The organism is Flavobacterium sp. ENC, assembly GCF_020991415.1.
Lineage (GTDB): Bacteria > Bacteroidota > Bacteroidia > Flavobacteriales > Flavobacteriaceae > Flavobacterium.
In genome coordinates this window covers 1-57,671 of the sequence record NZ_JAJMOY010000003.1, presented here as the reverse complement: position 1 = coordinate 57,671, position 57,671 = coordinate 1, and the positions used below count along the sequence as shown (strand labels likewise).

General features: G+C 36.1%; 58 protein-coding genes (1 of these 58 running past the window's edge). 41 read left to right on the top strand and 17 right to left on the bottom strand.

Annotated elements, in window-relative coordinates:
* The 20 genes from LPB89_RS09105 to LPB89_RS09010 all read left to right on the top strand — a co-directional run.
* On the top strand, nt 1-490 hold the 3' portion of the coding sequence (locus LPB89_RS09105) for an NAD(P)H-dependent oxidoreductase (protein WP_230701444.1). 143 nt of this gene lie to the left of the window's left edge; 490 of the gene's 633 nt are visible here — the last part of the coding sequence; the start codon falls outside the window, past its left edge; its stop codon occupies nt 488-490.
* Nucleotides 491-521: 31 nt separating this feature from the next.
* Nucleotides 522-1,088 (top strand): YceI family protein, encoded by a 567-nt coding sequence (locus tag LPB89_RS09100; RefSeq protein ID WP_154339149.1) that lies wholly within the window; start codon nt 522-524, stop codon nt 1,086-1,088.
* A gap of 200 nt (nt 1,089-1,288) precedes the next feature.
* A complete protein-coding gene (locus LPB89_RS09095; protein WP_230701443.1) occupies nt 1,289-2,569 on the top strand; it encodes a hypothetical protein in 1,281 nt (426 codons plus the stop codon).
* Between the two features lie 297 nt (nt 2,570-2,866).
* The gene (locus tag LPB89_RS09090; protein ID WP_230701442.1) at nt 2,867-4,267 is read left to right on the top strand and encodes an anthranilate synthase component I family protein; all 1,401 of its coding nucleotides are present in this window, start codon (nt 2,867-2,869) and stop codon (nt 4,265-4,267) included.
* Nucleotides 4,268-4,370: 103 nt separating this feature from the next.
* Complete coding sequence (locus LPB89_RS09085; RefSeq protein ID WP_230701441.1) at nt 4,371-4,814, top strand: hypothetical protein; 444 nt, start codon at nt 4,371-4,373, stop codon at nt 4,812-4,814.
* An 83-nt stretch (nt 4,815-4,897) separates the two neighbouring features.
* Entirely contained in the window at nt 4,898-5,464 is a 567-nt protein-coding gene (locus tag LPB89_RS09080; RefSeq protein ID WP_230701440.1) for an aminodeoxychorismate/anthranilate synthase component II, read from the top strand.
* A gap of 117 nt (nt 5,465-5,581) precedes the next feature.
* A complete protein-coding gene (locus LPB89_RS09075) occupies nt 5,582-5,989 on the top strand; it encodes a GNAT family N-acetyltransferase (RefSeq protein ID WP_230701439.1) in 408 nt (135 codons plus the stop codon).
* A 68-nt stretch (nt 5,990-6,057) separates the two neighbouring features.
* Nucleotides 6,058-7,050 (top strand): anthranilate phosphoribosyltransferase, encoded by a 993-nt coding sequence (gene trpD, locus LPB89_RS09070; RefSeq protein WP_230701438.1) that lies wholly within the window; start codon nt 6,058-6,060, stop codon nt 7,048-7,050.
* A gap of 72 nt (nt 7,051-7,122) precedes the next feature.
* The gene (gene trpC, locus LPB89_RS09065; RefSeq protein ID WP_230701437.1) at nt 7,123-7,902 is read left to right on the top strand and encodes an indole-3-glycerol phosphate synthase TrpC; all 780 of its coding nucleotides are present in this window, start codon (nt 7,123-7,125) and stop codon (nt 7,900-7,902) included.
* A gap of 133 nt (nt 7,903-8,035) precedes the next feature.
* Nucleotides 8,036-8,704, top strand: coding sequence for a phosphoribosylanthranilate isomerase (locus LPB89_RS09060; protein ID WP_230701436.1), 669 nt, complete (start codon nt 8,036-8,038; stop codon nt 8,702-8,704).
* A gap of 3 nt (nt 8,705-8,707) precedes the next feature.
* Nucleotides 8,708-9,889: a tryptophan synthase subunit beta gene (trpB, locus tag LPB89_RS09055; protein WP_230701435.1), complete on the top strand. Its 1,182-nt coding sequence runs from the start codon at nt 8,708-8,710 to the stop codon at nt 9,887-9,889.
* 129 nt (nt 9,890-10,018) lie between these two features.
* Nucleotides 10,019-10,336, top strand: a complete 318-nt coding sequence (locus tag LPB89_RS09050) for a gamma-glutamylcyclotransferase family protein (protein ID WP_127339507.1) — start codon at nt 10,019-10,021, stop codon at nt 10,334-10,336.
* 65 nt (nt 10,337-10,401) lie between these two features.
* A complete protein-coding gene (locus tag LPB89_RS09045) occupies nt 10,402-11,139 on the top strand; it encodes a carbon-nitrogen hydrolase family protein (protein WP_230701434.1) in 738 nt (245 codons plus the stop codon).
* Between the two features lie 155 nt (nt 11,140-11,294).
* Nucleotides 11,295-12,056 (top strand): tryptophan synthase subunit alpha, encoded by a 762-nt coding sequence (trpA, locus tag LPB89_RS09040; RefSeq protein WP_230701433.1) that lies wholly within the window; start codon nt 11,295-11,297, stop codon nt 12,054-12,056.
* 48 nt (nt 12,057-12,104) lie between these two features.
* The gene (locus LPB89_RS09035) at nt 12,105-12,347 is read left to right on the top strand and encodes a hypothetical protein (RefSeq protein WP_230701432.1); all 243 of its coding nucleotides are present in this window, start codon (nt 12,105-12,107) and stop codon (nt 12,345-12,347) included.
* Complete coding sequence (locus tag LPB89_RS09030) at nt 12,338-12,655, top strand: type II toxin-antitoxin system RelE/ParE family toxin (RefSeq protein WP_230701431.1); 318 nt, start codon at nt 12,338-12,340, stop codon at nt 12,653-12,655. The genes LPB89_RS09035 and LPB89_RS09030 overlap by 10 nt, the downstream gene beginning before the upstream one ends.
* 143 nt (nt 12,656-12,798) lie before the next feature.
* Nucleotides 12,799-13,428: a TetR/AcrR family transcriptional regulator gene (locus LPB89_RS09025; protein WP_127339503.1), complete on the top strand. Its 630-nt coding sequence runs from the start codon at nt 12,799-12,801 to the stop codon at nt 13,426-13,428.
* Complete coding sequence (locus LPB89_RS09020) at nt 13,418-14,740, top strand: TolC family protein (RefSeq protein WP_230701430.1); 1,323 nt, start codon at nt 13,418-13,420, stop codon at nt 14,738-14,740. Before LPB89_RS09025 ends, LPB89_RS09020 begins: the two co-directional genes overlap by 11 nt.
* A gap of 12 nt (nt 14,741-14,752) precedes the next feature.
* Nucleotides 14,753-15,832 (top strand): HlyD family secretion protein, encoded by a 1,080-nt coding sequence (locus LPB89_RS09015; RefSeq protein ID WP_230701429.1) that lies wholly within the window; start codon nt 14,753-14,755, stop codon nt 15,830-15,832.
* A gap of 4 nt (nt 15,833-15,836) precedes the next feature.
* Nucleotides 15,837-17,423, top strand: a complete 1,587-nt coding sequence (locus LPB89_RS09010) for an MDR family MFS transporter (protein WP_230701428.1) — start codon at nt 15,837-15,839, stop codon at nt 17,421-17,423.
* A 415-nt stretch (nt 17,424-17,838) separates the two neighbouring features.
* On the opposite strand, the gene yaaA is transcribed toward LPB89_RS09010, so the two are convergent.
* Nucleotides 17,839-18,597 carry a peroxide stress protein YaaA gene (gene yaaA, locus LPB89_RS09005; RefSeq protein ID WP_230701427.1) on the bottom strand — a complete coding sequence of 253 codons (759 nt, stop codon included), beginning with the start codon at nt 18,595-18,597 and terminating at the stop codon, nt 17,839-17,841.
* Between the two features lie 340 nt (nt 18,598-18,937).
* Here yaaA and LPB89_RS09000 point away from each other — a divergent pair, with 340 nt between their 5' ends.
* From LPB89_RS09000 to LPB89_RS08985, 4 genes are all read left to right on the top strand, one after another.
* Nucleotides 18,938-20,365, top strand: coding sequence for an HD domain-containing protein (locus LPB89_RS09000; RefSeq protein WP_230701426.1), 1,428 nt, complete (start codon nt 18,938-18,940; stop codon nt 20,363-20,365).
* A 95-nt stretch (nt 20,366-20,460) separates the two neighbouring features.
* Complete coding sequence (locus LPB89_RS08995) at nt 20,461-20,727, top strand: hypothetical protein (protein WP_230701425.1); 267 nt, start codon at nt 20,461-20,463, stop codon at nt 20,725-20,727.
* The gene (locus LPB89_RS08990; RefSeq protein WP_230701424.1) at nt 20,703-21,008 is read left to right on the top strand and encodes a type II toxin-antitoxin system RelE/ParE family toxin; all 306 of its coding nucleotides are present in this window, start codon (nt 20,703-20,705) and stop codon (nt 21,006-21,008) included. Before LPB89_RS08995 ends, LPB89_RS08990 begins: the two co-directional genes overlap by 25 nt.
* Before the next feature lie 64 nt (nt 21,009-21,072).
* A complete protein-coding gene (locus tag LPB89_RS08985) occupies nt 21,073-22,098 on the top strand; it encodes a heme A synthase (protein ID WP_230701423.1) in 1,026 nt (341 codons plus the stop codon).
* Here the strand turns inward: LPB89_RS08985 and LPB89_RS08980 are convergent.
* The 9 genes from LPB89_RS08980 to LPB89_RS08940 all read right to left on the bottom strand — a co-directional run bounded on the left by LPB89_RS08980 (nt 22,079) and on the right by LPB89_RS08940 (nt 29,141).
* Entirely contained in the window at nt 22,079-22,846 is a 768-nt protein-coding gene (locus tag LPB89_RS08980; RefSeq protein WP_230701422.1) for a LytTR family DNA-binding domain-containing protein, read from the bottom strand. The two genes, LPB89_RS08985 and LPB89_RS08980, sit on opposite strands and share 20 nt — an antisense overlap.
* Nucleotides 22,847-22,884: 38 nt before the next feature.
* Complete coding sequence (locus LPB89_RS08975; protein WP_230701421.1) at nt 22,885-23,256, bottom strand: 2TM domain-containing protein; 372 nt, start codon at nt 23,254-23,256, stop codon at nt 22,885-22,887.
* Between the two features lie 17 nt (nt 23,257-23,273).
* Nucleotides 23,274-23,579: a 2TM domain-containing protein gene (locus LPB89_RS08970; RefSeq protein WP_230701420.1), complete on the bottom strand. Its 306-nt coding sequence runs from the start codon at nt 23,577-23,579 to the stop codon at nt 23,274-23,276.
* 2 nt (nt 23,580-23,581) lie between these two features.
* The gene (locus tag LPB89_RS08965) at nt 23,582-23,911 is read right to left on the bottom strand and encodes a 2TM domain-containing protein (protein WP_230701419.1); all 330 of its coding nucleotides are present in this window, start codon (nt 23,909-23,911) and stop codon (nt 23,582-23,584) included.
* 2 nt (nt 23,912-23,913) lie between these two features.
* A complete protein-coding gene (locus LPB89_RS08960; RefSeq protein WP_230701418.1) occupies nt 23,914-24,216 on the bottom strand; it encodes a 2TM domain-containing protein in 303 nt (100 codons plus the stop codon).
* Between the two features lies 1 nt (nt 24,217).
* Entirely contained in the window at nt 24,218-25,576 is a 1,359-nt protein-coding gene (locus LPB89_RS08955) for a histidine kinase (protein WP_230701417.1), read from the bottom strand.
* Nucleotides 25,577-25,594: 18 nt separating this feature from the next.
* Entirely contained in the window at nt 25,595-26,218 is a 624-nt protein-coding gene (locus LPB89_RS08950) for a hypothetical protein (protein WP_230701416.1), read from the bottom strand.
* 37 nt (nt 26,219-26,255) lie between these two features.
* Complete coding sequence (locus LPB89_RS08945) at nt 26,256-26,666, bottom strand: DUF2141 domain-containing protein (RefSeq protein WP_230701415.1); 411 nt, start codon at nt 26,664-26,666, stop codon at nt 26,256-26,258.
* Nucleotides 26,667-26,975: 309 nt separating this feature from the next.
* On the bottom strand, nt 26,976-29,141 hold the full coding sequence (locus LPB89_RS08940; RefSeq protein ID WP_230701414.1) for a TonB-dependent receptor: 2,166 nt from the start codon (nt 29,139-29,141) through the stop codon (nt 26,976-26,978).
* A gap of 162 nt (nt 29,142-29,303) precedes the next feature.
* Here LPB89_RS08940 and LPB89_RS08935 point away from each other — a divergent pair, with 162 nt between their 5' ends.
* The 10 genes from LPB89_RS08935 (at nt 29,304) to LPB89_RS08890 (ending at nt 37,708) form a co-directional block, all read left to right on the top strand.
* Complete coding sequence (locus LPB89_RS08935; protein WP_230701413.1) at nt 29,304-30,056, top strand: carbon-nitrogen hydrolase family protein; 753 nt, start codon at nt 29,304-29,306, stop codon at nt 30,054-30,056.
* A gap of 60 nt (nt 30,057-30,116) precedes the next feature.
* The gene (locus LPB89_RS08930) at nt 30,117-30,575 is read left to right on the top strand and encodes a DinB family protein (RefSeq protein WP_230701412.1); all 459 of its coding nucleotides are present in this window, start codon (nt 30,117-30,119) and stop codon (nt 30,573-30,575) included.
* Nucleotides 30,576-30,610: 35 nt separating this feature from the next.
* The gene (locus tag LPB89_RS08925) at nt 30,611-31,219 is read left to right on the top strand and encodes a hypothetical protein (protein ID WP_230701411.1); all 609 of its coding nucleotides are present in this window, start codon (nt 30,611-30,613) and stop codon (nt 31,217-31,219) included.
* Between the two features lie 21 nt (nt 31,220-31,240).
* Nucleotides 31,241-31,816 (top strand): sugar O-acetyltransferase, encoded by a 576-nt coding sequence (locus LPB89_RS08920; RefSeq protein WP_230701410.1) that lies wholly within the window; start codon nt 31,241-31,243, stop codon nt 31,814-31,816.
* Nucleotides 31,816-32,205, top strand: a complete 390-nt coding sequence (locus tag LPB89_RS08915; RefSeq protein ID WP_230701409.1) for a VOC family protein — start codon at nt 31,816-31,818, stop codon at nt 32,203-32,205. The genes LPB89_RS08920 and LPB89_RS08915 overlap by 1 nt, the downstream gene beginning before the upstream one ends.
* A gap of 365 nt (nt 32,206-32,570) precedes the next feature.
* A complete protein-coding gene (locus tag LPB89_RS08910) occupies nt 32,571-33,878 on the top strand; it encodes a chloride channel protein (protein ID WP_230701408.1) in 1,308 nt (435 codons plus the stop codon).
* Nucleotides 33,879-33,880: 2 nt separating this feature from the next.
* The gene (locus tag LPB89_RS08905; RefSeq protein ID WP_230701407.1) at nt 33,881-34,480 is read left to right on the top strand and encodes an HPP family protein; all 600 of its coding nucleotides are present in this window, start codon (nt 33,881-33,883) and stop codon (nt 34,478-34,480) included.
* 1,098 nt (nt 34,481-35,578) lie between these two features.
* Nucleotides 35,579-36,118 carry a hypothetical protein gene (locus LPB89_RS08900; protein WP_127339482.1) on the top strand — a complete coding sequence of 180 codons (540 nt, stop codon included), beginning with the start codon at nt 35,579-35,581 and terminating at the stop codon, nt 36,116-36,118.
* 124 nt (nt 36,119-36,242) lie between these two features.
* A complete protein-coding gene (locus tag LPB89_RS08895; RefSeq protein ID WP_230701406.1) occupies nt 36,243-36,602 on the top strand; it encodes a four helix bundle protein in 360 nt (119 codons plus the stop codon).
* 47 nt (nt 36,603-36,649) lie between these two features.
* On the top strand, nt 36,650-37,708 hold the full coding sequence (locus LPB89_RS08890) for a nucleoid-associated protein (protein ID WP_127339481.1): 1,059 nt from the start codon (nt 36,650-36,652) through the stop codon (nt 37,706-37,708).
* 84 nt (nt 37,709-37,792) lie between these two features.
* On the opposite strand, the gene LPB89_RS08885 is transcribed toward LPB89_RS08890, so the two are convergent.
* Nucleotides 37,793-38,374, bottom strand: coding sequence for a TetR/AcrR family transcriptional regulator (locus tag LPB89_RS08885; RefSeq protein ID WP_230701405.1), 582 nt, complete (start codon nt 38,372-38,374; stop codon nt 37,793-37,795).
* A 74-nt stretch (nt 38,375-38,448) separates the two neighbouring features.
* Nucleotides 38,449-39,201 (bottom strand): SDR family oxidoreductase, encoded by a 753-nt coding sequence (locus tag LPB89_RS08880; RefSeq protein WP_230701404.1) that lies wholly within the window; start codon nt 39,199-39,201, stop codon nt 38,449-38,451.
* A 229-nt stretch (nt 39,202-39,430) separates the two neighbouring features.
* Here LPB89_RS08880 and LPB89_RS08875 point away from each other — a divergent pair, with 229 nt between their 5' ends.
* The gene (locus LPB89_RS08875) at nt 39,431-41,800 is read left to right on the top strand and encodes a GAF domain-containing protein (RefSeq protein ID WP_230701403.1); all 2,370 of its coding nucleotides are present in this window, start codon (nt 39,431-39,433) and stop codon (nt 41,798-41,800) included.
* A 42-nt stretch (nt 41,801-41,842) separates the two neighbouring features.
* Here the strand turns inward: LPB89_RS08875 and LPB89_RS08870 are convergent, their stop codons facing one another.
* Nucleotides 41,843-43,021, bottom strand: coding sequence for a Pycsar system effector family protein (locus tag LPB89_RS08870; RefSeq protein WP_230701402.1), 1,179 nt, complete (start codon nt 43,019-43,021; stop codon nt 41,843-41,845).
* Between the two features lie 26 nt (nt 43,022-43,047).
* On the opposite strand from LPB89_RS08870, the gene LPB89_RS08865 reads away from it, so the two are divergent.
* Complete coding sequence (locus LPB89_RS08865) at nt 43,048-46,782, top strand: metallophosphoesterase (RefSeq protein ID WP_230701401.1); 3,735 nt, start codon at nt 43,048-43,050, stop codon at nt 46,780-46,782.
* A 247-nt stretch (nt 46,783-47,029) separates the two neighbouring features.
* Here the strand turns inward: LPB89_RS08865 and LPB89_RS08860 are convergent, their stop codons facing one another.
* Together LPB89_RS08860 and LPB89_RS08855 are read right to left on the bottom strand one after the other, a co-directional pair.
* Nucleotides 47,030-47,887: a hypothetical protein gene (locus LPB89_RS08860; RefSeq protein ID WP_230701400.1), complete on the bottom strand. Its 858-nt coding sequence runs from the start codon at nt 47,885-47,887 to the stop codon at nt 47,030-47,032.
* Between the two features lie 87 nt (nt 47,888-47,974).
* Complete coding sequence (locus LPB89_RS08855) at nt 47,975-49,027, bottom strand: hypothetical protein (protein ID WP_230701399.1); 1,053 nt, start codon at nt 49,025-49,027, stop codon at nt 47,975-47,977.
* Nucleotides 49,028-49,154: 127 nt separating this feature from the next.
* Between LPB89_RS08855 and LPB89_RS08850 the strand changes: the two genes are divergently transcribed.
* From LPB89_RS08850 to LPB89_RS08840, 3 genes are read left to right on the top strand one after another with little or no spacing between them, the layout of a single operon-like run.
* Nucleotides 49,155-50,066, top strand: coding sequence for an ABC transporter ATP-binding protein (locus tag LPB89_RS08850; RefSeq protein ID WP_230701398.1), 912 nt, complete (start codon nt 49,155-49,157; stop codon nt 50,064-50,066).
* A gap of 3 nt (nt 50,067-50,069) precedes the next feature.
* The gene (locus LPB89_RS08845; protein ID WP_230701397.1) at nt 50,070-50,906 is read left to right on the top strand and encodes an ABC transporter permease; all 837 of its coding nucleotides are present in this window, start codon (nt 50,070-50,072) and stop codon (nt 50,904-50,906) included.
* 15 nt (nt 50,907-50,921) lie between these two features.
* Entirely contained in the window at nt 50,922-53,258 is a 2,337-nt protein-coding gene (locus LPB89_RS08840) for a T9SS type B sorting domain-containing protein (RefSeq protein ID WP_230701396.1), read from the top strand.
* A 76-nt stretch (nt 53,259-53,334) separates the two neighbouring features.
* On the opposite strand, the gene typA is transcribed toward LPB89_RS08840, so the two are convergent.
* Complete coding sequence (gene typA, locus LPB89_RS08835; protein WP_127339470.1) at nt 53,335-55,131, bottom strand: translational GTPase TypA; 1,797 nt, start codon at nt 55,129-55,131, stop codon at nt 53,335-53,337.
* A 168-nt stretch (nt 55,132-55,299) separates the two neighbouring features.
* Between typA and LPB89_RS08830 the strand changes: the two genes are divergently transcribed.
* Together LPB89_RS08830 and LPB89_RS08825 are read left to right on the top strand one after the other, a co-directional pair.
* A complete protein-coding gene (locus tag LPB89_RS08830) occupies nt 55,300-57,012 on the top strand; it encodes a PAS domain-containing sensor histidine kinase (RefSeq protein ID WP_230701395.1) in 1,713 nt (570 codons plus the stop codon).
* Between the two features lie 6 nt (nt 57,013-57,018).
* Entirely contained in the window at nt 57,019-57,432 is a 414-nt protein-coding gene (locus LPB89_RS08825; RefSeq protein WP_230701947.1) for a response regulator, read from the top strand.
* Between the two features lie 21 nt (nt 57,433-57,453).
* Here the strand turns inward: LPB89_RS08825 and LPB89_RS08820 are convergent.
* Nucleotides 57,454-57,671: hypothetical protein (locus LPB89_RS08820; RefSeq protein WP_230701394.1), on the bottom strand; the 218-nt coding region annotated here is incomplete at its 5' end.

Sequence of the window (57,671 nt, the reverse complement as noted above, 5' to 3'; positions counted from 1 at the left end):
AATTGTTATCGTTGAAAATCCGGAAATAAGAGAAAAACTGAAAGCTGCTGCTTACGGTCAAACCCAGATCACAGATGCTTCTCAATTATTTGTCTTTGCAAATGACGTAAATGTGGGTGATGAAGCCGTAAACAATTACATCAAAAATATCAGCGAAACAAGAGGTGTTCCTACCGAAGCTCTTGCCGGATTCAGCGACATGATGAAAGGTATGATTTCAGGTCTGCCGGCTGACGCAAAAAATACATGGACTGCCAAACAAACTTATATCGCTTTAGGCAACTTATTAAGTGCCGCTGCCGAATTAAAAATCGATGCCACTCCAATGGAAGGATTTAACGCTGCTGCATTTAATGAAATCTTAGGCTTAGACAAATTAGGCTTAAACGCTTCGGTTATTGCAACTGTAGGGTACAGACATAATGAAGATGATGCTCAGCATCATATAAAAGTCAGAAAATCACAAGAAGAATTATTTATCAAACTATAATTAATATTAATCCAAAATCAATTTTAACAACATGAAAAATTTAAAAACAATTGCAATAGCATTATTCGTAGCAGTGGCTAGCGTTTCAGTAAACGCACAAACAAAAAAAATCGATGTAAAAGCATCTACTATCAAATGGGTAGGTAAAAAAGTAACCGGAGAACATTCAGGTACAGTAAACTTTAAAGACGGTGCTGTAGTTTTCAAAGGAAAAAAATTAGTTGGCGGTAGCTTTACTGTTGACATGACTTCTTTAACTTCTACTGACTTAACAGGAGAATACCAAGGAAAATTAAACGGTCACCTTAAAGCTGACGATTTCTTCGGAACTGATAAATTCCCAACTGCTAAATTAGTTTTCAAAACTATCGGAGCTAAATCAACTGACGTTTATACGGTAACTGCTGATTTAACAATCAAAGGAATTACTAAACCAGTAACTTTTGACATCGCTGTAGCTGGAAACACTGCAACTACTGCATTCAAAGTTGACAGAACTAAATATGATATCAAATACGGTTCAGGAAATTTCTTTGAAGGTTTAGGAGACAAAACTATCAATGACGATTTCGAATTGACTGTAGCTTTAAAATTCTAATATTTCAGGCTTACTAGTTCATAATATTCAGAAAACCCCAATAGTTTATGCTATTGGGGTTTCTTTTTTGCTATATATTCAAAAAAATAACGTTCTTAATGTTTACATAACACTTTGGTAATAATGATCACCGTTTTGATTAACATGCACCCCTTAATTTTGGGTAATTAAAAAAATCAAAAACTAGAAATCAAATAGTTATGAAAACAAAAGTACAATTTGTCCTTATTACCCTTATCAGCAGTTTTTTTCTACACGCCCAACAACAAACCAAAGGAATTATTGGAACCAACAACTGGATGAATAACTGGACCAATTTTAAACCTGTTGCCAATGAATATGGTGAAGCTACCAATATAATTGCCGGCACAATAGATAAAGATACCAAACTCTTAAAACGCAATACCTATCAGTTAGTTGGCGTGGTATATGTGATCAATAATGCAACTTTAACAATCGAACCGGGAACTGTTATTCGAGGTGACGATAAAACATGCGGAACACTGGTGATCACTAATGGCTCAAAAATTATGGCCGAAGGTTTAGAAACTGATCCGATTGTTTTTACTTCAAACAAAGAAAAAACAGAACGAAAACCGGGCGACTGGGGCGGTATTATTATTTTAGGAAAAGCACCAATAAACACTCTTGGAGGATTGCACACTTTACCTTTTGACTTAGACCCTATTCTCAATCATTATGGCGGTCCAGATGCAGAAGACAATTCCGGAATTCTAAAATACGTACGTATTGAATATGCAGGAAGAAAATTAAGTGCTTTAAAAGAGCTTAACGGACTGTCTTTAGCCGGGGTTGGGAGAAAAACGGTTTTAAACAATATTCAGATTAGTTTTTCAAATGATGATTCTTTCGAATGTTACGGAGGAGATATTAATATGAGTAATCTGGTTTCGTACCGTACTACAGATGATGATTTTGACTTTACACAAGGAGCCCAAATCAATATCAGCAACAGTATTGCCATTCGTCATCCTTTCTCTTCAGACGTTTCCGGATCCAGATGTTTTGAAGTGGATTCTTATGATAAAATTCAAAATACAGATATGAGCAAGAAACTGACTCGTATAAATGCCAGTAATATTACACTTGTAAATCTGGAAGAAAACAATCAGGGATTGGTAAGAGAATCCATCCATATTAGGGAAAATACATTTTTCAACTTAACCAACAGCATTGTTTCGGGCTTTACTCCTTTTACTTTACTGGAGGAAAACATTGGAAGCAGTGATGCCAACTTATCAAAAATTACATTCAAAAACGTAATTGTAAACAATTGCAACGGAGGAATTACAAGTGAAGCAAGCGGTACAGATCCATCTATACAAAATTGGTATAACAAACCTGAATTTGGAATCGGATACACAAAAATGAAGAACAGCGAGTTGTTTACAATGCCAAATATCAAGGAAAATCCGGATTTCAGAGCGAACCAAAACAACACAATTGCAATTGGAAATTAAGCACTTAAAAGGCCTTTACTCCTTTAGAATTTAACAAATTTCTAAATTTAGAAAAGATTTTTTTAAGATTTTATGTGTTTTAATCCAAATTACATTTATATCTTTGTCACAACAAAAAAAGAAATGAGAACAATTTTAAACAATACTTGGTGGTGGAAGAATTTACGTCAAACGTCGTGAACAAAGCTTCCTATGGTACTGTAAAACTATAAATATAAAAGGCTTGTCATCACGACAAGCCTTTTTTTTTGGTCACAATCGAAATGAAAAATATTAAACTATAAAAAACGAAATACATTGAAGCCTTTTATACTCAACACACACTACAAACAAATTCTGGCAGACACAATTACGCCGGTAAGTATCTATTTTAAAATCAGGGATAAGTTTCCCAATAGTTTATTACTGGAAAGCAGTGATTATCACGGAAATGACAACAGTTTCTCTTACATCTGCTGTAATCCGATTGCTACGATTAAAATTGAGAATGAAATAATCTCAAAAACATTTCCTGACGGAACAACAGAAACCATTTCAATTGCGGCTTCAACCAATATTCCGGAGGTAATTCAGGAATTTTCAAGCCAGTTTAAATCGGAGAAAAATGATTTTAAATTCATCAACAATGGTTTATTCGGATACATCTCCTACGATGCTGTTCGTTATTTCGAAAAAGTAAGCATTGCCAAAAAAGACAACACTACTTCAATTCCAGATGTTTTTTATGCCGTTTATCAAAACATTATTGCGATTAATCACTTCAAAAATGAAGCCTATATCTTCTGCCACAGCGTAGATGGAACAAACAATATTTCGGAGATCGAACAATTGCTGCAGTCCAGAAATATCGCCTCTTATAAATTCACTAAAGAAGGCGAAGGATTTTCGAATCTGACGGATGATGAATTCAAACATAACGTGGCATTGGCCAAGAAACACTGTTTCCGTGGCGATGTTTTCCAATTGGTTTTATCACGTCGTTTTACACAAGGTTTTAAAGGTGACGAATTTAATGTATACAGGGCTTTAAGAAGCATTAACCCTTCTCCCTATTTATTCTTTTTTGATTACGGAGATTTCAAAATATTCGGTTCTTCTCCCGAAGCTCAGATTATTGTAAAAAACAGAAAAGCTGAAATTCATCCGATTGCCGGAACATTCAAAAGAACCGGAAATGACGAACGCGATGCACTTTTAGCCAAAGAACTTTCGGAAGATAAAAAAGAAAACAGTGAACATGTGATGTTAGTCGATTTGGCCCGAAATGATTTAAGCCGAAACGGTCACGATGTAAACGTGGAGAAATACAGAGAAGTTCAGTTTTTTTCGCATGTCATTCACTTAGTTTCAAAAGTGACAGGTCATTTGCATGAAAAAGCGACTACCATGCAGGTTGTTGCTGATACTTTTCCGGCAGGTACTTTAAGCGGAGCACCGAAACACAGAGCGATGCAATTAATCGAAGATTACGAAAAAACCAACCGTAATTTCTACGGCGGTGCTATCGGTTTCATGGATTTTGAAGGCAATTTTAATCACGCGATCATGATTCGGACTTTCCTTAGCAAAAACCACCAGTTGCATTGTCAGGCCGGCGCCGGAATTGTCGCCAGTTCAGATGAGGAAAGCGAGATGCAGGAAGTTTATAATAAGCTACGAGCGTTGCATACCGCGTTAGAAATGGCCGAGAAGATTTAGTGTTCAGTAGCTCCTGATTAGTCGCAATTGCAGTCACAGTCACAGTCGCAGTCGCAACCTGAAACCTGAAACCTGAAACAAAAACAAACCAACCATAAAAACCATGAAAAAAGCACTATCACTTTTAATTTTAATACTCACTATTTCGGCTTGTACTTCAGACAAAAAGCCAAATCCTATTGAAGGAACCTGGCGTTTGATATCGGCAGAAACCACAGAGAAAGATTCGACTTTTTCGACTTTCAATTCCAAAACAAAAATGATTAAAATTATAAACGATTCGCACTTTGCTTTTTTCAATCATGATTTACATAACGGCAAAGATTCCACAGCCGCGGTATTTTTTGGCGGAGGCGGAAAATATACGTTGAAAGACAGTATTTATACCGAAAATCTCGAATATTTTAATAACCGTCAATGGGAAAACAACAAGTTCGAATTTGTAGTAAAGGTTAAAAATGACACGCTGATTCAAAAAGGAATAGAAAAAGTGGAAAAACTAGGCGTTGACCGCATTATTGTCGAGAAGTACGTTAGAGAAAAATAAAAATTTAGTTTCAGGTTTTCTTTGTTTCAGGTTATTGGAACGTGAAACAAAGAAAACCTGAAACCTGAAACAAAAAAATAAAGATGAAAAAAATATTAGTTATAGACAATTACGATAGTTTCACTTACAACTTAGTGCACTATTTAGAAGATTTAAATTGCGAAGTTACCGTTTACCGAAACGATGAGTTTGACATCGACGAAATTGCTTCTTTCGATAAAATATTGCTTTCGCCCGGACCGGGAATTCCGGATGAAGCGGGCTTATTAAAAGCAGTAATTCAGAAATACGCTCCGACAAAAAGTATTTTAGGCGTTTGTCTGGGACAACAGGCAATCGGAGAAGTTTTTGGAGGGACACTTTCGAACCTTGATAAAGTCTATCACGGCGTTGCCACCAACGTCAAAACAGTAGTCTCCGATGAAATCCTGTTTGAAGGTTTAGGAAATGAATTTGAAGTAGGACGTTACCACTCCTGGGTAGTTGATGCCAATTTGCCTGAAGTTCTTGAAGCAACTTCAATCGATGAAAACGGCCAAATTATGTCGCTAAGACACAAAACTTTTGACGTACGAGGCGTTCAGTTTCACCCGGAAAGCGTTTTAACACCTAATGGAAAAAGGATTTTAGAGAATTGGGTAAAGAGTTAGTGACAGTTACAGTCTCAGTTTACAGTCTCAGTATTTAGTCTTTCCGACCGCTATTGGGATCAGACAGTTTAAAAACTTAGAACCTTAGCCTCTCAGCAACTTAGAACCTCAAAAAAAATGAACATAGAAATTTTAGAAACCAGAGAAATTAATCTCGAAGACATATTAGTACTCTACAAAGAAAACGAATGGAGTTCGGCCAATAAACCTAACGAATTGTATAACGCTCTTTTGAATTCCGAAACGTTAATAACCGCCTGGGAAGGGGAAAAACTGGTTGGGCTTGGCAATGCGATTTCTGATGGATATTTAACAGTTTATTATCCACATTTATTGGTGCTCCCCGAATATCATGGAAAAGGAATCGGGAAACTGATTATGGATAAAATGCAGGAGAAATACAGTCACTTTCACATGCAAATGTTAACCGCAGACGGAAGAGCTGTTGACTTTTACAAAAAGAACGGATTTGAGCGTGCAGGAAAAACAGAACCCATGTGGATTTATCAGGGAAATGAACATTGAAAAAAGCAGATAGTCTCAGTCTCAGTCTCAGTTTACAGTCTTAGCAGAAAACTTAGAACCTCAAAAAAATGAAAAATATATTAAATAAATTAATCAACCACGAAGTGCTTACCAAAGAAGAAGCAAAAAACGTACTGATTAATATCTCAAGCGGAGCTTATAATCCGAGTCAGATTTCGGCTTTTTTAACCGTATTTATGATGCGCAGTATCACGATAGACGAACTTTCCGGTTTTCGGGAAGCACTGTTGGAATTATGCGTTCGTGTTGACTTATCGGCTTATAATACGATCGATTTATGCGGAACGGGTGGTGACGGAAAAGATACGTTCAACATTTCGACTCTAGCTTCCTTTATCGCTGCGGGAGCCGGAATAAAAGTGGCAAAACACGGGAATTACGGAGTTTCGTCTATTTCCGGATCCAGTAATGTCATGGAAAAAATGGGCATCAAGTTCAGCAATGACCCGGACTTTCTGGAAAAATGTATCGATCTGGCCGGAATTTGCGTTTTGCATGCACCATTATTTCACCCGGCAATGAAAAATGTGGGGCCGATCAGAAAAGAACTGGCTGTAAAAACATTCTTCAATATGTTAGGGCCAATGGTAAATCCGTCGTTTCCTAAAAATCAGTTGGTAGGTGTTTTCAATTTAGAGTTAGCCAGAATGTATGCTTATTTATACCAGAATACCGATGTCAATTTTACCATCCTGCATTCGCTTGACGGTTATGATGAAATTTCGCTAACCGGTCCGACAAAAATTATCACGAGCATTATGGAAGGCATGATAAAACCGGATGATTTTGGTGTTCGCCTTTTAGCACAAAGCGAAATCGAAGGCGGAAGAACAATCGAAGAATCAGCAGAAATGTTTACCAGTATCATTTCCGGAAAAGGAAGCGAAGCCCAAAATAATGTGGTTTGTGCAAATGCTGCAATGGCGATTGCAACGGTAACAAAATGCTCTCCACAGGAAGGTTTTAAACAGGCGAAAGAAAGTTTATTCTCCGGAAAAGGATTAAAAGTATTGAACAAACTGAAAGAATTAAGCAAGTAAAAAAATAGTTTCAGGTTTCAGGTTTCAGATTGTTGGAACGTGAAACCTGAAACCTGAAACAAAAAATAAACCATGAATATTTTAGATAAAATTATCTTCGATAAACAACGGGAAGTTGTCCTTAAAAAATCTATCATTCCGGTTTCACAATTGGAAAATTCGGTATTTTTTGAAAGAGAGACGATCTCCTTAAGTCAAAAATTAAGACAAAGTACAACCGGGATTATTGCAGAGCACAAACGCCGTTCGCCTTCAAAATCAGTAATCAATCATAATTTTACAGTGGAAGAAGTGGTGAAAGGATATGAAAGTGCAGGTGCCTGCGGAATTTCTGTTTTAACAGACGGAAAGTATTTTGGCGGTTCGCTGGACGATTTACTTTTAGCAAGAGCTTGCGTAAATATTCCGCTTTTGCGAAAAGAATTTATTGTAGACGAATACCAGATTCTGGAAGCCAAAGCTTTTGGAGCCGATTTGATTTTACTGATCGCAGCGGTATTAACCCGCGAAGAAATCAAGTCATTGTCCGGATTCGCCAAAAAGCTAGGTTTAGAAGTTTTACTGGAAGTTCACAATCAGGAAGAATTAGAAAAATCGATTATGCCAACCCTTGACATGATTGGTGTGAACAACCGAAACCTGAAAACCTTCGAAGTAAGCCTGGATTTCAGCAAACAGCTGGCCTCCAAAATTCCGGATGAATTTGTAAAAGTCTCCGAAAGCGGCATTTCATCGGTTGAAGCCATTTCTGAACTAAGACCTTATGGGTATAGTGGTTTTTTAATCGGGGAAAATTTTATGAAAACCGATAATGCGGGAAAAGCCGCAAGGGAATTTATTGGGAAGCTGTAGGCTGTAGGCTTTAAGCACTGCGCTTTTTTCAACATTATTAAAATTAGCCTACTGCCTAAAGCGTAAAGCCGTTTCTCAACATTACTATAATTAGCCTAAAGCGTAAAGCTTACAGCTTAAAGCATTAAAAAAAATGAAACTAAAAATATGCGGAATGAAATATCCCGACAATATTCTCGAAGTGGGAGCTGTCCTGCCTGATTATATGGGCTTTATTTTCTACGAAAAATCCGCTCGCTATTTTGACGGAACGATTCCGGAACTGATCAAAACAATCAAGAAAACAGGTGTTTTTGTAGATGCCACTGTCGATTATATCATGTCGAAAGTCAACAAATACCATTTGCAGGCTGTTCAGCTGCACGGAAATGAATCCGTTGAGTTCTGTCAGGAATTAAAAAAGAAAATCGATGGCAAAATTGATGCGAAAGTCGAAATCATAAAAGTTTTTTCCGTTGGTGAAGATTTTGATTTCGACATTTTAACTCCTTTTGAAAAGTTATGTGATTATTTTTTATTCGATACCAAAGGAAAATTACCCGGCGGAAACGGAACCACTTTCGACTGGACGATTTTAGAAAAATACAAGTCGGAGAAACCGTTTTTCTTAAGCGGCGGTATCGGAATTGATGAAATACCGATGATAAAAAAACTTAAATTACCCATTTATGCCATTGATATAAACAGTAAATTTGAGATTGAACCCGGATTAAAAAATATAAAATTGTGCAGAGAGGCCTATATAGAAACACACGCCAGTGCATCCGTACGTGCCCGTCTCCAGGAAATAAAAAACAAATAAATTATGAATTATAATGTTAACGAAAAAGGATACTACGGCGAATTTGGGGGAGCTTACATTCCCGAAATGCTGTATCCGAATGTAGAAGAGTTACGCCAGCAATATTTAAAAATTATCGCTGAACCGGATTTCAAAGCAGAATTTAACCAATTGCTAAAAGATTACGTTGGACGTCCCAGTCCGCTTTATTTCGCCAAACGTCTGTCTGAAAAATACAATACCAAAGTCTATCTGAAAAGAGAAGACTTAAACCATACCGGAGCACATAAAGTCAACAACACTATCGGGCAAATACTCGTTGCCAAACGTCTGGGCAAAAAACGAATTATTGCAGAAACCGGTGCAGGCCAGCATGGTGTGGCAACAGCAACGGTTTGTGCCTTGATGGGACTGGATTGCATTGTGTACATGGGCGAAATTGACATTGCACGCCAGGCTCCGAATGTGGCAAGAATGAAAATGTTAGGCGCAGAAGTGCGTCCGGCGCTTTCGGGTTCAAGAACCTTAAAAGATGCTACAAACGAAGCCATCCGTGACTGGATTAACAATCCGGTGGACACGCATTATATTATCGGATCTGCTATTGGTCCCCATCCTTATCCGGATATGGTAACCCGTTTTCAGAGTATTATCTCGGAAGAAATAAAATGGCAGCTGAAAGAAAAAGAAGGGCGCGAAAACCCTGATTACGTAGTTGCCTGTATCGGTGGCGGAAGTAACGCAGCGGGAACTTTTTATCATTTTTTACATGAGCCTGAAGTGGGTATCATTGCTGTTGAGGCTGCCGGAAAAGGCGTCAACAGTGGTCATAGTGCTGCAACGAGTAAGTTAGGAAAAGTAGGGGTTATTCACGGTTGTAAAACACTTTTGATGCAGACTCCGGACGGACAAATTACAGAGCCCTACTCTATTTCTGCGGGTCTGGATTATCCGGGAGTCGGCCCCATGCACGCCCATTTGGCACAAACAGGCCGTGGCGAGTTCTTTTCCGTAACCGATGACGAAGCGATGAATGCCGGTTTACAATTAACAAAATTAGAAGGAATTATTCCGGCGATCGAGAGTGCACATGCCTTTGCCGTTCTGGACCAGAAAAAATTCAAACCAACCGATGTTGTAGTAATCAGTCTTTCAGGTCGCGGTGACAAAGATTTAGACAATTATATCGAATACTTTAAATTATAATAAAAGTTGTAATTTGGGCGTTCCCCAAGGGTCGGGTTATTCGCTAAATCTTTTATTTTTTAAAGAAAAAAACAAAAGGATACCGCTGCTACCCCTAACGCCTACCAGTAACAACAAAAAACAACATTTATGGAACAGCTATTTTCTTATGGAACATTACAGTCAAAAGAAATTCAGATGCAGGTTTTTAATAAGATTTTGCCCGGAACACCGGACCAGCTGACAGGTTATAAACTAAAGGATTTAAAAATAGAGGAAGAATTTGGAATGACAGATTATTTTGTAGCCATGCCCAGCGAAAATACTTCCGATTTTATAAAGGGAATTGTGTATACGATATCCAGCAAAGATCTGGCAAAAGCAGATTTATTCGAATCTAATGCCTACAAAAGAGTTCAGATCAAACTGAAATCTGGCGTAACGGCATGGATTTATATTGAAAGTTAAAAATCGAAAAAAGAAAGATTCTTTAAGAAACCTCAATCAATAAATATAAAAAACAATACATCATAATGATTTTAGCAGCAGCACAAACAAAACCAAAACGTGGAGATATAGCCTCTAATTTATTGGATCATTATCGTTTGATCGGACTGGCTGCAGAAAAAGGGGCCAATTTAATTGTATTTCCGGAATTGTCTATTACAGGTTACGAAAGAGAAAATGCAGCGGAATTAGCGTTTACAAAAGACGATTACAGGATAGACCATTTAAAAGAACTGGCAGTCGATTATAATATTACCATTGTCGCGGGTGCTCCCATTCAGAATGAATCAGAATTGTATATCGGTGAATTTATTATTTTTCCCGATAATTCGGTTTCAATCTATACCAAACAATTTTTGCATGAAGGGGAAGATGAATTTTTCCAGCCTTCTTTTGATTATAATCCGATGATTACGATTGAAGATCATAAAATTTCGTTTGCTATTTGTGCCGACATAGACAATCCGCTTCATGCCGAAAATGCCGGTAAAAAAGAAACTTCGGTTTATATCGCCAGTATTTTCTTTACACCAAACGGGATTCCAAATGCATATCGTGATTTACAAAGTTATGCCCAAAAACATCAAATGAATGTTCTGATGTCTAATTTCAGTGGTGAATCCTGGGGTTATCCTTCAGGCGGAAAAAGTGCTTTCTGGAACAACAACGGAGAACTGGTTGCACAAATGAACGATTCGGATTCCGGGCTTTTAATTGTAGAAAATCAGGGCGATAACTGGACGAGTACAATTTTAAAAAATTAGAAAAATAATGCCACAGATTTCACAGATTAAAATGATTTTTTTAATTCATCTGCTTAATTTGATCTGTGAGAATCTATGAAATCTGTGGCAAAAAATAAAAGTTAATAAAATACCTAACAGGTTTTGTAAACCTGTCAGGAGAAAAAAAATATAAAATGAACAGAATAACTCAAAAATTACAGGAAGATAAAAAGATCCTTTCTATTTATTTTTCGGCGGGATATCCTAATTTAAACGATACGGTTCAAATCATTCAGGACTTAGAAAAAAACGGAGTGGATTTAATTGAAATTGGTTTGCCTTTCAGCGATCCTCTGGCAGACGGACCAACAATTCAGGCAAGTTCGACACAGGCTTTGCATAACGGAATGACAACGCAGATTCTTTTCGATCAGCTGAAAGACATTCGCGAAAGCGTAAAAATCCCGTTGATCATTATGGGCTATTTCAATCCGATGTTACAATACGGCATTGAGGCATTCTGCAAAAAATGTGCTGAAATCGGCATTGACGGATTGATTATTCCGGACCTTCCGGTTGATGTTTATGCAGACGAATACAAACCTATTTTCGATAAATACGGTTTAATAAACGTGTTTTTGATTACACCGCAAACGTCAGACGAGCGCATTCGTTTTATTGACAGCGTTTCAAATGGCTTTATTTATATGGTAAGTTCAGCAAGTGTTACGGGTTCCCAATCCGGTTTTGGAAATGTTCAGGAAGATTATTTCGAAAGAATTGCAGGCATGAACCTGAAAAATCCACAAATCATTGGTTTCGGAATTTCGAATAAGGAGACTTTTAACCAGGCCACAAAATTTGCCAAAGGCGCTATTATCGGGAGTGCTTTTATTAAACATTTGAGTGAAATTGGTTCTGGCAAAATTTCGGAATTTGTTGGAGGGATCCGATAATCAGCAACATTTACAATTATTTTGTACATTTGAATAAAATCAATTATCATGGATTTAGAAGCCCGCAAAATATCTTTCGTTCAGGAATTCCTAAGACTTCAAAGTGAAGAAATAGTCATTGATCTTGAAAACTTGCTTCATAAACAAAAGGTTAAACTTTTAGATCAGGAAATGAAAGCAATGAATATGGAACAATTTAATAAAGAAATTGATCAATCCTTAGATGATGCCGGAAATGCACGAATTGTATCTGGAAAAGACTTAAAATCTAAAATTCAAAAATGGGGCTAACTGTTTATTGGACTCAATTTGCAGAAAATAAACTTGAAGACATTTTTGAATATTACAAATTTAAAGCTGGGATAAGAGTTTCACAAGATTTAGTAAATGGTATAATTGACAGTTCGCTATCTTTAGAAATTAACCCTTATGGCGGACAAAAAGAAGCCCTTTTATCTGAAAGAATCGAAGATTTCAGGTATATAGTTTTTAAAAATTACAAAATTATTTATTGGATTGATGAAATAAAGCAAATCGTATTTGTATCTACTATTTTTGACACAAGACAAAATCCTCAAAAACTTTCTTCAGGAAAATAATCCTTCTTTTTCCTAATTATTTTTAACACAATATTATCTTAAGGCAACTACATGGTTTTCTGTTAATATTGTGTTAAAAATAAATTAAACAAGCGTTTAAATTAAACGCTTGTTTAATTTTGTACCCGATTATAAATGATACCATGTCTAAAGTCGAATTAAACGATAAAAAAATTCAGATCCTCGAGGTCGCGGAGAAGCTATTTTCCGAGAAAGGATTTGAAGGTACATCCATCCGGGATATATCGAAAATGGCAAAAATTAATATTGCCATGGTTTCGTATTATTTTGGTTCTAAAGAAAGATTACTGGAGGCTTTACTTCTATACAAAACTTCTGACTTAAAACTGCAAATCGAACTTTTATTGCACGAAAATCTGGAACCCCTTGATAAAGTCAATAAATTAATCGAAATTTACATTAACCGAATTAATTGTAACAGAGGGATTTACAGGATTTTACATTTTGAACTTACTTCTAAAAAAAGAGAAGAAAATCTTGCTGCCTTCACTGAATTAAAAAAAGGGAATTTAAAATCCCTGGAAACAATCGTAAAGGAAGGCCAGTCAAAAGGGATTTTCAGAAAAGATGTCATCATTCCGTTGATCACTCCGACGATAATGGGAACTTTTTTTCACTTTCACATGAACAAACCTTTCTTTGAGGAACTTTTAAATTTAAATACAGAAACGTTATACAACGATTATATTAAAAACAGTCTTACAAAGCACATTCAACAAACTATAAAAGCGCTACTTGTTTATGAAAATTAGTCAATTAATGCTCTTTGGGATTTTCTTTATCGGAATATCATCAATAGAAGCACAAGAAAAAACAAGTTTAACCTTAGACGAAGCCGTTAAACTGGCCTGGGAAAAAAGTAACGAAGTTACTCTTGCCAACACTAAGGTAAACTCAAGAAAATATGAGTTACAAACGGTTAAAAACAACCAATACCCTGATTTAAAAATTCAAGGGCAGTACCAAAGGTTAACAAAAGCTTCCATCGACATGCACAATGACGAAGCAAGTGCAGAGCCAATGGCTTCTCCGGATCGCGCCATGTTTGGTATGGCCAATCTGAGCCTTCCTATTTTTTCCGGATTTAAAATCCAGAGCAGTATTGAAGCTTACGATAATCTTTATGAGGCCGAAAGTGCCAACGCAGCCAAAACCAAGGAAGATGTCGCATTACGTGTAATCACTTATTACACTGCTTTATACAAAGCACAAAAAACACTGGATCTTTTAAACGAAAATCAAAAACAGGCGCAGCAGCGTGTAACGGATTTTACGGAACTGGAAAAAAACGGAATCATTCCAAGAAATGATTTACTGAAAGCGCAGTTATTGGTTTCCAAAACGAAATTATCTATTGATGAAGCGAATAACAACATCAATAACATTAATTTTTACCTGACTACGCTGTTAAAATTAGACCCGACAGTAAAGCTTCAGGTGAATGAATCTGATTTCTTCAATTTAAAAACTACCAATGCCCCTACTTCAGATGCTTTAGCGCTGGAAAGCAGAAAAGATTTAGAAGCTATTCGTTTTCAGCAAAAAGCCAGTGAAGCGAATATTAGAGTTGCAAAATCAGGATATTATCCTTCTCTTGCCTTATTGGGTGGCTATACGGCGTTAGACCTTAAAGATTTTATTACGGTAAAATACGCTATGAATTTTGGGGTTGGCTTAACGTATGATTTATCCGGAATCCTGAAAAACAGTGCTCATGTACGTGAGGCTGAAAGCAAAGCCCTGGAAGTAAAAAATACCGAAGCGGTTATGACCGACCGAATTAAAGTAGAAGTTCAGAAATCTATTGAAGATTACAGCTTAGCGATTAATCAAAGTGTGGTTTATGACGAAGCACTTCAACAGGCAGAAGAAAACTACAGACTTGTAAAAGACAAATTTGACAATGGTTTATCGGATACCAATGACCTGGTTGAAGCTGACGTTGAACAACTAAATGCGAAAATAAACACTGCTTTATCTAAAGCAGCCATTATTCAAAAATATTACGAATTACTGTCAGTATCAGGACAATTATCACAATCATTCAATCTTTCTAAAATATAATCGATAGCTCTCATGGAAAAGAAAAAAACAAATACGAAATTCATCATTATACTAACCGTTTTGGTTTTAGTGGGCGGAACTTACGGAATAACAAAATACATGCATTCACAAGGTCACGAAGAGACAGATGATGCCCAGATCGAGAAAAAAATGAACCCGATTATCCCAAGAGTATCCGGTTATATCAGCAAAGTTTATGTGAAAGATAATGATTTTGTAAAAAAAGGAGATACTTTATTTACCATTGACAAAAGAGATTACCAATTGAAAATTGACGAAGCAAATGCGGCCCTTTTAGGAGCTGAAGGCCAATACGAAGCTGCAAAAGCTGATATTGGAAGTGCTTACGCAAGCATTTCTGTTTCTGATGCCAATGTGAAATCTGCGGGTGGTTCTATCGAAAGTGCAAAAATCAGATTGAGACAACTTACAAATGATTTTAATCGTTACAATAATTTGTATAAAACACATACGATTACAAAACAGCAATTTGAACAGGCTCAGACTGCAAAAGACGAAGCTGAAAACCAGGTACGTGTTTTGGAACAACAACAAAGAGCAAGTTCCTTTCAAAAATCGGTAATTCAGTCTAAATCCAAAGTTTCTGACAAACAAACTGAAGTGGCTGCTGCCAACATCAAAAAAGCAAAAACAATGCTTGATGTTGCCAAACTAAACCTTACGTATACTGTTGTAACAGCAGCCATTGACGGTCAGGTTTCTAAAGTAGATATTCAGCCGGGACAACTGGTACAGCCGGGACAATCTTTATTTTATATCATCAATAATACGGAAGCTTGGGTTGTCGCTAACTTCAAGGAAACACAATTAAACAAAATGGTTGTGGGCCAGAAAGTAAGCTTAAAAGTAGATGCTTACCCGAACTATGAGTTTAAAGGAACTTTAACTTCTTTTTCTCCTGCAACAGGATCACGTTTTTCTTTATTACCTCCTGATAATGCAACAGGAAACTTCGTGAAAACGATTCAGAGATTACCAGTAAAAATTAGCTTAGACGAATCAAACGATCCTGAGAAAGTAAAATTATTACGTCCGGGAATGAATGTTGATGTTGACGTACATTTAAAATAATAGAATGACAGCAGTACAAGGAGATGATGATTTAGTAGAATACGGTTACAGACGTGTTATTATCACGATTACAGCAGTACTTTGTGCTTTGCTTGAAATCGTTGATACGACCATTGTAAACGTAGCGCTAACAGACATGAGGGGTAGCCTTGGTGCTACTTTGACTGATGTGGCCTGGGTTATTACAGCATACGCCATTGCGAATGTTATTGTAATACCGATGACGAGCTGGCTGTCACAGCAATTTGGACGACGTAATTATTTTGTGGCCTCTATCATTATATTTACCGTTTGTTCATTTTTATGTGGAAATGCCAGTAATATCTGGGAACTAGTAGCTTTTAGGTTCGTTCAGGGTATGGGCGGAGGTGCCCTTCTTGTAACGGCACAGACAATTATCACAGAAAGTTATCCTATAGCAAAACGTGGTATGGCTCAGGCTATTTACGGAATGGGTGTAATTGTAGGTCCGACTTTAGGTCCGCCTTTGGGAGGATATTTAGTAGATAATTATTCCTGGCCCTATATCTTTTACATCAATATTCCGTTAGGAATTATCGCTACTATTCTGGCCCTTACTTTCGTAAGAAGCCCGAAATATGGAGAAAAATTAAAAGCAAATCAGGTTGACTGGTGGGGAATTGTTCTTCTGGCCACTTTTATCGGATCCTTACAATTTGTTTTAGAGCACGGGCAGCAGGATGACTGGTTTAACGATCCTTTAATTACAGCATTAAGCGTACTTACGGTTTTTGGATTAATATTATTTATCTGGAGAGAGCTTACGTACAAACACCCAATCGTAAACTTAAGTGTTTTAAAAGACGGAAACTTACGAATCGGAACCATAATGTGTTTTATCCTTGGTTTCGGTTTATACGGATCCACCTTAATTATTCCGATTTATACGCAGTCTATTTTAGGATGGACAGCGACTGATGCCGGATTATTACTGATCCCGGGTTCGATAACAACAGCGATCATGATGCCATTTGTCGGAAACATGATTCAAAAAGGGGTACCTCAGGGCTATATGGTTGGAGTAGGATTTTTAGTTTTCTTCTTCTTTACCTTTATGATGCAAACCCGAATTACACCTGATACCGGTGTAGAACATATGTACTGGCCATTGATTTTGAGAGGAATCGGTTTAGGATTACTTTTTGTACCTATTACGACACTTTCGCTTTCGACATTAAAAGGGAAACATATTGGTGAAGGAGCTGCTTTTACCGGAATGATGCGCCAGTTAGGCGGTTCATTTGGTATTGCAATTATTACCACTTTTATTACCCGTTTCAGCCAGGAACACAGAGTTAACCTGATCAATCGTATCGATCCTTCAAAATACGATGTTCAACAACGTATTGCCGGAATGCAGAGAGCCTTTATGTCTAAAGGATATAGTGCAGATGTTGCGCTTAAAAAAGCGTATCAGGCAATTGATTACTCCATTTTAAAACAAAGTACCGTAATGTCATATATTGATATTTTCATGTACTTGGGAGTAATGTTCTTATGTTGTATACCGATTATTCTTTTCATCAAGAAAGGAAAAAACAAGATTAATCCCGCAGATGCGATGCATTAATAATAATTATAATAATTGATTTATAATACGAAAAGCCGGGCTCTTAATTGATCCCGGCTTTTTTATTTTCGCTTCTTAAATATATAATATTCTAATGAAAATTTGGCTAAAGCCTTTCATCGATTTACATCGTATCTCCAGCTAAAGCTGGAGGCAATTGAGTTCCAAGCTGGATCTAAATCCTAATTGAGACAATAATAAAAGCATTAGAAACGTAGCCCCTCAGCAACTCAGACCCTTAAAAAAAACCTCTGAGCCTTTGCAACTTTGCCCCTTTGAATCTTCCAAAACGAAATCCTAAATAGAATTGAAGTAATAACCAAACCTTAGTAGCTTAGCCCCTCAGCAGCTCAGACCCTTAAAAAAAAACTCTGAGCCTTTGCACCTTTGCCCCTTTGAACCTTCCCAAAAAAACCTATCTCGTAAACACCAAATGATTTCCCTTCGAAAGATTCGCATCAAACTGGTATCCTTCATAATTGAACCCTTTCAGGTCATCAATAGTTTCCGCATTGGTATCGATGATATAACGCACCATCATTCCCCTTGCCTTTTTAGCGAAGAAACTGATTATCTTTAGTTTTCCATCTTTATAATCTTTAAAATCAGGTGTGATTACAGGCACTTTTAAAGCTTTCACATCAACAGCCGAAAAATATTCATTACTGGCCAAATTTACGAACAACTCCCCTTTTGACAACTCTTTGTTCAACGCTTTCGTAACGGGACCTTTCCAGAAATCATGTAAATTTTTATGCTCTCCGATGGGCAGTTTCGTCCCCATTTCGAGACGGTAGGCCTGCATAAGATCCAGCGGTTTTAAAACGCCGTAAAGACCCGATAAAATTCTTAACTTATCCTGTAAGACCTCCATTTTCTCTAACGGAATTGTATAGGCATCTAAACCGGTGTAAACATCACCATCAAAAGTATAAACTGCCGGACGTGCATTTTCAGGTGTGAAAGGCGTTTTCCATTTCTGGTTTCGCTGCCAGTTTAAGTCGGCCAGTTTTTCGGAAATTGACATTAATTCCGCTAAGTCAGCTGGTTTTTTGGGTTTTAAAACTTTGTGAACCTGACGCGCTTCTTTTAGGAAAGCGGGTTCTGTATATTTTGCAGTGGGCAATTCTTTTTCAAAATTTAACGACTTCGCAGGCGATATAACAATTTTCATTTGTGCATTTTTAAGTGATTCAAAAATACAAATTGAATTGCTAAAAAAACAGCATTGCAATTGATTTGTTTGATACTACCATAATTCCCGTTTACCGGCTTTTTTTGCCACCAATTACACGAATTTCCGCTAATTTTTATTTTTGGGAAATGAAGTATGATCCGTGAAAATTTGTGGAACTCGCGGCAAGCTTTTTTTATTTCATAAAATTCTGCACTTTAAACCGTGAATTTCTTCAAAAAAGTGAGCAATAGATTATAATAGGCATTTTCTATGTTGTAAATTTGCAGGCGTTCGATTCTCTTCAGAACTCAACGCTCTATTTAAAATTCTTGAATTCGTGGCTATACAGACAAATTATAAAACAGCTTTACAACATAAAATTTTCGGAATCATTTCGCAGGCCTCTAAGGAACTAAACGTTGACACTTACGTTATCGGCGGCTTTGTACGTGATTTGCTTTTAAACCGTGGTTCTAAAAAAGACATTGACGTTGTAGCAGTGGGCAGCGGAATAGAACTGGCCTTAAAAGTATCTGAGTTACTTCCTAAAAAACCAAAAGTCCAGGTTTTTAAAACTTACGGAACTGCGATGTTACGTTTTGAAGATACGGATATTGAATTTGTTGGTGCCCGAAAAGAATCCTATAATTTTGAAAGCAGAAACCCGCTTGTTGAAAACGGAACTCTGGAAGACGACCAGAATCGTCGTGATTTCACTATAAATGCTTTGGCTCTATCCTTAAACGAAAAAACTTTTGGGGATCTTTCCGATCCTTTTGGCGGTCTCGCTGATTTAGAAAATAAAATCATCAAAACACCTTTGAATCCAAGCATTACGTATTCTGATGATCCGTTACGCATGCTTCGTGCCATCCGTTTTGCTACGCAGTTAGGTTTTGAGATCGAAAAGAATTCACTGGACGCGATTAGCAAAAATGCCGACAGGATAAATATAATTTCCGGAGAAAGAATCGTGGACGAACTGAACAAAATTCTTTCTACAGATCAGCCATCCACCGGATTTTTACTTTTATATAAAACCGGGCTTTTAGATCTTATTTTACCTGAATTAACAGCATTGAACCAGGTAGAAGAAATTGAAGGCCACACTCATAAAAATAACTTTTACCACACGCTTGAAGTTGTCGATAATATTTGTCCAAACACCGATGATGTCTGGCTGCGCTGGTCGGCTTTGCTGCACGATATCGGAAAAGCACCGACAAAACGTTTCAATAAAAAACAGGGCTGGACTTTTCACGGACATGAATTTCTGGGTGGAAAAATGGCTAAAAAAATCTTTGAACGCCTTCATATGCCTTTAAATCACAAAATGAAATTTGTGCAAAAAATGGTGATCATGAGCTCGCGCCCAATTGTTCTCGCTCAGGATATCGTAACCGACAGTGCTGTTCGCCGCCTGGTTTTTGATGCAGGAGAAGATGTAGAAAATTTAATGACACTGTGCGAAGCCGATATTACTACCAAAAACCCGTCAAAGTTTAAAAAGTACCATAAAAACTTTGAGATCGTCCGCAAGAAAATTGTCGAAGTGGAAGAACGCGACCATGTACGTAATTTCCAGCCGCCAATCTCCGGAGAAGAAATTATGGAATATTATAATTTAAAACCTTCACGAGAAATCGGTGTTTTGAAAGAAGCCATTAAAGAAGCTATTCTCGAAGGGGAAATTCCAAATGAATATGACGCTGCTTTTGCCTTTATGCAGAAAAAAGCGCAGAAAATGGGATTAGTTAAAGTATAGTTCATTCCTGAGATTATAGCGGATTTTATTTAATTTTATAAAAATTATAAGTTATGGATATCGCCGGACTAAAATTAGATTTGATAAAGAAAATAATGGAAACCAATGATATTGATTTATTGCTAAAAGTAAAATCTTTATTAGACAACAAAAATTATTCAGAATCAGCAGAGCATGTATCTTCGGTTAGTGAACCTGTTGTGACATATAAAAAATTAAAAACCAACGATATAAGATATTTTTCTGAAGCGGAGCAAAAAAAAATAAACATTGCATCAGAACAGTATGAAAAAGGAGAATTTATCTCGAATGAAGAAGCTCAAATTGAATTAGAAAAATGGTTCAGGGAACAAGAAAAATAGTTTGGACTTCATTTGCAAGACAATCAAAATATGCTATTTTTTTGTATTGGAATCAAAGAAATAAATCAACATCATACAGTAGAAAATTAAACGTTTTATTTCAAGAATCATTAAAACAAATTGTGAAATTTCCGGAAAGCGGTATTGAATCCAATAATTCAGATGTCAGGCTTAAAATTGCAAGTCATTTTGAATTGATTTATCAAATTACAACTACTCAAATTGTTGTTCTTGACATTTGGGATACGAGACAAAACCCTGAAAATTTTCCAATTAAATAAATTTAAAAAAACTCAGAGCCTTAGTCCGAAACTTCGGAACAGGGTCTGAGGCACTACAAAAAGAATGAAAAAACACTTCCCAGCAATCGCAAAAACAGCATTAGTTTTAGTTTATTTAGTAATTGTAGCAGGAGCTTTAGTCCGAATGACAGGTTCAGGAATGGGCTGCCCGGACTGGCCGAAGTGTTTTGGCTATTATATACCTCCAACGGATTTAAAAGAACTGACCTGGGCACCAAACCGCGCTTTTGAAAAAGGTCAGGTTATTATTAAGGATGAAACTTTATTGGTTGCAAAAGATAATTTTACAACTCAGGCTGCTTTTGATGGGTTGCATTGGGAAAAATATACCAAACACGATTATGCCATTTTCAATCCGTTGCATACCTGGATCGAATACATTAACCGTTTGTGCGGAGCCCTGGCAGGTATGGCTTGCTTTTTTATGGCCATTGTTTCTTTTACGTTTTGGAAAGAAAAGAAAAGAATTGTCCTGCTTTCCTGGCTAGTTGTTTTTATGATGGGTTTTCAGGCCTGGTTGGGTGCCAAAGTTGTTTATTCGGTTTTAAACCCAATAAAGATAACGGTTCACATGGTGATGGCATTGGTAATTGTTGCTGTAATTTTATACATTATTCAGTTAGCAAGACCAAAATTTGCCACTGTAACGTACAATGCCGCATTCAAAAAAGTACTTTTATTTTCGCTTGTACTGACTTTAATTCAGGTTGCCATTGGCACACAAGTGCGTCAGTTTGTAGATGAGCAGGTCAAAAATGGTTTGACGGAAAGTGTTTTTTGGCTTCAGAACCCTTCTGTTACTTTTTACATTCACCGTTCCTTTTCAATTATTGTCTTACTTGTAAATGTGTATTTATTCACTAGAAATAGAAAACTCAACTTAGGTTTTTCAAAAATAAACCTGGTATTACTTATCATTGGAGTAGAAATCCTAACCGGAATAGCAATGGCCTATTTTGATTTCCCATTGGGAAGTCAGGCAATCCATTTGGTTTTAGCCTCTATCCTGTTCGGAATTCAGTTTTATATGATTCTGGAAGCCAAGAAAACTATCCCAGCCAGCTCTTAAAATCCTGAACTTTCTCGCGGCTCACAATTACCTCATCTTCTTTATAAGAGGGTAAAATAACTTTTAGACGCGAATTGGTATACACCTGAATTTCCTTTATCGCCTGAAGCGGTACAATAAACTTTCTGCTGACACGAAAGAAATCTTTCATGTCCAGTTCCTGTTCAAGAATTTCTAAAGTCGAATCAATTAAATAGTTCCTGTTATCGAAAGTATGAATGTAGGTTCCTTTGTTTTCACTGAAAAAACATTCGATTTCATCGGTGGTAATCACTTTTAGATGTTGTCCTATTTTAACGGTAAATCGTTTTTTATAATTCTTTTCAAAAGGATTCGACAACATTTTCCTGATTTGTTCAAAATCAAGCTGAAGGTTTGTTGTTTCCGTTTCTAATTTAGGAAGACGTGTTTTAAATTTGGTCACAGCGACATCCAGATCATCTTCATCAATAGGTTTCAGCAGATAATCGATACTGTTGAGCTTAAATGCTTTTAAGGCATATTCATCGTAAGCAGTGGTAAAAATAATGGCGCTTGTAATGTTTATTTTTTCAAAAATTTCAAACGACAAACCGTCTGATAACTGAATATCAAGAAAAATAAGATCCGGATGTTTATTATTACTAAACCAATGAATTGATTCTTCTACAGAGTGTAACATGGTTTCTACAGCAATATCTAACTTTTCAAGCTTTCGCTGCAGCAATCTTGCCGCTGGTTTTTCGTCTTCTATAATTAATGTGATCATCTATTGATATGCAAAATTTGAAAAAATAAAGTTTAAAGTTACTCCCATTTATTCTTACTTTCTACTTCTTTATCCATATATTTTTTGATTTTTTTATCCTCCCAGTCCTTATTGAAAAAGATATCAGGTCCAAAAACTGAAAAGGCATGAATGGCTAAGGCAATACCCCAATAAAACGCTGTCGAATAGATTTCCCAATTTTGAAACCCTCTCAGTTCAAAATGATTTCCAATAAAACCTCTGCTATTCAAACTAGAAATAATGATAATAGCGTTTACTATAACATACACTTTCAAATGCGAGTAAAATCCTTTTATTTTTTTTACTTTTCTGTACGCTCTGTTATAGCTCTCGTCTGTGCTAAATTCGTGTGCATATTCTTCATACATACGTCTTCTAAATCGTCCCATTTTTTTATTGAATTATATTATTGCCATTTGTTTTTGTTCTCTTTTTCTTTTTCCATCAATTCCTTGATTTTTCTTTCTTCCCAGTCTTTACCTAAAACCGGAAATACTTCAAAAACCTTTAATCCATGAAAAACAACTCCGACTCCCCACCACAACAGTGGCCAGAAAAACCATAAATATTGTGGAGATGTCCACAAATTAATGATAATCAAAATAATATTTACCCCGATAAAAGCGGTAAGATTACTATAAAAGCCTTTAATATTTTCTACTTTCTTTTTTGCAAGATAGTATCTGTCTTCTTCGTTATAATTTATTTCCATGATCACACCCATTTTTGTTTTTTTTGTCTTTTCTCTAAAATATGTTTTAGTTTACGTTCTTCCCATTCCACTCCAAAAACTTTAAAAGAAAGAAATAAATCTATTGCAGAAAATAAAAACACAGAGGTCCAGATTATCATTACAACATGATTTAGATATTGGAATGGAAAGAAGTTCAATGGAACTCCGTAATATTCCTTTACTACAAAAACTACAACTCCCGCTGCATAAATAAACGCATGCACATAAAAAGATCTGAGCTGTACTGCCTTTTTTCTGAAGATTTGCTGAAACTCAAATCTTTCACGATCATTATTACAATTGGTTTCCATAATCATTCCCACTTTTGTTTTTTATTTCCTTTTTCTAAAAGCTCATTGATTTTTCGTTCTTCCCAGTCTTTATTAAAAACTGGTGAAAATCCAAAAGCTTTCATTCCGTGTAAAAGTATTGGAATTGCCCATCCTATTACGGAATATAAACACCATAAATAACCTGGCGAAGTCATAAGATTAACCACTATTACAATGGGATTACAAAGAAGGTATACCGTTAAATGCTGGTAAAATTTCTTAATTTCATACACTCTTTTCTGAGCCTGATAATAGCGTTCTCCTTTATCGTAATTTGGTTCCATATTATTTCCAGGTTTTTGGGTTGTTCTCTTTTTCTAAAATTTCTCTGATTTTACGTTCTTCCCAATCAGAGCTATACCCAAACACTTTGAAAGCATGCATGGTAACTCCAAATCCCCAGCCTAAAGCCGAAAACCAAAACCATTGAAATCCAGGAGAATAGGTTAAATTTACAAAAACTAAGCACGGAATTACACAACAATATGAAATTACGTTTGCATAAAATCCTTTTAACTCTTCTACTCTCTTTTTAGCCCTGAAATAGGCTTTATTCTCATCACTATATTCTGCACTTGTTTCCATAACTGAAATCTGTTTGGTTAAAATCGGGATTTTAACGGTAAAATTTTCTTCATTTTGTTCAATCAAAACTTTTCTGTCGGTTACAATTCCGTATCGGTTTACGATGTTTTGCAAACCAACGCCCTGACGATCCTGCAAAACTTCCTTCTTCTGAAAATTATTCTGGATTGCGAGACAGTCGCCATCAATAAAAATTTTGATGTGTAATGGTTTTTGTTCGCTTACTACATTGTGTTTTACCGTATTTTCGAGTAAAAGCTGTAAGGACAAAGGCACCACTTTGGCATCCGGATTTATACCTGCTGCCGGCAATTCGTAAAACAAACTGTTTTCGAAGCGCATTTTCAGCAAATTCATATAGGTTTTGGCAAAGGACAATTCCTCTTCCACTGAAACCAGTTCTTTATCTTTCTGCTCTAAAACATAGCGATAGATTTTAGACAGGGAAGTGGTAAACCGCTGTGCATTATCAGGATTTTCTTCGATCAGCGAACTCAGCACATTCAGACTGTTAAAAAGAAAATGCGGATCGATCTGATTTTTTAAACTCTCGAATTTTGCGTTTGCCGTTCCTGCAATAATTTTCTGCTGGGTGACTTCAAATTTAGAGGCTTGTTTCCATTTTACCATAAAACTTCTGGCCTGCATGAAGGTTGAAACTCCCAAAGATAAAATGATATAAAAAAGGTGCACCCAAATCATTCTTTCACTAAAAAACTTCTCTAAGGGAAGGGCCTGAACCACTACGAAAATGATGTAGTTGATTCCTAAAACGGCCGGAACCGTATATAAAACTGTACACAGAATCCCGTAATAAACCCTTAGGTTCGTTTGTTCCAGCCAGTCCCATTTTTTATCTAAGAGCACATTAAGAAAACCATTTCCGAAGCCCAGTCCGAAAGAATAAAGACAACTTAAAAAGAACGTCAGTAATACATTTTTTACATTCAGATCGGCTCCTAAAAAAGCGGAGAATATGACTGTAAATACCATAGAGATCTTGAAACACATGATTGTTCCGGTTCTCAAATTTGCAAATGTATTTTTATGGTCTTTCATTTAGGAACTGATTTGATATTATTTTTTACAGTTTTTTTGAGTTTCAAGTGCTCTGTCTAATCCCCATTTTGGTGAAAAAGGAGTTTCCGGTTTAAAAGTAGCAAAAAGTTCGACAGCTTTATCAACCTGGGCACATAATGGTTTTGTATCAACACCTGTCCATTTTGCTCCTCCTAACTGATAATCAGCTTCACCAAAAACCGCTCTCGGATTATTAGGATCTATTGCTTTCGCCTTAGCATAATTCTCCATTATTTTACCGGAATACTTTTGAGCGTTTGTCATCGGATCCTGAACAACCCAGGCCGTATAAAGTAAAGCCTGTAAAACATATAATTCTGCGTTGTTCTGGTCTTTTATGAACTCAGCATCAAGTGCGTCCTGTGCTTTGGTCAGTAACAAATCTACTTTAGATTTATCTTTTTCTGCAAAAGAGCTTGTTGTATTTACTAATGCAACATAATAATTAGGCAGCCAGCTGTTTTTCTCTGCGGAAGCTATTCTTTCGAACAGGGCCGAAGCTTCTGTGTTTTTTCCTTCTTTCCAAAGTCCGAATGCTTTTCCCATTCCTTGTTCAAATTGTGTTTGTGCTGAACTTATTACGGCTACAAATAATGCGATTGTGGTAATTATTTTTTTCATTTTGATTTTATTTTAATGGTTGTTAATTAATTATTTTTTAGTTGAATACAATAGCTATTTTCGAGTCTTTACTAACCGTAAATTTAGCATCTTTGTACGAAGGCGGTCCCATAAATCCTTTAGCATTATTCGAACATGCATAATCTTCAGAAGGAATCCCCATCATGTTTTTGTCCAGCTTTCCGTTACTGTTCTCATCATGATACGTTGAAATTCCGTATTCTCCTTTTGGAATACCGATAAAGGTAACGGTTGCTTCATTATTTTTAATTTCAGAAACGATACTTTTGTAAGTCGTTTTCAGGAATGTTTCGTCTGAGTTGTACAAACCCACTTTGACAGCTCCTGTATTGTTTTTCAAACCTGAAACAGAAACAGTAAGATTTACATTTTGTGCAGACATTAAACTGCAGATAAAAAAAGTGATTAGCGTAATAATTTTGGTCATGATTTCTTTTTTTTTTAGGTTCTAAGATTCTGAGCGTCTGATTTTTGTTGATGATTGAAACGCTGTTATTAATTTATACTTCAAAAGTATACCGGTTTTTATTGTTTTAAAATTAAATGATACCGAGTTGTTGATTTTGGTGACTGAATTGTTTTTTTTTAAGGTGCAGAGTTACAAAGGTTCAGAGGCTCAAAGTTTTTTTAGATTTTAAAAATCTAATTTTGCCAATACTTATTTAAATAAACTTTTTTTAGGCTGACAATTCCAAGCCTCTGAACCTTTGTCCCTCTGAACCTTTGAACCTTTTTTCTATAAATTTTTCAACTGATTCTCATTTTTATTCTGACTAATCGTCCAGAAGAAACCAACAAAGAAGAATCGGTCTGCTGTTGGTGTAACCGCCTGTCTGTTGTAAACTCCGTTGGCATCGGGTAATTTGGCGTAATCGTATCCGAAAACGTTTTGACTTCCCAATACATTGGAAACAGAGAAATACAATATTTTTTGTGTGGTTAATAAGTACGCCCAGTTAAAGCTTAAACTATTGTATGATTTTGTCTTCCCGTTCATGAATTGTGTCTGGTTCGGATCGTTATAAGGTCTTCCGGAACTGTAACTGTTCGTAAAACCAATTTGTGATTTCCAGTCGGTAATAAAATATTTGGTTACGATGGACAAACTGTGATTTGCAACGAAATTTGGTGTCGCCATATTCGGAAAGTTTTTATACTGTCTTTCTGAATCGATATAAGAATAGGAAATCCAATATTCTAAATTTTTATACAAATTGCTGTCTCTCCAGAATAAATCCAGTCCTTTGGCATAACCCGAACCATTATTATTGAAAACCGAATTGTATTGAATATCTCTTGTATTGTACTGAACCAGATTGCTGTAATCTTTGTAATAAGCCTCTGCCCTGAAGGTTTGTCCGGGTTTTGTAAATTGATAATTCAGAATATAATGCTGTGCTTTTTCGCTTTCAAACTGATGGTATTTTGAATATTTGATGTAATCAACAACCGGTGCCTGGGAAAAATCCCCGTAAGCAAAAGAGAACTGGCTATGTTTAGCAATTTTGTACGCTATTGAAGCTCGTGGTGCCAGATTAGTTTCATCTAACAAACTGTTGTTCGAAAGTCTTACACCAACTTTTAATGCCAGGTTTTTCGAAAACAAAATATCTCCCTCCGTATAAAAAGCGGCAATATCTGAATCGTAACCATTGGCAACTTTAGTTGAAATATTGTCATTAAAGTTTTCATTAAATTTGGTAATGAAATAATCGGCTCCGAAAGATAATTTAAAGTAGTTAGAGACATTTTTTCTCAATTTCAATTTCAGCTGGGCTGCATTTTCATTGGTGTCCACATCGTTGATGTCAAATTTGACTTTGTTTTTACTGTAGCCGTAACTGATTCCTGAAGTCAGTTGCCAGCCGGTTCCAAAATCTCCTTTGTAGGAAGCATTCAGGTAAAAATTGTTATTGTTTAAGTCCGTTCTCACCGGTTCGGCAAAATTTATATTTTTCTGATTCAGATCGAATTTTTCAGAATCAAAAGCAGCGTATAATTTAAAGATTCCATTCGTAAAATGATAGCGATAAACTGCTTCTCCGCCCAAAGACTGGTAGGGACTATTCCAGTCTACATTTTGTGGAATAACCGCCTGATACGGTGCTAAGTTGATATAATTGGTATTGATACTGAACGAGCTTTTTTTCCACTTTTGCGTATTTCCTACACCCAGACCAACGGTCATCAAAGCAATATCGGTCTTATTCTGATCCGGTTCGTCCTGTGTATTCAATAGTAAAACACTTGATAAAGCTTCTCCATATTCTGCAGAATAACCACCGGTAGAAAAAGCGATCCCACTAAACAAAAAAGGAGAAAACCTGCTTCTGGTCGGCAAATTATTCGTACTTGCTCCGTAAGGCTGCGCGACACGAAGTCCGTCAACGAAAGTCTGTGTTTCACTGGCTTCCCCTCCACGAACGAATAAACGCCCGTCTTCCCCAACGGTTTGTGTTCCCGGCAAAGTCTGCAAAGCGGCAATAATATTTCCGGCAGAACCGGCAGTGGTCACAATATCTAATGGTTTTAGCACTGAAACTCTTGCTTTATCGCCCGATTCTAAAGTTCCGGCAGTGATTACAACTGCATCAAGTGAATTTACATTTTCTCTCAATTTAACCGTTTGGTCCTTATAATTGGCAACATCAATTTCTTGTTTATAAGTTTCATAGATTAGAAAACTTACGATCAGGAACTGGTTTCCTGTTGTTGTGGTTTCAAAAGAAAATTCACCTGTGTCAGAACTTGTAGCTCCATCATACGTTCCGTCAATATAGATATTGGCTCCCGGAACCGGTTTCCCTTTTTGGTCAACCACTTTCCCTGAAATGGTATTTTGTGCGAAACTGACCGCTGCAAAAAATAAAAAGGCAATTGTAAAAAGTAATTTGGTTTTCATACCTGTTGGTTTATATATTATTGGTTTTTGATGATGCAAATGTATTTTAACAGTTTTAGTTAAAAAATATTAAATAACCCAATTGTAGAATTTCGGGGATGAGTTGTAAATTACTTATTTGTATATTAGCTTTCAGTTTGTCACATTTAAAAAAAAGAATAAATGAACATAGCTCTCGCGCAGATAAAACCTTTAAAGGGAGACATTCCGGCTAACATCGAAAAGCACCTCAAATTTATAGAAATTGCTTCTTCGCTAAAAGCAACTTCCGTGTTTTTCCCTGAGCTTTCTTTAACAGGTTATGAGCCGGAACTTGCCAAAGCTCTTGCAACTCATCCGGACGATGGTCGAATGGATACTTTTCAGCAAATTTCGAATCGTAAAGAGATTACGATTGGTGTCGGAATTCCAACAAAAACTGAAAATAGAATCCGAATCAGTATGATTGTATTTCGACCGAATCAGGAAAAACTTACCTACTCCAAGCAACAACTTCATGAAGATGAATTTCCCTATTTTGAAAATGGTCATGAACAAGTATTAATAGAAATTGAAAACCAAAAAATTATTCCCGCTATTTGTTATGAGAGTCTGCAAACAGCACATGCCGAAAAAGCAAGCAAACTGGGCGGAGAAATATATCTCGCAAGCGTAGCCAAATCACAAAATGGAATAGAAAAAGCTTTTGTACATTATCCCGAAGTTGCTCAAAAATATAGTATGCCCGTTTTAATGGCAAATTGCATTGGGCAATGTGATAATTTTATAAGTGTTGGCGGTAGTGCTGTCTGGACAAAAGAAGGAAAATTAGCAGGACAGCTTGACAATAAAAATGAAGGCGTTATAGTTTTTAATACGGAAACTGAAGAGATTACCAAACACCGTATTCAGGAGAACTCACTTTACACCCTTTGATAATCAGCTGAAAAAACAAAAATTACATTTCAAGAAAAAAACAAAAAAACCATAGTAGTTATGTCAGAAAACAAAAGAATTTCGAATTTATATCAATCCATTTATAATGGAGAACCCTGGCTGGAAGTCACTCTTGACGACACCTTAAAAAATGTAAGTGCAGAGCAGGCCTACAGAAAAATAAATCCAAATTTAAATACCATTTGGGAAATTGTCAATCATTTAATACAGTGGAGAAGAAACATTTTAAGGCGGGTTCAGGGCGAAACAGTTACCACTCCTGACCATAATTATTTCGTTCCGGTTTTAGATTCCTCCGAAGCAGCGTGGGAACAATCCCTGCAAAGCCTGGCGAAATCCCAGGAATTATGGAGTGCCTTTTTTGAGGATTTTAATGATTCGGATTTAGAAAAAATATACCCAAGTAACAATCATACCTATTATGAGCACATTCATGGAATCATTCAGCATGATGTTTATCATTTGGGTCAGATTGTTATTCTGAAGAAGCTTTTGTAAAAAATTTAAAACCCGAAATAAAATAGTTTTTTTATATGAAAGACATTGATAAAGTACAGAACTTACTTCCTTTTGGCTATCTTTTTCTTGTTATTTTAGGCATAGTCAAAGAAAGTCTGGCCTATTATCAAATTGGAATAAACATCGTAAGGTATTCCTCAGTCATGGACATTTTGATAAGCCCGATAGCAGCCATTACTTCACATCCTATATTTTTCATAACCGTATTAGTATTCATTGTTTTTTATTTCAACGTTCCACAAATACTGATCAAAAACGAAGATAAAAAATGGATTCACAAAATTTTTGGCGTAAAGGATGTTGAACCCGGATTATCAGAAAGCGAAAAACTTAACTATTATAACATTACGGCATTAAAATCACTTAGTGCTTTTTTAGTATGTGTATTTCTGGGATACGGATTTGCAGATGGCAGATCTATTTCTGAAAAAATAAAAAACAACAAACTGCACTATGATTACAAATTAAATTACAGTGACGAAAAGTCTGAAAATGTATATCTCATTGGTTCCAATACCGGTTATTTTTTCTATTTGGCAGAAGGAAATCCGGCTATCAAAATTGCACCTGTAGGCGCTGTAAAAAATCTTGAAATGACCAAAAACAGAATGCTGAACAAATAGTAATCAATGTAATTACACGGTATGAAAACAGAAAAAGAAAAAATGATTTCGGGTGAATATTATATTGCGGGAGATCCTCTCTTAGTAAAAGAACGCCGAAAAGCCAAAAACTTATTGCATCGCCTGAATGTAACCGAATACCGCCTGACCAAAAAAGCAAAGGAAATTTTAGCTGAATTAATTCCGAACACCGGAAAAAGTTTTTATATCGAACCCCCTTTTCATTGTGATTACGGATACAATATGATCTGCGGGGATAATGTTTATTTTAATGTCAATTGTGTGGTTTTAGATTGTGCACCGGTAACGATCGGATCAAATGTATTTTTCGCACCCAATGTCCAGATTTATACGGCGACCCATCCGCTTGATGCCGAATTACGCAAAACATTAGAAAATGCACTGCCAGTTTCTATTGGAGACGATTGCTGGATTGGCGGAAATTCTGTAATATGTCCCGGGATAACTATTGGGAAAGGCTGTGTCATTGGCGCAGGATCCGTTGTGACAAAAAACATTCCGGACAACTCACTGGCTGTTGGAAATCCGGCCAAAATCATTCGAAAATTAAATCAGGAACCTGAATCAAAATCATAATGCTTACCTTAAATAAAGTTCATCATATCGCCATTTTATGTTCTGATTATCAAAAATCCAAAACTTTTTATACCGAAGTTTTAGGTTTAACTATTATTCGAGAAATCTATCGTGAAGAACGTCAGTCATACAAACTTGACCTCGCCTTAAACGGAAGTTACATCGTCGAATTATTCTCGTTTCCCAATCCACCGAAGCGTCCTTCACGACCTGAAGCTGTGGGTTTGCGTCATTTAGCTTTTGAAGTGATTAATTTAGAAGAAACAATTGCTTTTTTGAATACAAAAAACATCGAATCAGAACCCATCCGAATTGATGAAACGACTGATAAGCGATTTACTTTTATAGCTGATCCGGATTTATTGCCGATTGAGTTTTATGAAAGGTAATTTTTAGAAAGATTTAATCTTGAGAAGTCGCGAAGTCGGAAATTTTTTTCTCATTTATGTCATTTCAACGAAGGAGGCTCGAGCGATAGCGAACAAGCGAACAGACGAAGTAAATCTTCGCCAGCAGCTCGACAAAGATTGGCGATTTTGCACGTGGAATTACTACTGGAGATTTCTCCTTCGTCGGAAATGACAAACTAGTAGGTTTAATAATTAAACTTATCAACTTTTCGAAATTCTTCTTCAACATTACAAAACAAAAACAACTTAGAATTATCTTTCAAAGTAACTTTTAACACAATTTACTGAGTGCTTTTTATTAAAAACCCAATGTGATTGCCTAATTTTGTGAAATCGCAAATAAAATGCTGCGATTCTCAAATTTACTTCTGATGAACAAAACGGCACAAATCAAAAAAAATCATCAATTCATTGTTTTTCGAAAATTAGTTATTGTTTCTTTATTAATTGGTTTTCTTTCTGCATTCCTGGGAATTTCACTAAAAAAAATAACCGAATATTACGAAGAAATCTTCTTTCACGAAGTCACGGTACATCCGGTCTTTTTTGTTATTTTTCCTGTTTTAGGATTGTCTGTGATTTATTTTCTAAGGCAGTATCTTTTTAAGAAAAAAGAAAACAAAGGCATAAAAGAAGTCTTTGAAAGCACTACATCAGGTTCAAAAAACCTTCCATCCTACAAAATTCCATCCCACTTTATCAACGGACTATTAACTGTTATTTTTGGAGGCTCCACCGGAATCGAAGTCTCCACTGTTGTGGCTACTGCGACAATTGGTTCCGTTGCACAGCAAAAAGAAAATGTCTTTCGTAAATATAAAACTGAATTAATTTGTGCTGGAGTTGCCGCGGGAATTACCGCACTGTTCAGCAGTCCGGTTGCCGGAATTTTATTTGCTGTTGAAGTCATCTCCCGAAAAGTAACACGCGCTTTTATCCTTACCAATGTAATTGCCGTTTCGATTGCTTTTGGTTTATTATCGATTTTAAAAGAAGAACCTTTATTTACTGTTTCCATCACAACCTGGCACCTGAAAGCGATTCCTTATTTTATTCTTTTAGGTATTCTGGCCGGAATAAATTCGGTTTACCTCACCCGTTGCGTCTTATTTTTCAAATCTCAATTCGGTAAAATTCAAACGCACTACTACAAAATTATTTTAGGATCAATTGTACTGAGTATTTCATTATTTGTATTTCCACAATTATACGGAGAAGGTTATCACGCTATAAAAATGATTTTTGGCAATTCCACCCAGCTTCCGTTAACCGTAACTTTGGCATTGACTTTCATCGGAATCCTAATTCTGAAACCAATCGTTACTTCTGTAACATTAGCCTCAGGCGGCGATGGAGGTGTTTTTGCCCCAAGCCTTTTTATCGGTGCTTTTCTGGGACTTTTATTATCTTCCGTTTTAAATACATTTTTTAACACACAGGTAATTCCGGTCAATTTTATGATTATCGGAATGGCAGCTGTTTTAAGTGCCAGCATTCATGCGCCTTTCACTGCTATATTTTTAGTGTGCGGATTAACAAACGATTATACCTTATTCCTTCCGATTTTAGCCGTTTGCCTGATTTCTAAATACACGGCAAAAATGATTTATCCTTATACTGTTTATACGTATTCTCCAAGTTTAATAAAATAAGCATGCCTGTTCAGAAAATAAAAAGAAGTTACCGCAAGACCCGTTACATCCTTTACAAAGAAACCTTAATTGACTATAAAGAACATTTTTGGTCCTTTTTAGGCTCCTTTGTCGGAATTGGAATTCTGGCTTATCTTGAATCTATTCGTTTTTCCGGCAGCGATATTGTTTTTTTAATTGGTTCTTTTGGAGCATCAAGCGTATTAGTTTATGGAATTATTCAAAGTCCGTTTTCACAGCCCCGAAATTTAATTGGCGGTCATCTGATCTCGGCGATTATTGGCGTTACAGTAAACAAACTGGTCCCTGATATAGTTTGGTTAGCTGCACCGCTTGCCGTTTCGCTTTCTATTATTTTTATGCAAATTACTAAAACACTTCATCCGCCCGGAGGTGCAACCGCACTTATAGCAGTTACAGGCTCTGCTCAAATAAAAGATTTAGGTTATATGTATGTACTTTCTCCCGTTTTAGACGGTGTATTAATTCTATTTATAACGGCACTGATTTTTAATAATATAACTTCAGGCAGGACCTATCCAAGTCACAGCACTTATCATAAGCATTATCACAAAATCAGAAAAAGACTGGTGGGAAAATAGTTTTTTATTTGAAAAATGATTGTCATCCTGAGCGAAGTTGAAGGCTTGCCAATTGGAATGGGGCTTCGACTCCGCTCAGCCTGACAGTCGCAACGAAAATTTTAAACTTAAGTCATTATTAAAATCTTTAAGGTTTTGAAAACCTCAATGGAAAGAATCTTGAACTGGTGTCATCCTGAGCGAAGTCGAAGACTTGCCAATTGGAATGGGGCTTCGACTTCGCTCAGCCTGACAGTCGCAACGAAAATTTTAAACTTAAGTCATTATTAAAATCTTTAAAGTTTTGAAAACCTTAAAGGAAAGCATCTTGACCTGGTATCATCCTGAGCGAAGTCTAAGGCTTGCCAATTGGAATGGGGCTTCGACTCCGCTCAGCCTGACAGTCGCAACGAAAATTTTAAACTTAAGTCATTATTAAAATCTGTAAGGTTTTGAAAACCTTAAAGGAAAGCATCTTGGCCTGGTGTCATCCTGAGCGAAGTCGAAGGCTTGCCAATTGGAATGGGGCTTCGACTCCGCTCAGCCTGACAGTCGCAACGAAAATTTTAAACTTAAGTCATTATTAAAATCTGTAAGGTTTTGAAAACCTTAAAGGAAAGCATCTTGGCCTGGTGTCATCCTGAGCGAAGTCGAAGGCTTGCCAATTGGAATGGGGCTTCGACTCCGCTCAGCCTGACAGTCGCAACGAAAATTTTAAACTTAAGTCATTATTAAAATCTGTAAGGTTTTGAAAACCTTAAAGGAAAGCATCTTGGCCTGGTGTCATCCTGAGCGAAGTCGAAGGCTTGCCAATTGGAATGGGGCTTCGACTCCGCTCAGCCTGACAGTCGCAACGAAAATTTTAAACTTAAGTCATTATTAAAATCTGTAAGGTTTTGAAAACCTTAAAGGAAAGCATCTTTACCTGGTGTCATCCTGAGCGAAGTCGAAGGCTTGCCAATTGGAATGGGGCTTTGACTCCGCTCAGCCTGACAAACTAATATTAAACTTCATTCGTAAGATTAATCGATTTGTAAAATCTTTTCAACAAAACGTAATTCAAAATTCGTATTTCGTTTTTTATATTTTACCTTTGACTTTTCAAAAAATACAAAGATTATGGTTTATAAATTTAGAGTAATTCTAGACGCCGAAGAAGACATTTTCAGAGACATTGCAATTCTTGAGGACGATACTCTTGAGGATTTACACAATGCGATCTTCAACGCTTTTGGTTTTGACGGAATGGAAGTAGCTTCGTTTTATACCTGCGATGAAACTTGGAATCAGGAAGATGAAATCCCGCTTTTTGATACGGGAGACGTTCCCGGCGAACAAAAAATCATGAGTGATTACGCATTATCTGATCTCTTAGACAAAGAAAATACCAAAATTATCTATGTGTACGATTTCATCAATATGTGGACATTCCTTGTAGAACTGGCCGCTGTAGAAGAGCAATCGGCTACCGCAATTTATCCGGAAACTTTATTCTCTCACGGTGAAATGCCGGACGAAGCCATAGAAAAAAACTTTGAAGCCGACATGCACGACGATATCTACGGCGAATTTGAAGACGATTTAGACGAAGATGATCTTGATATGTTTGAAGGAGACGACAGCTTTGAGGATTTCGGGTTTGAGGAGAATTGGAATTAGAAGGAAAGGTTCTGAGGGGCTGAGGTTCTGAGTTGCAAAGGTTCAAAGGTTTTCTTTAAAATCTTACGATTTTAAATTATAAGTTTTTTCTTGTTTTTTTATATTTGTTTAAAAAAAATGAAAAATGAAAACTTTTAGAGACCTTCTGATCTGGCAAAAATCTATGAACTTGGTAATCGAAATTTACCAACTAACAAATTTATTTCCAAAAGAAGAAATTTATGGACTAACTTCACAAATCAGAAGATGTTCAGTATCAATACCCAGCAATATTGCCGAAGGTTATGGCAGAGATGGCAATAATGATTATCTGAGATTTTTAAATATTTCAATGTCATCATTATTCGAGATGCAAACCCAGCTTGAAATCTCATTCAATTTAAAATTTTTAAACGAGAATCAATTTAACAAAATAAATGGAGAAAGCAGAGAGCTTGAGCGCATGTTAAGTGCCTTTATTCGAAAGATAAAAGACAGAAACTAAACCTTTGAGCCTTTGAGCCTTTGCCACTCTGAACCTAAAAAAAATAAATGATCAACTTATTCAACACCCACATCGAGACGCTTTCAATACACCGCGTAGGAAACAAAAGCAGAAACGAAGCGATTTTTTTATCGGAACAGCCATTTAATTTAAATGATGAAATTGTGCCTTTGATAAAAGAGTACTTCTTTAAGCCTTTTAGAGAAAAAGAAGAAAACTATTATCAGTTTGCGCACGAAGTAGATTTGGATTATAACGACATGTTTAAATATGCTACCGAGATTTTTGCCAATCCGGCGAATGTGCAGGAAATTTCCAAAAAAATCACGACACATTTATTCGAGCAGTCCAATCATCCGCATATTAAGAACGGAGAGGTTTATGTAACCTACCTGACCAATTTAAGTATTGACAACAATGTTGTGGATGCTATCGGAATTTTTAAAAGTGAATTACAGGCTGACTTTTTACAATTCGAGGAAAAAGACAGCAATCTTGAAATGATCCTGCAGCAGGGAATCAACCTGAGCAAGTTAGACAAAGGATGTCTGATCTTTAATTATAAAAAAGAAGAAGGGTACAAAATCCTGACCGTAGACAGCAACCGTTATGATGCGCGCTACTGGTTAGAGCATTTTTTATCTGTTGATGCCTTTGAAGATGAAAACTTCATTACTAAAAAATACCTGAAATTCTGTCAGAACTTCGCCAAAGATGTCGTTTTGCCGGCAGAAGACAAAAAAGAAGAAGTGATGTTTATGAACCGATCCGTGAATTATTTCGCGAAAAATGATCAGTTTGAAGAGCAAAATTTCCTAAACGAAGTATTAGACAACCCTGACTTAATTCCTGAATTCAAAAACTACAAAGTGGATAAAGGAGAAAAATATAGCATCGAAGATGTAACCTCATTTCCAATTGCCAACTCAGCAGTTTCTGACGCCAGAAAATCGATTAAAAACGTGATTAACCTGGATACGCATATTCAGATAAAAATGGATTTCATCAATCCGGAAAGCGCAGAAAAATACGTTGAAAAAGGGTGGGATGAAGAAAAACAAATGTATTACTATTTAGTTTACTTCAATAAAGAAGAAAAAAGCTAGAAAGTCATTCATTTTCTATTACTTACTTAAACAAAAAACGGCAACTACTATATGTAATTGCCGTTTTTTAATTGAAATACTTTCTTAAAACAAAGAAAATAGTGCTTTGAGAATATCATCATACACTTGTTTGTCTTTCTCGCCGGAACGGGCCAAAACCCTGATGCCTGTATAATTGTTAAAGATAAAACGAGCCAGCGTCCTTGCATTCTGCTTTGTTGAAATCTGGCCTGCCTCCTGCCCTTTTGTAACGGCCTTCAGAAAAACATCTTCCATTGTCTGCCTGTTATCGTTTACTATTTTGGCAATCTCTTCATCATGCATGGCAAGTTCTACCGAAGAATTCACCATAAAACAGCCTTTTGTAATCCGGTCTTCCAGACTTTCCAAAACCGCCTGTTTAAAAATTATGGTCAGCGTTGCTTTGACATCTTCAGCTTCTTCCAAAAGATTTTTGACATAATCCTGACCCTGCTTCTGGTATCTTTTCAGGGCCATCGAAAAAAGCTTTTGCTTGTCACCAAAGGTATCGTACAGACTGGAACGACTTAAACCCAAATGAGTTACCAAATCCTGCGCCGAAGTTCCGTTGTACCCTTTGTGCCAGAAAATTTCAATAGCTTTATCCAATGCCTGGTCTTCATTAAATTCTTTCGTTCTGGCCATGATTTCCTAATTAAATTCTTGACAAAGATATAAAAAATACGGAACAATCGTTCCTGAATTAGCTTAAAAAAAAATTAAACTACAGCGTTAACGATCAGTCCGCCGTCCACAACGATTTCGGTACCAGTAATAAATGAGGCGTCATCAGAAGCCAGGAACGCTACCGTTTTTGCGATTTCCGAAGGTTTACCAAAACGTTTCAATAATATTTTCTCTCCCAAAATAGCTCCAAAACCTTCTACTTCTTCTTTTTGCAATCCTAATTTTCCGTAAAGCGGAGTTTCAACAGGACCGGGAGAAACAGCGTTGATTCTGATATTTCTTGGTACCAGTTCAGTCGCAAATACACGGTTTAAAGATAAAAGTGCTGCTTTGCTTGCGGCATACACTCCGGAGTTTGGCATTCCAACACTTGCATTGATAGAAGTATTAAAAATTACTGATCCTCCGTCATTCAGAATAGGCAATAATTTCTGAAGTGTAAAGTAAACGCCTTTTACATTCACATCCATAATAGAATCGTAATGTTCTTCTGATGCTGATTCCAAAGGTGAAAAGGAAGCCACTCCGGCATTTAAAAACACAATATCAATTTTACCAAATTTTGCAGCTACTTCAGCTACTAAATTATCAATTGATTTTAAATCGCCCTGATCAGCTACAATTCCGGTTACATTCAGTTCTTTTTCTGCTTTAAGCAAAGCTTCCTTGTTTCTTCCGGTCACAATTACTGTTGCGCCTCTTTCTACAAACTCTGCTGCAGCAGCATATCCGATTCCACTATTACCACCTGTTACAATAGCTACTTTTCTTTCTAAATTTTTCATTTTTATTTGTTTTTAAATTATTGATTATTCAATTATTATGGAGCAAAGATATAATAACGGAACGATCGTTCCTTTATTGTCGAAGTTAATATTTTGTTAAATAAAAAAGAAGCCCTGATTACGCCACTTTCCAATGCCTGAAAATCTATGATGCCATAAGCGAAACAGATGGTAAAATCATTGACATTCTTAATTTTTGCTTAATTTTGCAATCTAAACCCAAAAACAAATGGATACTCTTTTGCACGCAGATAGTCCCTTTAAAACAATAATCTCTTTTCATAAATTAATAGAGTCATTTGAAGAAATTGCTTTATCGAACGTAGATTACCGGTCAAACTATGCGAAAGCTATTTTAAAACAGATAGAATCTATACCTCAATTGAAGACTGGAATTGAAGATTTTAGTATCATCAAGAATAATGAGGCTTTAATAAAAAACATATTAGCCGATTTGTTTCCCACAGCTTTAACGCATAATGAAATTAAAGCAGTTACCATTCCCTTTCAAAACATCTCCTTTAATTATACAGAGCGTTTCAAAAAAATATTGCGTAATGCCGGTGATGAGTTTTATATGGAAATTCGTGATTTTGATAATCACCAGTTCTATATTAATAACTGCTGCCTGATTTTGAGCAGTTATTATGGACAAAATATAGATTTCAATAAAATCTTTTTTTATGATATTCCCGATGAAAACGGAATTGAAAAACATTACCGCATTCTGTACAATGCCGATTTTATGGAAATCACGCCAACAGAACATTCGGTTTCCCTTACACAAAATGATATTGATGAGCTGATTGACAATTATAATGATATTGAGCTCTGGAAATCGAAATTTCCTCCCGGAAGCTGGATGCTAAAAGGTTTCGGAATTGTTTCTTTATTTGATGCCACTACAGAAAGTGCCATCTCCAATTTAAAAAGCAATCTGCTGAAACCCGATGCAAAAACGGTAGCATCCAATGATATTATCGAAAATATTTTTAAATCTATTTTTAAAATCCCTGATTTAAAAGTGGGTTTTATTATCTACAATCCCGAAGAAGAAAAATTTATCAGGCCTGTCAAATTCGACAATCAGCTGCAAAGTTTTTTGCTTTCAACTGATCAGGAAGTCGATTGCAAAAATGCTTTTTTCGGATGTTCTTTTGAAAATTTATTAGACAAACAGGAGCCTTTTGTTATTTCCAATGTTAAAAAATTCATGGAAGAATCTCCAAATAAGAGACTGGGTGAACATTTACTAAAACAAAACATTCAGAGCTGTGTTTTTGCTCCGGTCATAAAAGATGGTCATTTATTGGGGGTTGTCGAACTGGTTTCTGAAAATCCAAGAAGCTTAAACAGCGTAAACGCGACCAAACTCGAACTGGTACTGCCTTATTTAACCGACACCATCGATCGTTATAATACAGATATGCAGCATCAGGTGGAAGCGATTATTCAACGTGAATACACTACTATTCACCCAAGTGTGTATTGGAAATTTAAAAAGGAATCCCAAAATTACTTTCAGAATAACAATCCAACCAAAGATTATATCTTTAAGGAAATCGTGTTTAAAAACGTTTTCCCTTTATACGGACAAATTGATATCAAGGGTTCTTCAGAGCATCGAAATGAAACGGTTAAGAGAGATTTAAAAAATCAGCTCACGACCATTTTAGAGATTTTCGGCAACCAGAAATCCAACAGCAATCTGATGCTTCTGGAGCAGCGTAAGTTTGAATTAGAATCACTACGCGATGAACTGGATCAGCCTTTAAAAGCAGATACGGAACAACATATTCAGCGGTATATAGAAGAAGAAATTCATCCCCTTCTAAAAAATACAAAAGACACGGCCAAAGATGAAAGATTAGAGAAGCTGTATTTTGAAAGCCTGGATGAAAAAACAGGCATGTTTTATCAGGAAAGAAAGAAATTTGATAATGCGATGTCTATTATCAATAAAAAACTGGCTTCTGTTCTGGATAGAAAACAATTGGAGGCACAGCAAATTTATCCGCATTATTACGAGCGTTTTAAAACAGATGGTGTAGAGCATAATTTATATATCGGAGCTTCCATAGCACCGACAAAACCTTTTGATATTATGTACCTGCATAACCTGCGTTTGTGGCAGCTGCAGACTTTATGCGAAATGGAACTGGAACATCATCAGCTTAAAGAATCCCTGCCATACGAACTGGATGTGACTTCATTGATTCTGGTATTCAGTTCAGCGCTTTCTATTCGTTTCAGAATGGATGAAAAACGCTTTGATGTTGACGGAACATACAACGCCAGATATGAAGTTGTTAAAAAACGTATTGACAAAGCCAATATTAAAGGCACGAAAGACCGAATCACGGAGAAAGAAAAAATTACGATCGTATATTCCCAAAATGGTGAAGAAGCCGAATATTTGAAATATATCAAATACTTACAGCACAAAAAAATACTGGAACCTGCCATCGAGCAATTTGAAGTAGAAGATTTGCAGGGTGTTTCAGGCTTAAGAGCCATTCGCGTCAAAGTAATCAATAACATTACCAACGCAAACGCCAAAAAAATCACCTATCAGGATTTACTGGATGAACTCAACTAATTTTATTAAAAAAGCTCAACTTAAAATAGTTGAGCTTTTTTTTTATAAGGTTTTAAAAGCGATCACAAATGCAATAACGGTGATGATAATGCCAACCATAAAAAAGTTATAGGCAATTCGCAGTAAATTATATTTACGCTGGAGTACCAACCCAAGATAGTATAAATCCTTGATCATGGTTGAATATAAGTAATCACGGTCTTTCATCATTTCATTCATGGCCCAGTCGTAATCTTCCAGAGGCATTTTGTAGAAATTTCCAAAAAACATCAGATTTACTTTTTTAGCTTCAACGTCAGCGCGTGTAAAGAAACCCGAAGTGACTTTTGGACGTGTCGAAAGAATGGCAAAAATAATAGTAATCACACTTGACATCAGCATAATAAATGTCGGAATCACCAGATGGGCATTTTTCGGACTGTCTAATTTTGGTATAATCGAAGAAAGTGCAATCGAAATAATAATTGCATTGACAGACAACAGAATATTAGCTTTACTATCTGCAATTCCGCTCAGACGCGTATGATTTCCGAGAGTTACACGAAATAAAGTATCGACACCACGATCCGGTTTTTCGACTTTATCTTTCTTTTTTTCCTCGGCTTCGTACTCTTTCGCTTTTTTCAATTCCTCCTTATTCAGTCTTTTCTGAACTGTCACTATATTCTTTTCTTTTAGAGGCTGCCATTTTTTCAAAGCATAGTCGGTGTAAAACCGATGTTTGTTGATTAAAAAACTCAGATTTTCTTTAGCCCAATCTAAACTGGAAAAAGACAAATCCATGGTGTTTTTCAACTCAAAACGCAGCAATTCACAGGTAGATTCATATTCTAAGCTGGTGATATGAACGAAATCGGCATCTTTTATGATCTTTTCCAGCTGTGTTTGCGGAACATAATATTTGTTGGTAGCCATAATAAGTTTCGAAACTTCGGCTATAAATTCATCCGACTGCTCTTTCTCTTTCAAAAACTTCGTTGCAATCTTTACACTCTCATTTTCATGGTCTTCAACACCATTTATATAACCCGTATCATGAAACCATGCGGCCACCAAAAGTATTTCTTTTTCGGCATCTCCTATATTTTCTTTGTTACAAAGCTTTTTAACAGCAGAAACTACATTAAAAGTATGGTTAATATTATGGTACGAATATAAATTAGAAAGTTTATCTTTGAGTAAATTACTGACGAAATCTTCGGATTGTTCTATTAGATTCATAAAGAATATTTTTATACCACGAAATTATGAAATTGTTTTTGGATAACCATTTTATTACCAAGATTAAAAACTATTCTTTGGCAATAATCTCTTTGTTTATGCTTTATTCCTGCGCTACACATAAAGTGCAATACGGAAAAAGTGTCAGCGCCAACGAAAATGAAAACGCAACAGATACCATAAAAATTGCTCACACTATTTTTTTAGTCGGAGATGCAGGAAATGCTGACGAAGAACAAGCTCAGCAAACACTTGAATTACTGCATAAAAAATTAAAAAAAGCAAATAAAAAGTCGACTTTAGTCTTTTTGGGAGACAATATCTACCCAAAAGGTTTCCCCGCTGATAATAATGCTGCTGAAAAGGCAATCGCAGAGACAAAACTTAAAAATCAATTGAAGCTAACAGAAGGGTTTAAAGGAAAAACGATCGTTATTCCGGGAAATCACGACTGGTACAGCGGTATTAGCGGTTTGGAACGTCAGGCCGATTTTGTAACGAAATACCTTAACGACAAAAAAGCTTTCTTACCCCGAAAAGGCTGCCCGATTGAAGATGTTAAAATCGACAGTACGTCAACATTAATTACTGTTGACAGTGAATGGTATCTCGAAAATTGGGACCATCATCCTACTATTAATGACAATTGCGACATTAAAACCCGGGAAGATTTTTTTGATGAGCTTGAAAACCTTTTAAACAAAAACCAGGAAAAAACGGTCGTTCTTGCCATTCATCATCCTTTAATGAGTAACGGTACACACGGCGGTCAGTTTTCATTAGAAAAACAATTATTTCCGCTTGAAAATAAAATTCCCCTTCCAATTATTGGTTCTTTCATCAATTTATTACGAAAGACATCCGGTATTAGTCCACAGGATTTACAGAACAAACAATATACAATTTACGCGAAGCGAATAAAAACATTACTTCAGGGACAGAAAAATGTAATTGTAGTTTCCGGACACGATCATAACCTGCAATATGTGAACAGGGAGAACATCAAACAAATTATTAGTGGTGCAGGTTCAAAATCCGAAGCCGCAAGGGCTATAGGCCCAAATGATTTTTCTTATGGAGGAAATGGTTACGCAACATTGACCTTATTTAAAAGTGGGGATGCAAAAGTTAATTTCTTCGGAAAAGAAAATCAAAAAGAAAAAATGCTTTTTGAACGTGAAATCATAAAAGCAAAAGAAATTAACTGGGCTGCCGGCAGTACCACTAATTTCCCAAAAACAGTAACTGCTTCTATCTATGATAAAGAAATGACGAAGAAAAGTCTCTTTCACAGATTCTTATTCGGAAATCATTACAGATCCTATTACAGTTTACCAATTGAAGCCAAAACAGCAACACTCGATACTTTGATGGGAGGTTTGAAACCGATTCGCGAAGGCGGCGGACATCAGTCCAAATCCTTACGAATGTCAGACAGCAAAGGCCGCGAATATGTAATGCGTGCCATGAAAAAGAGTGCCACCCAATTCCTGCAGTCCGTAGCATTTAAAGATCAGTATATTGTAAATGATTTTGAAGACACCTATGCTGAAGGTTTTTTACTGGATTTCTATACTACTTCTCATCCTTACACTCCATTTGCTGTTGGAAACATGGCAGACAAATTAGGACTGGCCCACAGCAATCCCGTTTTATATTACATTCCGAAACAAAATGGCTTGAAAGAATTCAATTCAAATTTTGGGGATGAATTGTATATGGTTGAGGAAAGAGCCGCCGATAACCAAATAGATGCCAAAAGCTTTGGACATCCGAGAGATATCATCAGCACCGATGATATGATGAAAAATCTTCACAAAGACGAAAAGTATGCTGTTGATGAAAAAGAATACATCAAAGCCCGTTTGTTTGACATGCTAATTGGCGACTGGGACAGACACAGCGATCAATGGCGCTGGGGAGAATATAAAATTGGGGACAAAATCCTTTACAGACCAATTCCGCGTGACCGTGATCAGGCTTTTGTGAAATATGACGGAACCTTACTTTCTATTTTAATGAATATTCCGGCACTTCGCCACATGCGAACGTTTAAAAACAAAATTGACAATGTAAAATGGCTAAACAGAGAACCTTATCCGTTAGATTTGGCTTTTCTGAAAACGGCTGACGAAAAAGACTGGATTGAACAGGCGAAATTTATTCAGCAGAATTTATCGGATGAAGACATCAATAACGCGTTTAAAAATTTGCCTAAAGAAGTTCAGGATGGCACCATTAAAGGCATTGAGCAAAAATTAAAAAACAGAAAAAAAGAATTACAGAAGTATGCATCGCAATATTTTGATGTGCTGAGCCATACGATCATGATTGCCGGAACAGACAAGAAAGACAAATTTGTGATTGATCATAATGCCAAAAAGAGCTTAGAACTTAAAGTATACAGGATTAAAAAAGAAGGTAATGAATTAATTTACACCAAAAATATCACCGATAACAAAACCTGTAACCTGTGGATTTACGGTTTAGATGACAACGATACCTTTGAAGTAACGGGGAATCACAAATCAAAAATAAAAATTCGTTTGATTGGTGGTCAGAACAATGATATCTATAACATTGAAAACGGAAAAAGAGTCATTGTTTATGATTTCAAATCAAAAGAAAACACCTATAATCTGGATTCAAAAACCCAGACACAGTTAACGGATGATTATGATGTTAATTTATACAATTACGAAAAGCCCAAATACAATGTAGTTTCAGGACTTCCGAACATCGGTTTTAATCCTGATGACGGGGTGAAAGTGGGTATTAATTTAAATTATACCGTAAATAATTTCAAGCAAAATCCGTATACGCAAAGACACGTACTGAATGCTTTTTACTATTTTGCGACGGGTGGTCTTGAATTTAATTATGTAGCACATTTCCCCGGGCTGCTAGGAAAATGGGTAATTGACGTAGAATCACAATATACCACTCCGAATTTTGCCAAGAATTACTTTGGCTATGGAAATGAAACACCAAATAACGATCAGGATGCCGGAATGGATTATAACAGAGTACGTATTCAGCAAATTAAAGTGGCACCAGCCCTAAGACACGTTGGGCGTTATGGAAGTGAACTGACTTTTCAGCCCTTTTTCGAAAGGATGAAAGTGGAAGATACAGAGGGCAGATTTATTAATACTCCCGGTATTATAAATCCGGACATTTTTGAAGGGCAGTCGTATGGAGGAGCAAAAATTAAATATACTTTTAAAAACTCGGATTTTAAAGCAAAACCAACATTGGGAATGGCATTTATGGTTGCGGCAACCTGGACCACCAATCTGGATGACACCAAACAAAATTTTCCTGCCATTGAAAGTGCATTAGGCTTTACGCACAGAATAGATCATAACGGAAAATTGATTTTGGCTACTTATGTGAAAGGGAAAGCCATCTTAAACAACAACTACGAATTTTATCAGGGTGCTACTCTGGGTGGAGATACCGATTTACGAGGCTACAGAAACGAACGCTTTTTAGGAAGTTCTTATTTCTCGCAAAGTAGTGATCTTCGACTAAGTATCGGAAAAATTAATCGCACCATAGTTCCGTTTACTTACGGAATTCTGGGTGGTTTTGACTACGGAAGAATTTGGCTTGACGGAGAAAACTCTAGAAAATGGCATCAGGATTATGGTGGCGGACTCTGGCTAAATGCCGTTAACGTAATTACAGCCAGAATCTCCTATTTTAAATCACCGGACGAAGTAGGAAGAGTTATTTTTGGCGCAGCGTATAGTTTTTAAACTTGCAGGTCCTGAGGTACTGAGTTGCTAAGGTTCTGAGGCTTTATTTTAGGTTCAGAGGAACAAAGGTTCAGAGGAACAAAGTTTTAAATGTCTGCTTTTTATTTTAAAAGCAGACATTTTTATTTATTCAAAATTGAAAATACTTTTAGTGTTTCAAAAAACACATTTAATACATTTCACTATTAGCTGTTAAATTAAACACTTAAAAAACCTTAGAAACTTAGGAGCTCAGGACCTTAGAACCTCATAAAAAAAACTCATACACCTTGCCTCCTATTTTGTTGGTTTTCTCGTCAGCGATAAGCAACGTTTTGTTGTCTTTAAAAACGATAGCCTCTTTTTGGGAAAAGTGATTCAGTTTTATTTCGGTTTGTTTGCCCTTATGAAAAGCATCTCCTTTAAAACCCTGAAACAAAACGATTTTATCATGGCTTAGCAGAGCCACTTTTTTTCCATCAGGACTAATTGTCGCGCTGGTCAGCACACAATGATTATAAGTATCACAGGTTTTGAATGTTCCAATCTTAGTGGCTTTCTGAACTCCGGGAGCGTTTAGGATTTTATAGATAAAAACAGTCCCGTCAAAGCCCTTGCTTCTGTTTTTTGTGAAGAGATAAAAATAGTTTCCATGTTCGAAAAAACCTTCAACATCATAAAACAGTTCCTTTTTCTTTGGCGGGAATTCCGTTTGTTCCGGATATGAAAAGGAAACTTTATATTCGGATACGGCATTTTCTTTATTAAGCTCCCCTTTCGCAACTTTATAAATACACAAATCTCTTCGTTCGTTGTCGTTATTTCCAAAATCACCTATATAAATATTTCCCGCCTGATCTTTTGTAATGTCTTCCCAATCCACGTTGGTTGCGTTTGAAATGGTAATGGTTTTATTTAATTTTCCATCAGCACCCAAAGCATAAATTTCATTAGCATTTCCACTGTCTTCCAAAGTATAAATCAGTTTCTTTTCAGGAAAATAAGTGATTCCGGAAACTTCCTTTAACTTTTTCGGAAGTGAAAAAAGCGTCTTCAAATCGCTGTCAGATTTTTGTTGACAAGCTAATAAAACAATTGAAAGGGCAAGCAAAAAAGACTTTTTCATAGTATTATTTTTAAAGTATTCGGCCACAGATTAAATAGATTAAAATGATTTCTCAAAATTAAATCGAAAAAAATCCGTTGCTCAAAATCAAACTAAATTGGTGTTTTTAAAATTACGGGTAATAAATTCAAAGGCAGCAAACATGATATGTCCCATTGATTTGGCATTTTTAAATTTCATATCATTGGTATAACGGTACAATTCCATTTTTAGTTGATTCAGATGTTCTTCTGTCGAAATAGTATCGTGGCACATGATATTCAATAACTTCTTGATCCTGTTTTCGGCCGAGTGAATCCGTTTTGCCAAGATAGCTCTTTCCTCGTCCTTGTACTGAATAATCGAACGTTCTTCCAATTTCTCCTTAATTAGATTTATCATCGGATAGTTTTCCTTGAAAAACTGCGGACGATAGACCTTAAAATTACCTTCATAACATTGCTGGTCAAAATCAATGGGACGGATTTTATAAACGACCTGATCGAAATCATGAATTGGGACAATAACATAATTATAAGCCCGCATATCGCCCAAAAGACGGATCATACAGCGTTCGTTGAACTTCACGAACTCTTTTGCGATCTGGGATTTTTCCATTTCGGTACAATTGTGCAGTAAAGTATCCATAAAAACATCACCGGGAATTCCGATAATATGTTCTTCAATCAACGTATCCTTATAGACCAGAAAATTGATTTTATCCGGAGATAGAATATCCTCCAATTCCAAGCCGTAAATTCGGGAAGCATCGGCCTTTTTAATATAAAAATGAACATAATTGTCATTGAGAATATTTCGGACTTTTATCCGGAAAGGTTTCGAATTTCCAAAAGTACAGTAATCAATTGCATCGATATTCAGGAAGTGAATAATCTCGCTGTTTCCATCTGAATGCAGGAGCGAATAAATCCTTTTCAGGTTCAGGTCAATCTCATCTCTTTCAAATTCATTGTAATAAACACGAATCCATAAAGTGTCAGTCTCATTTTTATCGTAGACATTAATCGAACCTGAAAATCGCAATAAGTCATCATAGAACACGGATACCTTCGAAATTCGTTCGTATCGTTCCAAATAGCTTAAGAGAGATGGTATTAAAGGGTAAGATGGTTTTTTTAAGACCATTAAAGGTTCGCTCATTTTAATATCTTTTTGAATATCTTTAGTACAAATTTACAGTAAATTATAATTTTAAACACATAAATAAAATTTAGCGTAACAATAAGCCGATTGAATCGTCATACTAAAAACTAAAACCGAAATAAATTTGGAAACCATTCTTACCATCGAAAATCTTCACAAAAGATACGGGCGTATTCAGGCCTTAAAAAATGTATCTTTTGAAATACAAAAAGGCCGTGTTTATGGCATCTTAGGCCCAAACGGAAGTGGAAAATCTACCACTTTGGGAATTGTTTTGAACGTTGTAAACAAGACATCGGGCAATTACAGCTGGTTTAATGGAAAAATGCAGACGCACGAAGCGTTAAAAAAAGTAGGGGCCATTATCGAAAGACCCAATTTTTACCCGTACATGACCGCCGAAGAAAACCTCAAACTGGTTTGTAAAATAAAAAGCATAGACTATTCTAAGATAAACGAAAAACTCGACTTAGTTGGTCTGACAGAAAGAAAAGACAGCAGATTCAGTACTTTTTCTTTAGGTATGAAACAGCGTCTGGCGATTGCATCGGCCTTATTAAACGATCCTGAAATTTTAATTTTAGACGAACCAACAAATGGTTTGGATCCTCAGGGAATTCATCAGATCCGTGATATCATACGAAAAATTGCTTCTCAGGGAACTACTATTTTATTAGCCTCCCATTTATTAGACGAAGTCGAAAAGGTATGTTCGCATGTAATTGTCCTAAGAAAAGGCGAAATCCTATATTCCGGTTCAGTTGACAGCATGTCTGCCAATGAAGGCTTTTTTGAACTTCAGGCGAATGATAATGAAGCTTTGAAAAACGTTCTGAAAGAGCATCCAGGTGTAGACCGGACTACAGAAGAAGAAGGAAAAGTTCTGGTATACTTAAAATCAGAATTGTCTGCTGCTGAACTGAATCAGTATTTATTTTCTAAAAACATTGCCTTAAGCCATTTGGTAAAACGCAAAAATAGCCTGGAAGCACAATTTTTAGAATTAACCAAAACCGCCACTATCAAAAACAACTAAGCCATGAACAGACTTATCTCTATAGAATTACAAAAAATCTGGAAAAACAAAGCCAGTCGTGTCCTTACTTTAACTTATTTCATTTTACTTTCCTTTATCGCTTTAATCGCTTCAATAAAATTTGATATTGGGGTTTTTAAATTTCATTTAGCTGAAATGGGAATTTTCAACTTTCCTTTTATCTGGCATTTTAATACCTACGTTGCTGCCTGGCTGAAATTTTTCCTGGCTATTGTGATTGTTTCCATGATGGCTAATGAATATAGTTACGGAACTTTAAAGCAAAACCTGATTGACGGACTGAGTAAAAAAGAGTTTATATTATCAAAATTTTTAACCGTTGTTCTTTTTGCCTTTTGCTCCACGATTTTTGTCTTTGTCATGTCGCTGATATTGGGATTATGCTTTTCATCCTACAATGAATTTGGAATTATTTTTACCGATTTAGATTATCTGTTAGCCTTTTTTGTAAAACTGACCGGTTTCTTTTCTTTCTGTTTGTTTTTAGGAATTTTGGTAAAACGATCTGCATTTGCATTAGGCTTTCTTTTAGTATGGAGTATCATAGAAGGAATTGTTAAAGGCCTTTTAGTCTTCAAAATTTTCCCTAACAGCAATACAGGAACGTATATTATGCAATTCCTTCCGCTGGAAGCAATGTCAAATTTAATTGTGGAACCATTTACCAGACTATCCGTAATAAAAACGATCGGAACCCAAATGGGTGTTGAGAATACTAAAGATTATGGTGTACATTACCTTTCTATATTGATTGTTTTAGTGTGGACATTTTTATTTATTCATTTTTCTTACAAGCTATTAAAAAATAGAGATTTATAGTATATTTGCTATACTATGAGTTATTTTAAGAGAATTTTATTTGTTTGTTTTATACTTTGCTTATCTGGTAAGATAAATGCACAATTCATAAGCATCAACAATCAGAGAACACCACAACAGTTAATTGAAAATACATTAGTAAACAGTTCCTGCGTTTCGGTTACAAACGTTTCCGGAACCGGGGACACTTTTACACCCGGAAAAAACAGTTTTGCCTACTTTAATGCAGGAACAAGTAATTTTCCTTTTTCAGAAGGTATTGTCCTGACCACTTCAACAAGTTCAGCAGCAAGAGGGCCTTATATAAGCAATCAGGGTGGCGGAGATGTCAAATGGCAAGGAGATTTTGAACTGAATCAGATATTAGGAATTAATTCTATAAATGCCACAGTACTGGAATTTGACTTTGTTCCCTTAACTGATTTTCTGAGCTTTAATTATATTTTTGCTTCCAATGAATATCAGTCTTTTTTTCCCTGCCGTTATTCAGACGGGTTTGCTTTTTTAATCAAAGAAGCCGGGACGAATGATGAATATAAAAATCTGGCTGTGCTGCCTGGTACAGACACACCTGTATCATCTATTAATATTCGCCCGACGATTCAGCCCGGTTATGATATTAACGGAGATCCTTATCCCGGATGTCCGGAATCCAATATACATTATTTTAACGGACTTAATACCAATGCAAGTCCTATAAATTATGCCGGACAAACAGTCGTTATGAATGCTCAGACAGCTGTCGTTACCGGAAAAAAATACCATGTAAAACTGGTAATTGCCGATGACGATAACAGATTATATGACTCGGCAGTTTTTTTACAATCGGGTAGCTTTTCTTCAAAAATTGATTTTGGCCCGGATCAGACAGCGCTAACCGGTAAACCTGTATGCTTTGGAGAATCAATAACTTTAGATACGAAATTACCAGCTTCCTACTCCTATAAATGGTTTAAGGACGGAAATGTCATCAATTTAGAAACAAGTCCGGTATACAAGGCTACAGCTTCCGGAAAATACAAAGTAGAAGCAACAATAACAGGATCAACTTGCGTGCTAACTGGCGAAATTCAGCTTGAATTTACTCCTGAAATTATAGCAAACAATACAAAATTGATCCAATGCGATGATAATACAGACGGAAATGCTCTTTTTAATTTAACGAAAGCCGCTGATATCATTAAAAATAATGATGCATCCATTGTAAACAAAGGATATTATGAATCATTAGCCAATGCTCAATCAAAAACCAATGAAATTGCTAGTCCTGAAAAATATACCAACAAAAGTGCTAATCAGGTTATTTTTGCCCGAATTGAAAACAAATATGGCTGTTTTAAAACGCCACAGATAACACTGGAGATTTCAGGCACAACGATTCCAGATCAGGATCCGATACCAACCTGTGACCTCGATGATAATCAGGACGGTTTTTATCAGTTCGATCTTGATTTGCAGGTAACTCCTCAGGTCAGAAAAGGACTTCCAGCCGGATTAGTAATACATTATTATTTAAATACTGCTGATGCTTTTGCAGAAACAAATGCATTGCCCAACATTTTCAAAAACACAACCGCTTTCTCACAAACTATTTATGCACGTGCCGTAAACGGAGCTGACTGTTATGCAATAGCACCGATTAAACTCGTCGTAAACGCTTTTGACCCTCCTAATTTTGAGGAAGAAACTAAAAGTTTATGTAAAGGCACTCAAATCGACTTAGCAGTAGATCCGGGTTTCACCACCTACGTATGGAGTACCGATACAAACAATACCAATAATTTCATTACAGTTTCTGAGGCCGGAGATTATTCTGTAAAAGTAACGAATGAATTTGGCTGTGAAAAGACTAAAAAATTTAAGGTAATCTTATCTGAACCTGCCATGATTACCGGAGCTGTTATTAAAGATTTTTCAGGTACCGATAATTCTGTCACCATACAGTATACCGGAACTGGAAATTATGAATTCTCCCTAAATGGAATTGATTTTCAGGATGACCCTTTCTTCGCAAATGTCAGTCCGGGAATTTATAATGCAGTTGTACAAAGTAAAGACGACTGCGGCATCTCGAATTTTTACTTAGTGTACGTTTTGGATTATCCTAAATTTTTCACACCAAACGGAGATGGTATTAATGATCTGTGGGCGATTAAAAACTTAGACCAGCTTCCGGACTACAGACTTTCAATTTTTGATCGTTACGGGAAATTATTAAAACAAATGACCCAAAACAGCCCGGGATGGAACGGTCAGTTTAACGGTCAGCAACTTCCTTCTGACGATTACTGGTTTGATTTGATCTTTACAAATGGCAAAAATATCAAAGGACATTTCAGTATCAAAAGATAACACTACTCGAAACCTGAAGACATAAAAAAAGCCATCCGACGCGTCGGATGGCTTTTTTATATATAAAATTCAAATATTAGAATTTAAATCTTTTTCTGTCTGTCTCTGTCAAGTAGATTTTTCTTAAACGAATAGATTTTGGCGTAACCTCTACATATTCATCTTTTTGAATGTACTCTAAAGCTTCCTCTAATGAGAAAATAATCGGAGGGATAATTCTCGCTTTTTCATCATTTCCTGAAGAACGAACGTTAGATTGTTTTTTCTCTTTAGTTACGTTTACACACATATCATCACCACGGGAGTTTTCTCCAATTACCTGACCTTCGTAGATTTCAGCATTTGGTTCAACAAAAAACTTACCACGATCTTGTAATTTATCGATAGAATATGGAATAGCTTTTCCTTTCTCCATAGAAATCAATGAACCTTTGTTACGTCCGGCAATTTCTCCTTTGTAAGGTTCGTATCCAATAAAACGGTGTGCCATAATCGCTTCACCAGCAGTAGCAGTAAGCAATTGATTACGCAATCCAATAATTCCACGTGATGGGATATTGAATTTTACAATCATACGGTCACCTTTAGTTTCCATACTTAGCATTTCACCTTTACGCATTGTAACGAACTCAACCGCTCTACCTGAAAGAGTTTCTGGTAAATCGATAGTCAATTCCTCAATAGGCTCACATTTTTTACCATCAATTTCTTTGATGATAACTTGTGGCTGACCAATTTGTAACTCATACCCTTCTCTTCTCATTGTTTCAATAAGAACAGATAAGTGAAGTACTCCACGACCAAAAACCATAAACTTATCAGCAGAATCAGTTTCACCCAATTTCATTGCTAAGTTTTTTTCTAATTCTTTTGTCAAACGCTCTCTAATATGACGAGAAGTTACAAATTTACCCTCTTTACCAAAGAAAGGAGAGTCATTAATTGTAAACAACATACTCATAGTAGGTTCGTCGATATCAATCGTTTTTAGACCTTCCGGGTTTTCAAAATCAGCAATAGTATCACCAATTTCAAAACCTTCCACTCCAATGATTGCACAAATATCTCCGGCAATAACTTGTTGTACTTTTTTACGGCCAAGTCCTTCAAAAGTATGAAGTTCTTTGATACGGGATTTAGATATAGTACCATCTCTTTTTACTAATGAGATTGGCATACCTTCGTTAAGAACTCCTCTTTCCAGACGACCGATAGCGATACGACCTGTAAAGGCTGAGAAATCTAAAGAAGTAATTAGCATTTGTGGTGTTCCTTCAGAAACTTTAGGAGCTGGTACATTTTCAACAACCATATCCAATAATGCTTCAACATTATCAGTTACGTTTTCCCAATGATCAGACATCCAGTTATTTTTAGCAGAACCATAAACTGTTGGAAAATCCAACTGCCATTCTTCAGCACCTAATTCAAACATTAAGTCAAAAACTTTCTCGTGAACTTCTTCAGGAGTACAGTTTTCTTTATCAACTTTGTTGATAACTACACAAGGTTTTAAACCTAAATCAATAGCTTTTTGTAGTACGAAACGCGTTTGTGGCATTGGGCCCTCAAAAGCATCGACTAACAAACATACACCATCGGCCATGTTTAATACACGTTCAACTTCACCTCCAAAATCCGCGTGGCCAGGAGTGTCAATAATATTGATTTTTGTTCCTTTATATTGAACAGAAACGTTTTTCGAAGTAATAGTAATACCTCTCTCACGCTCTAAATCGTTATTATCAAGAATTAAATCACCTGTATTTTCGTTGTCACGAAATAATTGACAGTGATACATAATTTTATCAACCAAAGTGGTTTTACCGTGATCGACGTGGGCAATAATTGCAATGTTTCTAATAGATTCCATCTGAGATTTTTAATGGGTGCAAAGGTACACTTTATTTTGATATAAAAAACGTTTCTGCGATAGTTTGCGTATAGACAAGTAATTAGTTGATTAAATCAATGTAAATTCAGGAGCCAAAATGAGTTTCAATTATTGTTTAATTATGGTTAATTTAACTATATTTGAGTAATGAAAAGTAAAACTATACAAATTACTCTAATTTATATTATCATTTCGTTATTTATGGCTATTATCTGTCATAAATTACTAACCACTTTTATCTCCTCCAAAGAATATTTTTATTTGTTTTTTTTTAAAGATATTTTATTCATATTAATTACAGGTCTAATTTTCAAATACATACTCTCTAAAAACGAAAGCAAAAATATCGCTGTTTTTGAAAAATTAAAACAGACAAACGAAGAAATTAAAGAATCAAATGAGAAATATGACATTGTAGCAAAAGCAACCAGTGATACAATTTGGGACTGGAAAATCCAGGAAGACAGCATTGGCTGGAACAAAGGCATTGAAAGTGTTTTTGGCTACAAACAGAACGAAGTTGGTAAAACCTCAAAGTGGTGGTTTGATAAAATCCATCCCGAAGACAGTATTAGAATGTCAATCAAACTGTATTCATTTATTGAACAGAAAACCGAAAAATGGCAGGATCAATATCGTTTCCAATGCGCCGACGGAACTTATAAATATGTCTTAGATCGTGGCTTTTTACTAAAAGACGAAAATGGACGGGCTATCAGAATGATTGGAGCCATTCAGGATATCACAAAGCAAAAAGAAGAAGAACAGCGATTAAAACTTTTAGAAACCGTAATCACACAATCTAAAGATTCGATATTAATTACGGAAGCAAATTCAGCAAACGGAAGAATTCCTAAAATAGTCTATATTAATCCTGCTTTCTCTCAAATGTCAGGTTATCAGCCTAATGAAATCATAGGAAAATCAACAAATATCTTCAACAAAGGTCCAAATTCAGATTCCGAAGAACTGAAAAAACTATTAAGAGCAATCAAAAACGAGGAAGAATGCTTAATAGAAACCATTAGCTATACCAAACAAAAAGAAGAATACTGGGTTCGTTTTTCCATGATTCCGATATTTAATAATGAAGGCATAATTTCGCATTGGATTTCTATCCAGAGAGACATAACCGATGAAAAAAAGTTAGAAACAGAAAAAGAACATCTGATCCGTGAACTGACCCAAAACAACAAGGATTTAAAGCAATTTTCCTATATAACATCGCACAACCTTCGCGCACCATTATCAAATTTAATAGGCCTGTTAAATCTGATAGAAGATATTCCCATAGAAAATCCCGAACTTGAAGAAATCCTGACAGGCTTCAACAAATCAACACATTTATTAAACGAAACAATCAACGATTTAGTAAAGGTTATTATCATTAAAGACAACCCTTCGATGCAAAAAGAAGAAGTTTCCTTAAAAGAAGTTTTCGAGAACGTCTTCAGCCAGTTATCATTTCAAATAGAACTGCACAAACCTATTATCAAACTCAAATTTGACAAAGTTCCATTATTAAACACCAATAAAGCTTACATAGAAAGTATTTTGCTTAATTTGCTGACCAATTCGATTAAATACAAATCAGAAAACAGAAAATTAAAAATATCAATTCTCGCAGAACAAATCGATCATAAAGCCGTGCTAACATTTAAAGATAACGGAATCGGAATAGATTTAGAACGAAACAGAGATAAGGTTTTTGGACTTTATCAAAGATTCCATAATTACCCGGACAGTAAAGGCTTAGGCCTATATCTTGTAAAATCACAGGTAGAAACTATGGGAGGCACAATAAGTATTGAAAGCGAGGTTAATAAAGGAACCACGTTTACTATAACATTTAAAAATTAACACATGATGCTTGAGCAAATTTTATGTATCGACGACGACCCGATCACCTTAATGTTGTGCAAAAAAGTAATTTCAAAATCTTCCTTTTCCAAAGAAGTGATCACGGCACAAAACGGCGAAGAAGCATTGCATCATTTCAACAACTTAAAATACCACAATAGTAAAAACACAGTCAGTAAAAAACCGGAGTTAATTTTTTTAGACTTAAATATGCCGGTTATGGGTGGCTGGGAATTCCTGGATCATTTTACGTCTTCAGATTACGACGAATTCAACAATGCAAATGTAATCGTTCTATCTTCCACTATTGATCCTGAAGATTTAGCTAAAGCAAAGAAATACCCCATAATTATAGACTTTCTTTCCAAGCCAATAACACAACCGATGCTTGAATACCTTAAAAAAAAGATAGAACCTTAAACTTAGAACTTCAATTTATAATTATTTCATTTGGGCGTTTCCCTTCGGGCCGGGCTCTTCACTAAATCTTTTGCGGAATTGCTTTAGGCCGGCTTCGCCACAGGTTTGGGATTCCCGCAAAAGGATATCGCTGCGATCCCTAACGCACTGAGGTATAAATACAAAATTCCAATCCCGACAGCCATCGGGACAAGCACCAAATTCCAATACTTCCCACGCAGCTTTGCGTCCTTTGCGAT

Excerpts from the sequence above, each read along its gene's own strand:
- LPB89_RS08865 (WP_230701401.1), top strand. The coding sequence starts at position 43,048 with ATGAAATTGTTTTTGGATAACCATTTTATTACCAAGATTAAAAACTAT.
- trpB (WP_230701435.1), top strand. The coding sequence starts at position 8,708 with ATGAATTATAATGTTAACGAAAAAGGATACTACGGCGAATTTGGGGGA.
- LPB89_RS08940 (WP_230701414.1), bottom strand. The coding sequence starts at position 29,141 with ATGAAAACCAAATTACTTTTTACAATTGCCTTTTTATTTTTTGCAGCG.
- LPB89_RS09015 (WP_230701429.1), top strand. The coding sequence starts at position 14,753 with ATGGAAAAGAAAAAAACAAATACGAAATTCATCATTATACTAACCGTT.
- LPB89_RS08885 (WP_230701405.1), bottom strand. The coding sequence starts at position 38,374 with ATGGCCAGAACGAAAGAATTTAATGAAGACCAGGCATTGGATAAAGCT.
- LPB89_RS09080 (WP_230701440.1), top strand. The coding sequence starts at position 4,898 with ATGAAAAAAATATTAGTTATAGACAATTACGATAGTTTCACTTACAAC.
- LPB89_RS08990 (WP_230701424.1), top strand. The coding sequence starts at position 20,703 with ATGGTTCAGGGAACAAGAAAAATAGTTTGGACTTCATTTGCAAGACAA.
- LPB89_RS08840 (WP_230701396.1), top strand. The coding sequence starts at position 50,922 with ATGAGTTATTTTAAGAGAATTTTATTTGTTTGTTTTATACTTTGCTTA.
- LPB89_RS09035 (WP_230701432.1), top strand. The coding sequence starts at position 12,105 with ATGGATTTAGAAGCCCGCAAAATATCTTTCGTTCAGGAATTCCTAAGA.
- LPB89_RS08970 (WP_230701420.1), bottom strand. The coding sequence starts at position 23,579 with ATGGAAATAAATTATAACGAAGAAGACAGATACTATCTTGCAAAAAAG.
- LPB89_RS08870 (WP_230701402.1), bottom strand. The coding sequence starts at position 43,021 with ATGAATCTAATAGAACAATCCGAAGATTTCGTCAGTAATTTACTCAAA.
- LPB89_RS08900 (WP_127339482.1), top strand. The coding sequence starts at position 35,579 with ATGGTTTATAAATTTAGAGTAATTCTAGACGCCGAAGAAGACATTTTC.
- LPB89_RS08945 (WP_230701415.1), bottom strand. The coding sequence starts at position 26,666 with ATGACCAAAATTATTACGCTAATCACTTTTTTTATCTGCAGTTTAATG.
- LPB89_RS08930 (WP_230701412.1), top strand. The coding sequence starts at position 30,117 with ATGTCAGAAAACAAAAGAATTTCGAATTTATATCAATCCATTTATAAT.
- LPB89_RS08950 (WP_230701416.1), bottom strand. The coding sequence starts at position 26,218 with ATGAAAAAAATAATTACCACAATCGCATTATTTGTAGCCGTAATAAGT.
- LPB89_RS09045 (WP_230701434.1), top strand. The coding sequence starts at position 10,402 with ATGATTTTAGCAGCAGCACAAACAAAACCAAAACGTGGAGATATAGCC.
- LPB89_RS08915 (WP_230701409.1), top strand. The coding sequence starts at position 31,816 with ATGCTTACCTTAAATAAAGTTCATCATATCGCCATTTTATGTTCTGAT.
- LPB89_RS09085 (WP_230701441.1), top strand. The coding sequence starts at position 4,371 with ATGAAAAAAGCACTATCACTTTTAATTTTAATACTCACTATTTCGGCT.
- LPB89_RS08910 (WP_230701408.1), top strand. The coding sequence starts at position 32,571 with ATGCTGCGATTCTCAAATTTACTTCTGATGAACAAAACGGCACAAATC.
- LPB89_RS09025 (WP_127339503.1), top strand. The coding sequence starts at position 12,799 with ATGTCTAAAGTCGAATTAAACGATAAAAAAATTCAGATCCTCGAGGTC.
- LPB89_RS09050 (WP_127339507.1), top strand. The coding sequence starts at position 10,019 with ATGGAACAGCTATTTTCTTATGGAACATTACAGTCAAAAGAAATTCAG.
- LPB89_RS08920 (WP_230701410.1), top strand. The coding sequence starts at position 31,241 with ATGAAAACAGAAAAAGAAAAAATGATTTCGGGTGAATATTATATTGCG.
- LPB89_RS08985 (WP_230701423.1), top strand. The coding sequence starts at position 21,073 with ATGAAAAAACACTTCCCAGCAATCGCAAAAACAGCATTAGTTTTAGTT.
- LPB89_RS09030 (WP_230701431.1), top strand. The coding sequence starts at position 12,338 with ATGGGGCTAACTGTTTATTGGACTCAATTTGCAGAAAATAAACTTGAA.
- LPB89_RS08905 (WP_230701407.1), top strand. The coding sequence starts at position 33,881 with ATGCCTGTTCAGAAAATAAAAAGAAGTTACCGCAAGACCCGTTACATC.
- LPB89_RS08875 (WP_230701403.1), top strand. The coding sequence starts at position 39,431 with ATGGATACTCTTTTGCACGCAGATAGTCCCTTTAAAACAATAATCTCT.
- LPB89_RS08830 (WP_230701395.1), top strand. The coding sequence starts at position 55,300 with ATGAAAAGTAAAACTATACAAATTACTCTAATTTATATTATCATTTCG.
- trpC (WP_230701437.1), top strand. The coding sequence starts at position 7,123 with ATGAATATTTTAGATAAAATTATCTTCGATAAACAACGGGAAGTTGTC.
- LPB89_RS08845 (WP_230701397.1), top strand. The coding sequence starts at position 50,070 with ATGAACAGACTTATCTCTATAGAATTACAAAAAATCTGGAAAAACAAA.
- LPB89_RS09020 (WP_230701430.1), top strand. The coding sequence starts at position 13,418 with ATGAAAATTAGTCAATTAATGCTCTTTGGGATTTTCTTTATCGGAATA.
- LPB89_RS08855 (WP_230701399.1), bottom strand. The coding sequence starts at position 49,027 with ATGAGCGAACCTTTAATGGTCTTAAAAAAACCATCTTACCCTTTAATA.
- LPB89_RS08890 (WP_127339481.1), top strand. The coding sequence starts at position 36,650 with ATGATCAACTTATTCAACACCCACATCGAGACGCTTTCAATACACCGC.
- LPB89_RS08955 (WP_230701417.1), bottom strand. The coding sequence starts at position 25,576 with ATGAAAGACCATAAAAATACATTTGCAAATTTGAGAACCGGAACAATC.
- LPB89_RS08825 (WP_230701947.1), top strand. The coding sequence starts at position 57,019 with ATGCTTGAGCAAATTTTATGTATCGACGACGACCCGATCACCTTAATG.
- trpD (WP_230701438.1), top strand. The coding sequence starts at position 6,058 with ATGAAAAATATATTAAATAAATTAATCAACCACGAAGTGCTTACCAAA.
- LPB89_RS09075 (WP_230701439.1), top strand. The coding sequence starts at position 5,582 with ATGAACATAGAAATTTTAGAAACCAGAGAAATTAATCTCGAAGACATA.
- LPB89_RS08995 (WP_230701425.1), top strand. The coding sequence starts at position 20,461 with ATGGAAACCAATGATATTGATTTATTGCTAAAAGTAAAATCTTTATTA.
- trpA (WP_230701433.1), top strand. The coding sequence starts at position 11,295 with ATGAACAGAATAACTCAAAAATTACAGGAAGATAAAAAGATCCTTTCT.
- LPB89_RS08960 (WP_230701418.1), bottom strand. The coding sequence starts at position 24,216 with ATGGAACCAAATTACGATAAAGGAGAACGCTATTATCAGGCTCAGAAA.
- LPB89_RS08895 (WP_230701406.1), top strand. The coding sequence starts at position 36,243 with ATGAAAACTTTTAGAGACCTTCTGATCTGGCAAAAATCTATGAACTTG.
- LPB89_RS08925 (WP_230701411.1), top strand. The coding sequence starts at position 30,611 with ATGAAAGACATTGATAAAGTACAGAACTTACTTCCTTTTGGCTATCTT.
- LPB89_RS08980 (WP_230701422.1), bottom strand. The coding sequence starts at position 22,846 with ATGATCACATTAATTATAGAAGACGAAAAACCAGCGGCAAGATTGCTG.
- LPB89_RS08860 (WP_230701400.1), bottom strand. The coding sequence starts at position 47,887 with ATGAAAAAGTCTTTTTTGCTTGCCCTTTCAATTGTTTTATTAGCTTGT.
- typA (WP_127339470.1), bottom strand. The coding sequence starts at position 55,131 with ATGGAATCTATTAGAAACATTGCAATTATTGCCCACGTCGATCACGGT.
- yaaA (WP_230701427.1), bottom strand. The coding sequence starts at position 18,597 with ATGAAAATTGTTATATCGCCTGCGAAGTCGTTAAATTTTGAAAAAGAA.
- LPB89_RS09010 (WP_230701428.1), top strand. The coding sequence starts at position 15,837 with ATGACAGCAGTACAAGGAGATGATGATTTAGTAGAATACGGTTACAGA.
- LPB89_RS09095 (WP_230701443.1), top strand. The coding sequence starts at position 1,289 with ATGAAAACAAAAGTACAATTTGTCCTTATTACCCTTATCAGCAGTTTT.
- LPB89_RS08975 (WP_230701421.1), bottom strand. The coding sequence starts at position 23,256 with ATGGGACGATTTAGAAGACGTATGTATGAAGAATATGCACACGAATTT.
- LPB89_RS08965 (WP_230701419.1), bottom strand. The coding sequence starts at position 23,911 with ATGGAAACCAATTGTAATAATGATCGTGAAAGATTTGAGTTTCAGCAA.
- LPB89_RS09100 (WP_154339149.1), top strand. The coding sequence starts at position 522 with ATGAAAAATTTAAAAACAATTGCAATAGCATTATTCGTAGCAGTGGCT.
- LPB89_RS09060 (WP_230701436.1), top strand. The coding sequence starts at position 8,036 with ATGAAACTAAAAATATGCGGAATGAAATATCCCGACAATATTCTCGAA.
- LPB89_RS08880 (WP_230701404.1), bottom strand. The coding sequence starts at position 39,201 with ATGAAAAATTTAGAAAGAAAAGTAGCTATTGTAACAGGTGGTAATAGT.
- LPB89_RS08935 (WP_230701413.1), top strand. The coding sequence starts at position 29,304 with ATGAACATAGCTCTCGCGCAGATAAAACCTTTAAAGGGAGACATTCCG.